At 42.1% G+C, this 57,671-nt stretch carries 52 protein-coding genes, 1 pseudogene and 1 riboswitch (1 of these 54 cut by a window edge); of the genes and pseudogenes, 31 read left to right on the top strand and 22 right to left on the bottom strand.

Annotated elements, in window-relative coordinates:
- The 7 genes from CZ434_RS12265 to CZ434_RS12235 form a co-directional block, all read left to right on the top strand.
- Nucleotides 1–1,165, top strand: the 3' portion of a protein-coding gene (locus CZ434_RS12265) for an O-antigen ligase family protein (RefSeq protein WP_077623409.1). 290 nt of this gene lie to the left of the window's left edge; 1,165 of the gene's 1,455 nt are visible here — the last part of the coding sequence; its start codon lies beyond the left edge, outside the window; the stop codon is at nt 1,163–1,165.
- Nucleotides 1,166–1,186: 21 nt separating this feature from the next.
- The gene (locus tag CZ434_RS12260) at nt 1,187–2,281 is read left to right on the top strand and encodes a glycosyltransferase (RefSeq protein ID WP_245830980.1); all 1,095 of its coding nucleotides are present in this window, start codon (nt 1,187–1,189) and stop codon (nt 2,279–2,281) included.
- A gap of 10 nt (nt 2,282–2,291) precedes the next feature.
- Nucleotides 2,292–2,762, top strand: a complete 471-nt coding sequence (pssD, locus tag CZ434_RS12255) for a PssD/Cps14F family polysaccharide biosynthesis glycosyltransferase (protein ID WP_077623408.1) — start codon at nt 2,292–2,294, stop codon at nt 2,760–2,762.
- Entirely contained in the window at nt 2,759–3,238 is a 480-nt protein-coding gene (gene pssE / locus CZ434_RS12250) for a PssE/Cps14G family polysaccharide biosynthesis glycosyltransferase (RefSeq protein WP_077623407.1), read from the top strand. The genes pssD and pssE overlap by 4 nt, the downstream gene beginning before the upstream one ends.
- Nucleotides 3,239–3,550: 312 nt before the next feature.
- Nucleotides 3,551–4,600 (top strand): glycosyltransferase family 4 protein, encoded by a 1,050-nt coding sequence (locus CZ434_RS12245; protein ID WP_077623406.1) that lies wholly within the window; start codon nt 3,551–3,553, stop codon nt 4,598–4,600.
- 518 nt (nt 4,601–5,118) lie between these two features.
- The gene (locus CZ434_RS12240) at nt 5,119–8,571 is read left to right on the top strand and encodes a GW dipeptide domain-containing protein (protein WP_077623405.1); all 3,453 of its coding nucleotides are present in this window, start codon (nt 5,119–5,121) and stop codon (nt 8,569–8,571) included.
- A gap of 145 nt (nt 8,572–8,716) precedes the next feature.
- Nucleotides 8,717–11,323, top strand: coding sequence for a GW dipeptide domain-containing protein (locus CZ434_RS12235; protein WP_077623404.1), 2,607 nt, complete (start codon nt 8,717–8,719; stop codon nt 11,321–11,323).
- A gap of 40 nt (nt 11,324–11,363) precedes the next feature.
- Here CZ434_RS12235 and CZ434_RS12230 read toward each other — a convergent pair whose 3' ends face one another.
- Complete coding sequence (locus tag CZ434_RS12230; RefSeq protein WP_077623403.1) at nt 11,364–12,542, bottom strand: CDP-glycerol glycerophosphotransferase family protein; 1,179 nt, start codon at nt 12,540–12,542, stop codon at nt 11,364–11,366.
- Nucleotides 12,535–12,933 (bottom strand): glycerol-3-phosphate cytidylyltransferase, encoded by a 399-nt coding sequence (tagD, locus tag CZ434_RS12225; protein ID WP_077623402.1) that lies wholly within the window; start codon nt 12,931–12,933, stop codon nt 12,535–12,537. The genes CZ434_RS12230 and tagD overlap by 8 nt, the downstream gene beginning before the upstream one ends.
- A gap of 591 nt (nt 12,934–13,524) precedes the next feature.
- On the opposite strand from tagD, the gene CZ434_RS12220 reads away from it, so the two are divergent.
- The 7 genes from CZ434_RS12220 (at nt 13,525) to tagH (ending at nt 21,826) form a co-directional block, all read left to right on the top strand.
- Nucleotides 13,525–14,238 carry an IspD/TarI family cytidylyltransferase gene (locus CZ434_RS12220; RefSeq protein ID WP_077623401.1) on the top strand — a complete coding sequence of 238 codons (714 nt, stop codon included), beginning with the start codon at nt 13,525–13,527 and terminating at the stop codon, nt 14,236–14,238.
- Complete coding sequence (locus CZ434_RS12215) at nt 14,235–15,260, top strand: ribitol-5-phosphate dehydrogenase (protein WP_077623400.1); 1,026 nt, start codon at nt 14,235–14,237, stop codon at nt 15,258–15,260. The genes CZ434_RS12220 and CZ434_RS12215 overlap by 4 nt, the downstream gene beginning before the upstream one ends.
- 25 nt (nt 15,261–15,285) lie before the next feature.
- Nucleotides 15,286–16,443, top strand: a complete 1,158-nt coding sequence (locus CZ434_RS12210) for a CDP-glycerol glycerophosphotransferase family protein (RefSeq protein WP_077623399.1) — start codon at nt 15,286–15,288, stop codon at nt 16,441–16,443.
- Between the two features lie 92 nt (nt 16,444–16,535).
- On the top strand, nt 16,536–18,413 hold the full coding sequence (locus CZ434_RS12205) for a CDP-glycerol glycerophosphotransferase family protein (RefSeq protein WP_077623398.1): 1,878 nt from the start codon (nt 16,536–16,538) through the stop codon (nt 18,411–18,413).
- Between the two features lie 5 nt (nt 18,414–18,418).
- Nucleotides 18,419–19,963: a glycosyltransferase gene (locus CZ434_RS12200; protein WP_077623397.1), complete on the top strand. Its 1,545-nt coding sequence runs from the start codon at nt 18,419–18,421 to the stop codon at nt 19,961–19,963.
- 227 nt (nt 19,964–20,190) lie between these two features.
- Nucleotides 20,191–21,012, top strand: coding sequence for an ABC transporter permease (locus CZ434_RS12195; protein ID WP_077623396.1), 822 nt, complete (start codon nt 20,191–20,193; stop codon nt 21,010–21,012).
- Nucleotides 21,013–21,028: 16 nt separating this feature from the next.
- The gene (gene tagH / locus CZ434_RS12190) at nt 21,029–21,826 is read left to right on the top strand and encodes a teichoic acids export ABC transporter ATP-binding subunit TagH (RefSeq protein WP_077623395.1); all 798 of its coding nucleotides are present in this window, start codon (nt 21,029–21,031) and stop codon (nt 21,824–21,826) included.
- Nucleotides 21,827–21,888: 62 nt separating this feature from the next.
- Here the strand turns inward: tagH and CZ434_RS12185 are convergent, their stop codons facing one another.
- Entirely contained in the window at nt 21,889–23,253 is a 1,365-nt protein-coding gene (locus tag CZ434_RS12185) for a polysaccharide pyruvyl transferase family protein (protein ID WP_077623394.1), read from the bottom strand.
- Nucleotides 23,254–23,522: 269 nt separating this feature from the next.
- Here CZ434_RS12185 and CZ434_RS12180 point away from each other — a divergent pair, with 269 nt between their 5' ends.
- Nucleotides 23,523–24,257 (top strand): WecB/TagA/CpsF family glycosyltransferase, encoded by a 735-nt coding sequence (locus tag CZ434_RS12180; RefSeq protein ID WP_245830979.1) that lies wholly within the window; start codon nt 23,523–23,525, stop codon nt 24,255–24,257.
- A gap of 132 nt (nt 24,258–24,389) precedes the next feature.
- Here the strand turns inward: CZ434_RS12180 and CZ434_RS12175 are convergent, their stop codons facing one another.
- The gene (locus tag CZ434_RS12175; protein ID WP_077623392.1) at nt 24,390–25,424 is read right to left on the bottom strand and encodes an LCP family protein; all 1,035 of its coding nucleotides are present in this window, start codon (nt 25,422–25,424) and stop codon (nt 24,390–24,392) included.
- Between the two features lie 395 nt (nt 25,425–25,819).
- Between CZ434_RS12175 and CZ434_RS12170 the strand changes: the two genes are divergently transcribed.
- From CZ434_RS12170 to CZ434_RS12160, 3 genes are all read left to right on the top strand, one after another.
- Nucleotides 25,820–26,044, top strand: coding sequence for a DUF1659 domain-containing protein (locus tag CZ434_RS12170; RefSeq protein WP_077623391.1), 225 nt, complete (start codon nt 25,820–25,822; stop codon nt 26,042–26,044).
- 29 nt (nt 26,045–26,073) lie between these two features.
- Nucleotides 26,074–26,286: a DUF2922 domain-containing protein gene (locus CZ434_RS12165; protein ID WP_077623390.1), complete on the top strand. Its 213-nt coding sequence runs from the start codon at nt 26,074–26,076 to the stop codon at nt 26,284–26,286.
- Between the two features lie 134 nt (nt 26,287–26,420).
- Nucleotides 26,421–26,555 carry a YvrJ family protein gene (locus tag CZ434_RS12160; protein ID WP_077623389.1) on the top strand — a complete coding sequence of 45 codons (135 nt, stop codon included), beginning with the start codon at nt 26,421–26,423 and terminating at the stop codon, nt 26,553–26,555.
- A 52-nt stretch (nt 26,556–26,607) separates the two neighbouring features.
- On the opposite strand, the gene CZ434_RS12155 is transcribed toward CZ434_RS12160, so the two are convergent.
- From CZ434_RS12155 to sat, 5 genes are read right to left on the bottom strand one after another with little or no spacing between them, the layout of a single operon-like run.
- Nucleotides 26,608–27,654, bottom strand: coding sequence for a GNAT family N-acetyltransferase (locus CZ434_RS12155; protein ID WP_077623388.1), 1,047 nt, complete (start codon nt 27,652–27,654; stop codon nt 26,608–26,610).
- A gap of 40 nt (nt 27,655–27,694) precedes the next feature.
- Nucleotides 27,695–28,501 (bottom strand): 3'(2'),5'-bisphosphate nucleotidase CysQ, encoded by an 807-nt coding sequence (cysQ, locus tag CZ434_RS12150; protein ID WP_077623387.1) that lies wholly within the window; start codon nt 28,499–28,501, stop codon nt 27,695–27,697.
- Between the two features lies 1 nt (nt 28,502).
- Complete coding sequence (gene cysC / locus CZ434_RS12145) at nt 28,503–29,102, bottom strand: adenylyl-sulfate kinase (RefSeq protein ID WP_077623386.1); 600 nt, start codon at nt 29,100–29,102, stop codon at nt 28,503–28,505.
- A gap of 12 nt (nt 29,103–29,114) precedes the next feature.
- A complete protein-coding gene (locus tag CZ434_RS12140; RefSeq protein ID WP_077623385.1) occupies nt 29,115–30,890 on the bottom strand; it encodes an SLC13 family permease in 1,776 nt (591 codons plus the stop codon).
- A gap of 16 nt (nt 30,891–30,906) precedes the next feature.
- Nucleotides 30,907–32,058 carry a sulfate adenylyltransferase gene (sat, locus tag CZ434_RS12135; RefSeq protein WP_077623384.1) on the bottom strand — a complete coding sequence of 384 codons (1,152 nt, stop codon included), beginning with the start codon at nt 32,056–32,058 and terminating at the stop codon, nt 30,907–30,909.
- Nucleotides 32,059–32,376: 318 nt separating this feature from the next.
- Here sat and CZ434_RS12130 point away from each other — a divergent pair, with 318 nt between their 5' ends.
- The 3 genes from CZ434_RS12130 to CZ434_RS12120 all read left to right on the top strand — a co-directional run bounded on the left by CZ434_RS12130 (nt 32,377) and on the right by CZ434_RS12120 (nt 33,549).
- Entirely contained in the window at nt 32,377–32,601 is a 225-nt protein-coding gene (locus CZ434_RS12130; protein WP_077623383.1) for a DUF1659 domain-containing protein, read from the top strand.
- Nucleotides 32,602–32,637: 36 nt separating this feature from the next.
- Entirely contained in the window at nt 32,638–32,850 is a 213-nt protein-coding gene (locus CZ434_RS12125; protein WP_077623382.1) for a DUF2922 domain-containing protein, read from the top strand.
- 240 nt (nt 32,851–33,090) lie between these two features.
- On the top strand, nt 33,091–33,549 hold the full coding sequence (locus tag CZ434_RS12120; protein ID WP_077623381.1) for a hypothetical protein: 459 nt from the start codon (nt 33,091–33,093) through the stop codon (nt 33,547–33,549).
- Between the two features lie 32 nt (nt 33,550–33,581).
- On the opposite strand, the gene CZ434_RS12115 is transcribed toward CZ434_RS12120, so the two are convergent.
- The 3 genes from CZ434_RS12115 to CZ434_RS12105 form a co-directional block, all read right to left on the bottom strand.
- Complete coding sequence (locus CZ434_RS12115; RefSeq protein WP_077623380.1) at nt 33,582–34,802, bottom strand: MFS transporter; 1,221 nt, start codon at nt 34,800–34,802, stop codon at nt 33,582–33,584.
- Nucleotides 34,803–34,930: 128 nt separating this feature from the next.
- Entirely contained in the window at nt 34,931–35,653 is a 723-nt protein-coding gene (locus CZ434_RS12110; protein ID WP_077623379.1) for a hypothetical protein, read from the bottom strand.
- Nucleotides 35,650–36,450 (bottom strand): hypothetical protein, encoded by an 801-nt coding sequence (locus CZ434_RS12105; RefSeq protein ID WP_143262128.1) that lies wholly within the window; start codon nt 36,448–36,450, stop codon nt 35,650–35,652. Before CZ434_RS12105 ends, CZ434_RS12110 begins: the two co-directional genes overlap by 4 nt.
- Nucleotides 36,451–36,858: 408 nt before the next feature.
- Nucleotides 36,859–36,968: riboswitch (SAM riboswitch) on the top strand.
- A 76-nt stretch (nt 36,969–37,044) separates the two neighbouring features.
- Between CZ434_RS12105 and CZ434_RS12100 the strand changes: the two genes are divergently transcribed.
- The 7 genes from CZ434_RS12100 to CZ434_RS12070 all read left to right on the top strand — a co-directional run bounded on the left by CZ434_RS12100 (nt 37,045) and on the right by CZ434_RS12070 (nt 45,430).
- Nucleotides 37,045–37,710, top strand: a complete 666-nt coding sequence (locus CZ434_RS12100) for a sulfite oxidase-like oxidoreductase (protein ID WP_077623377.1) — start codon at nt 37,045–37,047, stop codon at nt 37,708–37,710.
- Between the two features lie 19 nt (nt 37,711–37,729).
- A complete protein-coding gene (locus CZ434_RS12095) occupies nt 37,730–38,896 on the top strand; it encodes an acetyl-CoA C-acyltransferase (RefSeq protein WP_077623376.1) in 1,167 nt (388 codons plus the stop codon).
- 4 nt (nt 38,897–38,900) lie between these two features.
- On the top strand, nt 38,901–40,850 hold the full coding sequence (locus tag CZ434_RS12090; RefSeq protein ID WP_077623375.1) for an AMP-binding protein: 1,950 nt from the start codon (nt 38,901–38,903) through the stop codon (nt 40,848–40,850).
- A 118-nt stretch (nt 40,851–40,968) separates the two neighbouring features.
- Nucleotides 40,969–42,471, top strand: a complete 1,503-nt coding sequence (locus tag CZ434_RS12085) for a sodium:solute symporter family transporter (RefSeq protein WP_077623374.1) — start codon at nt 40,969–40,971, stop codon at nt 42,469–42,471.
- A 586-nt stretch (nt 42,472–43,057) separates the two neighbouring features.
- Complete coding sequence (locus CZ434_RS12080; RefSeq protein WP_095742920.1) at nt 43,058–44,218, top strand: acyl-CoA dehydrogenase family protein; 1,161 nt, start codon at nt 43,058–43,060, stop codon at nt 44,216–44,218.
- A gap of 161 nt (nt 44,219–44,379) precedes the next feature.
- Entirely contained in the window at nt 44,380–44,769 is a 390-nt protein-coding gene (locus CZ434_RS12075; RefSeq protein ID WP_077623373.1) for a CidA/LrgA family protein, read from the top strand.
- On the top strand, nt 44,747–45,430 hold the full coding sequence (locus CZ434_RS12070) for an LrgB family protein (protein ID WP_077623372.1): 684 nt from the start codon (nt 44,747–44,749) through the stop codon (nt 45,428–45,430). The genes CZ434_RS12075 and CZ434_RS12070 overlap by 23 nt, the downstream gene beginning before the upstream one ends.
- Nucleotides 45,431–45,467: 37 nt before the next feature.
- Here the strand turns inward: CZ434_RS12070 and corA are convergent, their stop codons facing one another.
- The 5 genes from corA to CZ434_RS12045 form a co-directional block, all read right to left on the bottom strand.
- A complete protein-coding gene (gene corA, locus CZ434_RS12065; RefSeq protein ID WP_077623371.1) occupies nt 45,468–46,418 on the bottom strand; it encodes a magnesium/cobalt transporter CorA in 951 nt (316 codons plus the stop codon).
- Nucleotides 46,419–46,625: 207 nt separating this feature from the next.
- A complete protein-coding gene (locus tag CZ434_RS12060) occupies nt 46,626–46,781 on the bottom strand; it encodes a DUF1540 domain-containing protein (protein WP_077623370.1) in 156 nt (51 codons plus the stop codon).
- Between the two features lie 108 nt (nt 46,782–46,889).
- Nucleotides 46,890–48,005, bottom strand: a complete 1,116-nt coding sequence (locus CZ434_RS12055) for an acyltransferase (protein WP_077623369.1) — start codon at nt 48,003–48,005, stop codon at nt 46,890–46,892.
- A gap of 269 nt (nt 48,006–48,274) precedes the next feature.
- A complete protein-coding gene (locus tag CZ434_RS12050; protein WP_077623368.1) occupies nt 48,275–49,117 on the bottom strand; it encodes a C40 family peptidase in 843 nt (280 codons plus the stop codon).
- A 322-nt stretch (nt 49,118–49,439) separates the two neighbouring features.
- Nucleotides 49,440–51,365, bottom strand: a complete 1,926-nt coding sequence (locus CZ434_RS12045) for a methyl-accepting chemotaxis protein (RefSeq protein ID WP_143262127.1) — start codon at nt 51,363–51,365, stop codon at nt 49,440–49,442.
- Nucleotides 51,366–51,636: 271 nt separating this feature from the next.
- On the opposite strand from CZ434_RS12045, the gene CZ434_RS12040 reads away from it, so the two are divergent.
- Nucleotides 51,637–52,500: an SAM hydrolase/SAM-dependent halogenase family protein gene (locus tag CZ434_RS12040; protein WP_077623366.1), complete on the top strand. Its 864-nt coding sequence runs from the start codon at nt 51,637–51,639 to the stop codon at nt 52,498–52,500.
- A 144-nt stretch (nt 52,501–52,644) separates the two neighbouring features.
- On the opposite strand, the gene CZ434_RS12035 is transcribed toward CZ434_RS12040, so the two are convergent.
- Nucleotides 52,645–53,532, bottom strand: coding sequence for an AraC family transcriptional regulator (locus CZ434_RS12035; protein WP_179107259.1), 888 nt, complete (start codon nt 53,530–53,532; stop codon nt 52,645–52,647).
- A gap of 160 nt (nt 53,533–53,692) precedes the next feature.
- On the opposite strand from CZ434_RS12035, the gene CZ434_RS12030 reads away from it, so the two are divergent.
- Nucleotides 53,693–54,484 (top strand): phytanoyl-CoA dioxygenase family protein, encoded by a 792-nt coding sequence (locus CZ434_RS12030; protein ID WP_179107258.1) that lies wholly within the window; start codon nt 53,693–53,695, stop codon nt 54,482–54,484.
- A gap of 58 nt (nt 54,485–54,542) precedes the next feature.
- Here CZ434_RS12030 and CZ434_RS12025 read toward each other — a convergent pair whose 3' ends face one another.
- Nucleotides 54,543–54,815, bottom strand: a complete 273-nt coding sequence (locus CZ434_RS12025) for an HU family DNA-binding protein (RefSeq protein ID WP_077623362.1) — start codon at nt 54,813–54,815, stop codon at nt 54,543–54,545.
- 607 nt (nt 54,816–55,422) lie between these two features.
- On the opposite strand from CZ434_RS12025, the gene CZ434_RS12015 reads away from it, so the two are divergent.
- Entirely contained in the window at nt 55,423–56,214 is a 792-nt protein-coding gene (locus CZ434_RS12015; protein ID WP_179107258.1) for a phytanoyl-CoA dioxygenase family protein, read from the top strand.
- A gap of 58 nt (nt 56,215–56,272) precedes the next feature.
- Here the strand turns inward: CZ434_RS12015 and CZ434_RS12010 are convergent, their stop codons facing one another.
- The 3 genes and pseudogenes from CZ434_RS12010 to CZ434_RS12000 form a co-directional block, all read right to left on the bottom strand.
- Nucleotides 56,273–56,545: an HU family DNA-binding protein gene (locus CZ434_RS12010; RefSeq protein WP_077623362.1), complete on the bottom strand. Its 273-nt coding sequence runs from the start codon at nt 56,543–56,545 to the stop codon at nt 56,273–56,275.
- 610 nt (nt 56,546–57,155) lie between these two features.
- Nucleotides 57,156–57,320, bottom strand: a complete 165-nt coding sequence (locus CZ434_RS22180; RefSeq protein ID WP_179107257.1) for a hypothetical protein — start codon at nt 57,318–57,320, stop codon at nt 57,156–57,158.
- 64 nt (nt 57,321–57,384) lie between these two features.
- A pseudogene (locus tag CZ434_RS12000) lies at nt 57,385–57,671 on the bottom strand (carbon starvation CstA 5TM domain-containing protein); the annotation flags it as partial.

Raw genomic sequence — 57,671 nt, 5'->3', positions numbered from 1 at the left:
TTTTGAATGGTTCGAACTAGCATTCTTCGCATTTTGTTTTATTGGTGCGGTATCCGCTCTTTTGTCAGGGGTGTCATTGACCGCATTGGTTCTGCAACTTCGTGCCTTTCTTCTCTTTTATCTTGTCTATTACATTGTAAAAAGGATGGATATCACCAGGGCAGATATCGCACGTTTTCTGTGGGCGACCCTGATTACAGCACTGCTGATTTGCGTTCACGGTCTTATTGAAAAACTTTCCCTCCGCGGCTTGCTTTTGCCGGAAACCTGGGAAAATATGCCGCTATCGTCCATAAACCGCATTCGGATTTACGGGATGATCGGTAATCCAAATCTGCTGGCATATTATCTGTCGTTTGTATTCATTTTGACTATCTATTTAAGAAAATCTATCCAAGGAAAAGCAGTCTGGTTCATCAATATTTCACTTGTTTTGATTATGGGTGTATGGTTTTTGACCTATTCAAGAGGGACATGGCTTGCGTTTGCCATCGGGTTCATTATTTATCTGATACTCACCAAAAACTGGCAGGCCTTTAAAATATCGGTCACCACCATTTTCACGGGAATTATTCTGATCGGAATCCCGGTGAACACACTGGCTGGAGCAATCGAGAACACAGATTTCGGCTCTGCACAGCGAGAGGTCCAAAAACAGTTCGACCAAAGAGATGGTGGCTTATCTGACAGGATGCGGGAGACGTTCAATGAGGAGGCGGTAGAGGGGAGTAAACGTGCCGGCAGACTGTATATTGTCGAGAAAGGCTTCACTATCTTCCAAGATAACCCGGTGATCGGCACAGGGTTTGCAACATTTGGCGATTCGGCCACATTAAATGCCGGCTCTCCGATTTATGAAGACTATGGAATAGATAGAGAGTTTTATTCAGACAATCAATATATCCAGATTATCGTACAGACAGGCAGCTTTGGTGTCATCGTGTTTGCGGTCTTTTTGTTACATATGCTGTTTATGCTCTGGAATCGAAGGCAGACGCAAATGACCGCTGTAATGATCGCTGTATTGTTGGGTTCATATGCTGCCGGTCTCGTTTATAACATCTGGGAAAATGACACCTTCACCTTATTCTACTTTGCTATATTGGCCTATGTTTTCAATGCGACAAAAAATAGGCAGGATCAAAATCCGTCGTTCGTTACCTAGTAGTAAAAGGGGGGATAACCATTGCCTGAATCTCGACGCGTGCTTATTTTAAGTACTATGTATCCAGGTAGAAAGAACAAGACATTCGGTATCTTTGTTGAAAACCAAGTTGAAGCATTGAGGGAGCGAGGATGGAAGACAGATGTAGCGGCAATACGGAATCCGCGTAATGACAAAGTGCATTTACTGAAAAAATATCTCATCTGGTTTCTCCAGATTGCTTATATTTTGATGAGGAAAGGGAGAAACTATTCTATTATACACGCCCATTACATCTTTCCGAGCGGCTGGTTCGGCCTCTTGTTCAAACGGTTGTTTAGAGCCAAGTTGATTGTCACTTCCCATGGCGGCGATTTAGACAAAATGGCTAAAAAAGGCTCCTTCTTCGTTAAGCGGACAAAACTAGTCCTTGACCAGGCAGATCACGTAATTGCTGTGGGAGAAAAACTTAAACAGGAAATTGTCTTGAAATTCTCCATTCCGGAAGAAAAGGTGACCGTACTAAACATGGGGGTAAACCGCCATATTTTTCACCCACAGCCGAAAACGGAAGCAAAGGAGATGTTGGGCATCTCTCCCGACAAGAAAGTGATCTTATATGTCGGAAATATTATCAAAGCAAAGGGATTGAAGGAACTTGTAGAGGCATACAGGCGATTGGCGCTTACCCGCAGCGACCTTGAACTGCATATGATCGGTGCTGTCAAAGAGCCTGAATTCTATCGAGACTTGAAAAAGAAAGTACAAACCGGAAACATAAAGAATATTATATTCCATCAAGCAAAGGGGCAGACGGAAATTGCCCGATGGATGGCCGCGGCGGAAGTTTTTGTCCTGCCTTCCCATATGGAAGGGTTTGGTTTGGTGGCTTTGGAAGCCATGTCATGCCATACACCAGTGGTGGGCAGCAGAACAGGCGGCCTGGAATACTTGCTTGAAGACGGTGCAGGTATTTTAGTAGAACCACAAAATGATACATCATTACAGCAAGGATTAGAACAAGTCCTCGACAATACACAATTACAAGAGCAATTGAAAGCACAGGGAGAGAGAAAGGCGCAAGACAATGATCAGTACCGTTTGTTAGATCAACTTATTTCAATCTATCAGAGATAGGAGAGTATCAATGGAACAAAAAAAACTTCTTCTCATTTCATCAATCGGTGGCCACTTGACCCAGTTGCTTCAATTAGAAAGTCTGTTTAAAAACTACCAATACCATATTGTGACCGAGAAGTCGGAAATCAGTAAACAGCTCATGGAGAAATACCCCGTTTCTCTGCTTATGTACGGGGCCAGGAATTACCCGGTCCGTTATGTGTATAAATTTTCTTATAATACGATAAAATCGCTGCTTATATTCCTTAAACACAGGCCTGATGTCATTATAACAACAGGGGCCCATACAGCGGTGCCGATGTGTTATCTGGCAAAATTATTCGGAAAGAAGATTGTGTTTATCGAGAGTTTTGCCAAATCAACCAGCCCGACATTGTCAGGCAGGATGATTTATCCGATTTCCGACCTGTTTATCGTTCAGTGGGAATCGATGAAAGAAATCTATCCTAATGCGGTGTATGGGGGGTCTATCTATTGATACTCGTTGTTCTGGGAACCCATGAGCTCCCGTTTTACAGATTGGTGCGTGAAGTGGACCGGTTGAAAAGAGATGGATTCATTAAAGAAGAGGTCATTGTCCAAAATGGGCATACCAAATTTACCAGCGATGTACTTACTTTTAAAAAATTTGTCACTTATGAAGAAATGGAACAGTTATACGACCAAGCCAGAATCGTCATTACCCATGCCGGGACCGGTTCGGTAATTACTGGTCTACGCAAAGGAAAAGCGGTTATTGCCGCCCCCCGGTTGCAAAAGTACGGTGAACACAATGATGACCACCAGTTGCAGCTTGTCGACGCTTTTGTTTCTCAAGGCCATATCCTGGCATGGAACGACGGAGACAGCCTGGAGCCGGTAATCATCCAAGCGGAAAAGTTCACACCGAAGCCCTTTCGATCAGGGCGTGAGCGGATGCAGCAGATTCTGACTGATTTTATTGACCATGCATGAGTTCTGATGTTTAGGATGCCCGGATGGTGGGAACCTGATTGTCGGAGCCATGCAATTTTTCTTTTCGGCTCAAATGATTTGTAGATGATGGATTAGTCATGATATCTACCGGATATTCGATAGTTCGCTTCGGGCTTGGATTACGTGAAGATTTGTAAATTTTCTACAATATCAGCTGTAATTTAACAAGTTTTATGCTATATTTACTAAAGCAAAAGAAACTGCAAGACTTCTGAAACTTTTAGCAATACAAAACGTCAAATAAATAGAGAAAATATTGCACCAAAGTTATGGAGAGCCAGGAGGAACAAGATGAACTATATTGCATTGCTGGTATGCCTGCTTATATCGCTTGCGATTACCCCGTTGGTAAAGCGTTTTGCCATATGGGTAGGAGCGGTAGATCAGCCGAATTACCGAAAAATTCATAGCAGAGTAATGCCGCGCCTTGGTGGCCTGGCTATATTCATCAGTTTTATGGTTGGCTTCGTTATTTTTGATCCTGTCAGCGAATATTATTGGCCGATCCTGATCGGTGCATTGTTAATTACAGCAACAGGTATCTTGGATGATTTATTTGAACTATCTGCTAAGATCAAGTTTAGCGTACAGTTGATTGCCGCGGGTATAGTCGTATTCAATGACGTGCAAATAAATTTTATCAACCTGCCATTCGGTGAGACGCTGGATTTCGGTTATTTCAGCATCCCGATAACTATTTTATGGATAGTCGGCATCACCAATGCCATCAACTTGATCGATGGCTTGGACGGACTTGCTGCAGGAGTTTCTTCCATAGCATTGATCACCATCTCCGGCTTGGCGATTTCCCTGGGGGATACGTTCGTTGCACTGATGGGCTTGATGTTATTAGGAAGCACGGTCGGTTTTCTTTTTTACAACTTCCATCCTGCCAAGATATTCATGGGCGATACCGGTGCTCTGTTTTTAGGATATATGATCGGTGTATTCTCTGTATTAGGATTTAAAAACGTCACTTTATTTTCTTTGATAGTTCCGATCATTATTCTCGGTGTACCGATACTTGATACGTTCTTTGCTATAGTAAGAAGATTCATCCAGCATAAACCGTTGTCTTCACCGGACAAATTGCATTTGCATCATTGTTTGTTGAAGTTAGGTTTCGGACACAGACAAACGGTCATTTTGATTTATGCGATGAGTGGACTGTTCAGCATTGCAGCTATAATATTTACGAAATCTACTGTATGGGGTTCAACCATCACGTTGATTTCCCTCGCTATCCTGGTGGAAATCGTGGTAGAAATGACCGGATTGATCAGTGAGAATTATAGACCTATCTTGCGGATAATAGAAGGATCGAGATCAAAGAAATACTAGATTACTAAAGCGGGCTTATTCAATAACAGAATAAGCCCGCTTTTGTGTTACAAAAAATCAGGTTATGTACTAAAAAAAGACAATACCTTACTATTTTTTGAAAAAATAGTAAAATACTATCTTAACATTCGACAAAAAATCAGGCATAATGGACAATGTATGACAAATAAATAATTTGTATCATGCTACAGGAGGGATGACTAAAAGATATATAAAGTGGAAGTGAGGACATTGATGTTCTTTTAACTATTTGGAACAGCTGAATTATGGCGATAACAAATGCAGATTGTATTGCATCATAGTGATGATGGTAACACACTAAATTATGAGAGCCGAAACTTCTTACTGAATGTGTTATTCATCAACAATTTTTGTCCTATTTAGTAACTACCCTATATGAAAACTATATAAACCTCCAATTTGGATTTATAGGTTGAGAAGTCTATCAGACTCTTCTGGAAGACTAGTGAAATGTTGCTGGTTAGTTACATAGGACAAGCAACAAATGGAGGTTATATATGAGAAAACTAGCTTTTGTATTAATAGGTTTGTTACTTTTTCAGGTTATTGCTCCCTATCAATTCGTTGCGGCAGCAAGTAATAGTACACAGGTAAATGAAGAAACGAATACTGAACAGGCACCGGAGAAAGAGACTGCTGTTACAGAGGAAACGACCAAAGAAACACAAGTGGAACAAAACTCTACTGATAAAGCGGAAAAAGATTCTCCAGTAGAAGAAGAAACTCCAACTCAAGACCCCTCTGAAACAACGAGTGAAAATGAGTCTTCTCAACAAGGTGATTCAGACGAAGTCGTAGAACAAAATGATTCAAAAACGGAAGAATCATCAACGCAAGATGGAGAAGAACAAGACAGCAATACTCCAAAAAGCGATGACACCACAGAAAATACTGAAAAAGAAGAAACGGATTTAACGGAAGAAAAAGAAGAAGAGAATGAACACAGTGTAGAGCAGACTGATGAGCAACAAGCAGAAGATGACAGTAAGCAAGTTGTTGATCAGGAAAGGAAGGCTCTTACTGAGGAAGAACAGAAAATTACTGAGAATTCTTCCGAGGAACCTTCTGAAGAATTAGAAGAGGAAGCAGATAAAGAAGAGAAAGAAGAAGCCGTTTTTAAAAGCTCTTCTGTCGAAACACCTCAAGAGAGCTCAACTAGCAGGCTTGGCCATCTTCATGGAGATGCGGTCATCTACTCTGATTTAACCAATCTCTCCGCTTCTGTTCCGGCTGAAGGCAAATATACAAACGCAGTTTACTATATTAAGAGACAAGCTGAATTAAATGGCAAAACATACTATCTAATCAGCACTAAACCAAGCAGTACCAATGGTGTTGTCGGCTGGGTTCTAGCGTCTGACATGAACACTTATAGTCACCGTACGCTTGATCATCAATCCAAAACATTCTATATAAAAGGTACAGGCAGTGCTTACAGTAAAACATGGGGCGGTTCTAAAGATTTAGTCTATGGAGATTTAACCGGCTATAAAGGCCAAACTTTTAAAGTGGATCTTACAGAGACTGTCGGAGGAAACGTATGGTATAGAGGAACATTAGATGGTAGAACAGTCTGGCTCCATTCCGCTTATGTAACCAATGTACAGGAGGCGGAAGAAAGTTCTACAAGTAGATTGGGCCATTTACGTGGAGATGCTGTAATTTACAGTGACTTATCTGATTTGTCCTCCTACGAATCTGCTGCTGGTGTTTATACAAGTGCTGTGTACTATATAAAGAAACAGGCAATAATGAATGACCAAACATATTATCTGATTAGTACAAAGCCAAGTAGTGTTAGAGGTGTCATTGGCTGGGTGAAAGCAAAGGACATGGTCACACATACACATAAATCAGTGGACCACGAATCCAAAACGTTTTATGTTAAGGGAACAGGCAGTGCATATAGTAAGGCATGGGGAGGCCCAAAAGATTTAGTTTATGGAGACCTTTCTGAATACAAAGACCAAGTATTTAAAGTCAATTTGACTGAAAGCGTCGGAGAAAACATTTGGTACCGCGGAACACTTGATGGAGAAACAGTCTGGCTCCATTCCGCTTATGTATCAAATATAAATGAAAGTTCAACAAGCAGGTTAGGTCATTTAGAAGATAGTGCCGTGATTTTCACCAACCTTGGTGATTTGTCATCATCGATGTCTGCTGGAGCCAAGTATGCTAATTCTGTTTATTATATCAAAAAACAGGCTGAATTAAATGGCCAGACATACTATCTCATTAGCACTAAACCAAGCAGTACTAATGGTGTTGTCGGCTGGGTAAAAGCAGAGGATATGGAATCTTACAGTCATAAAACAATTGATAGTAACTCTAAGACCTTTTATCTGAGAGGGACAGGCGCTGCATACGATAAAACATGGGGAGACACGAATGATATTCTATTTAGCGATCTTTCCTCTTACAAGAATCAAGAATTTAGTGTTAATTTGACTGAATCTGTTGGCGAAGATGTCTGGTACCGTGGCAATCTAAACGGTAAAACAGTTTGGGTGCATGCTTCTCACGTAACCAACGTGAGAGAAACTGCTACGAGCAGGCTCGGACACTTCCGTGGAGATGCAGTAATTTACCCAGACCTCGGGGACCTATCGTCATCAATACCAGCATCAGATACTTACACTAATGCAGTTTATTATATTAAAAGACAGGCACAGCTAGATGGTAAGACATACTACTTAGTGAGCACAAAGCCAAGTAGTGTGAATGGAGTTGTGGGGTGGACAGAAGCGGGCGACATGGTGACATACAGCCATACAACTGCTGATAGCAAGTCAAAAACGTTCTATATTAAAGGGACAGGCAGTGCATACAGTAAAGCGTGGGGCGGAGCAAAAGATCTGGTTTACAGAGATCTCTCTTCCTTTAGCAATCAGCTTTTCAGTGTTAACTTAACAGAAAAAGTCGGAAACAATACATGGTACAGAGGTACTTTGAACGGCAAAACACTGTGGCTGCATGAAGCGTACTTGCTGAATGAGCCTGCGCAATCTTATTCCACTTATAACTTATCGCTGGCAGAGGCATTAGCAATCCAAATGGAAGCCTCGACAAAGCCGCAAACCGATAACGAGTACGATAGTTATGTATCAAAGAACTATATTAAAGATGGCAAAGTTACAGCCGAAACTTTAAACGTCCGTGGTGGTCCTGGTACTAATTACTGGATTGTCGGTCAAATAAAAGAAGGAACCAGTGTTGACATTGTCAAAGAGTTGAATGGATGGTATCAAATCAAGTACACGGAAAAACACCAGTGGGTAAATGCAAGCCCTACAGATACACTATATTATCTGGATCCTAATAACTTCATCAATGACAGCAGACAGCAATATCAATTCTTGGATTTATCAAAATCCAATGTTGCATCTGCAGGGGTATTAAACAATTACCTTCAAGGTAAGGGCGTCCTGGATGGCAAGGGTTCCGTGTTCTTGGAAGCTGGTAGTGAAAATGGCATAAGTGAAGTGTACCTCGTCTCCCACTCGCTATTAGAGACAGGGCATGGAACATCAGATTTAGCAACTGGAGTACCGGTGGATAAGAATGGGAATGTCACATTTGTTGGTTCAGAGCCAGGTAAAACATCCGCAACTGTTACAACTGTTTATAATATGTATGGAATTGAAGCATTTGATGGGTGTGCATTAACTTGTGGAGCTAAGAAAGCCTTTAATGAAGGTTGGGATACACCTGAAAAAGCAATTAAAGGCGGGGCAAGTTTCATTAAGGATAAGTATATTGGCAACGGTAAAAATACAATCTATAAAATGAGGTGGAATCCGCTTCATATGGAAACTTACGGTTATGCAGGCGGCCAGTATGCAACAGATATCGGATGGGCTTCAAAACAAATCTATTCGATGTACAATTTATATCAACAGCTTGATTCATATGTATTGTATTTAGATATTCCGGTTTACCAAGATTAACGAGAAGCACACTTCCCGGGAACGGGCAGTGTGCTTTTTATTGAAAGTCTGATATTCTACATTTATTTTCAAAATTCTACTAAACTCTTTGGGTTGCTATACCGATATAAAAAGAGTCGGAATTTACAATAATTAGGGGGATTATATGAGGAAACTAGTCATCATAGCATTAGTGGTTTTGGTCTATTCGTCTGTTTTTCCTACATATTTATTTGCAGAGGATAATGGATCAGCGCCAGAAGTCGATGCTGAAGAGCAGGTAAATAACGTTGAATCCGAAAGTAATCCGGAAAAAGATAAGGAAACAACTGAATCAGCGAATAATACAGATTCTGCCGTAAAGGTAGAGTCAGTCGAAGAGTCAGAAGAAGAGGATGCGGAAAATACTGAGTCAGAAGAAAGGAAAGGCGAAACAAATAGTGAAGAAGAAAATAATGAAGTCCTAGAGACAGATCAACAAGATACGAAGGAAGAATCCGAAGAGTCGGGTACAGATACAGAAGACGAAGCAACATCTAAACAACAATCGGAAACAGCAGAGTCTGCAGACATCAAGAAAACCGAGACAGAAACATCTTCTGAAGAGAAGGAAACCGTAGAAAAAAGCAAGACTGCAGAAGAAGACCGAGAAGAAGACACTGCCGAATATAATCAATTCGGAATTAAAAAAGGAACAACTGTATACGGAATTGATATAAGTAAATTTACCGAAAAAGAACTCCAGTATGTCCCGGAAGGTTGGAGGGATGGTGTTGTAGAAAGTGAACACCAGCATGATACAGGAGAAGGAATTGTGGGGGCTAAACGAAGTTATCCCGACGTGAACAGCTATATCAGCAATTTACCTGTAGCGAATGTCGAGTATCAGTTTAAAAACTTCTTTACTCAATTTAATTACAGGAATGGTTTCGGTAAAGTAGAAGGGGTCGTTGCTCATGAAACGGCAAATGATTATTCAACGATAACCAGTGAAATCTCTTACATGTCCCAAAATCATCGAAACGCCTTTGTACATGCATTTGTGGACGATGAAAGGGTAATTCAGATTCACCCATTAGATTTGGGTGCATGGGGGGCAGGACCATACGCCAACCAGCGTTTTGTCCATGTAGAATTGGTAAGAGTGAGTAACTTTGATCAATTCGCCAAGTCGATTAATAACTATGCAGATTACATTGCCTCTATATTGTATAACTATGGGTTAGGGGTTAACAGCGCGGAAAGTGACGGGCAAGGTACATTGTGGTCCCATAAAGCGGTTAGTAACTACTTGGGCGGTACCACGCATGTGGACCCTCATGGATATTTTGCAAGATATGGTTACAGCTGGAATCAGTTTATAAGCTTGGTAAGATCAAGATATGATAACTTTGAGAGAGCAAAGGCAAATACAAGCAGGCTTGGACATCTGCATGGTGATGCTAGAATATTTAAATATGCTGGTGTAAGCTCTTCAGCGGTCTCCGCTGAAAATTATACAAGTGCGGTCTACTATATAAAAGCACAAACAGAAGCTAAGGGTGATACTTATTATCTTATCAGTCGACTGCCGAGCAGCCAAAAGGGAGTTATCGGCTGGGTAAAGGCAAAAGATATGAACACCTATGCACACACAGGAGTAGACAGCAGGAAAAAGACCTTCTATGTAAGAGGCAGCGGTTCTGCTTACAGCAAAGCCTGGGGAGGACCTAAAGATGTGATTTATTCAGATCTTTCCAACTATGTAGGCCAGGAAGTAAACATTGACCTGACCGAGAAGGTTGGAAGCAATTATTGGTACCGTGGAACCTTAAATGGGGAGACTGTTTGGATCCACACCAGCAATTTAACAACGAAACAAGAAAGCAGCACAAGTAAGCTGGGGCATCTTCACGGTAATGCCACTATTTTTCAACAGATCGGTGATAATAGAACGGCATTTTCGGCCTCGCCATACACAAATGCTGTTTATTATATTAAGAAACAAGCAAAAGTAAATGACCAAATTTATTATTTGATCAGTAATAAACCGAGCAGCAGCAGGGGTGTGATCGGCTGGGTCAAGTCTCAAGACATGGACGTGCACAGCCATCGTGGACTAGATTCCAATTCTAAAACGTTCAGCATAGAGGGATCAGGAAGTGCCTATGCAACGGCATGGGGAGGTAAAAAAGACTTAGTTTATGATAACCTTGCAAACTTTAAAAATGCGCAATTCAAAGTGAACTTGACTGAAACAGTCGGAAATAACACTTGGTACCGTGGTGTATTGAATGGCAAAACGGTTTGGGTTCACTCCAGTTATGTTACTGCCGGTGAAGAAAGCAGAGTAAGCAAGCTTGGTCATTTGCGTGGTTCAGCACAAATATATGAAACGGCAGGAGATACGTCTACTACTTTCTCAGCTGACAACTATACGAATGCAGTCTACTATATTAAGAAACAGACAAAAATGAATGGAAAAACTTATTTCTTAATCAGCAGGAAGCCAAGCAGTACAAGTGGAACAATTGGCTGGGTAGAGAAGAGTGATATGGTCACTTATAATCATGCAAGTGTCGACCATAAAGCAAAGACTTTCGAGATTGTAGGCAAAGGAAGTGCCTTCAGTAAAGCTTGGGGCGGCAGCAAAAATCTAGTCATTGATGATCTTGGAAAGTATAAAAGTAGAATCTTCAAAGTTAATTTAACTGAAACAGTCGGAAATAACACTTGGTATCGAGGCACGATTGATGGCAAGACAGCGTGGATTCACAGCGCTTATCTAAAATAGAATAAAAAATACCACTCCGGTGATAAGGGAGTGGTATTTTTTATTGATTGAGCACTCTCGCTCTCTCTTGACTTTCAAATACAAATGAAATGAGTAACTCACTGGAATTACCTCTGGAATACTGATTCCACTCATTGGCGAAATCTCTTATACGCCCCATGTCAAATTGGTTGTTTTTAATGATTTCAACAATTTCTTCTGTGCTGTCGACTACTGGTCCCGGCATGTTTCTTCGATAATCTTCCCAGAAACCTCTGGCTGTTTGATATTCTTCCAAATCATAACTGTAAAAAATCATCGGCTTATGCAACAAAGCATATTCAAATGGAATGGATGAGTAATCTGAAATTAAAATATCAGTTATAAGCAACAAATGATTAATATTTTCATAGTCTTTCACATCTACCACAAAGTCTGGATACTGATTTTTTAATTGAAAAGTGACTGCTGGGTGCAGACGAAGGAATACTACATATTCATCCTTGAATTCCTGGTACAATCTGTCTAAGTCGAGAGCAAGTTTCGGAGATGTCAATTGATCATCCCGGAATGTTGGTGCATACAAAATTACTTTCTTGTCACGGATGACTGGAAACTGTTTTTCCAACTGACGCTCAATTTCATGTGTTTCTTTTTTGTCAAAAAAGAAATCGGTTCTAGGAATCCCTGTACGCAGGATGTTATGGTTACTTAAGCCAAAACTCTCTCTGAAAATGTTGGACATTTTTTCCGAGCCCACCACTACATAGTGGAATCGCTTGTAGACTTCCTCGAAACGTTTAATTGCCCGGTGTGATCTATTCTTTATAGATGGGTCTCTTAAACCAAAGCGTTTGACAGCACCGGCAGCATGCCATAATTGAACGCAAATTACATCAGGTTTAAAATTCATGACAGATAAAAAACCATAATAATTATCAACCAAAATTACCTTTGAAGTTGCTAGATGAAAGATGGAAGTTATAAAGTTTACGAGATTTCTAGACTCAAAATTAATAACAGCAGCATTCAAGTGACTAAAGTCCTTTTTACAGCCTGCTGTTTTTAAGATAATAATTTCGGTATCCGTTTTTGCCGCCAACTCATCGGCTACATGGGAAATATTGTCCCCGAAAGAGGCGACCAAAGTTGTTTTTTCTTTAAGAGGCGCTAAATTAAATAGGTTGAATGTCATTCTGACTAGGAACAGATAGATTGAAATGATGAGCTCTCTACCCATGATCCACCCGAAATAAGTCATTTTTGATTTGTGTGGAGGAGACGCCGGATGTCCTAGGCAAGTAAATGACCTCACAGTATTCTTTCAAGTAATCGAATTTTCCTGCCCAGTCATCTCCCATCACGAAAGTATCGATGTTTAAACGTTTAATATCATCTGCTTTTTGTTCCCAGTTGTTTTCAGGAATGACATCATCAACATAACGGATAGCCTCTAAAATGAATTTGCGTGTTTTATAGTTGTGGTAAGCTCTCTTGTTTTTTTGGTTATTAAAGGAATCTGAAGAAACTGCAACAGTAAGATGATCTCCTAACTCTTTTGCACGTTTCAGTATATTGATATGGCCTTCATGAATTAAATCAAAAGTGCCGTAAGTTATTACTTTTTTCATGATAAGCCCTCCTTTAGGAGCAAATTAGAAAGAGCGTTTAATCTCTTATAATTACCCATAGTAATTTACATATTAAACGTTTATTCGGCTAAAGACAAGGACCAAAACATGGCATTAATTCCAACTTGAAATGCCGTTTAATAATCCTTGGAAAATAAATCAATAATGATACAAATAATCAGTTGGATACTGAGAAGATACAAACTGCCAAGAGTTTTTGCCCTTTAAAGAATACCGTAAGAGTGAAATAATGAAAATAGTAGAAAAACATGCATATCCCTTCCTATTATATAACAGTGTTTATCACTATGTCATTAAGGGTAAAAATCAGGTTGAATACCTCTGATAAAACAGAGAGAATCAATAAACCCTCATAAATACCAGAAATATTATCGAATGTTATCATACCTTTATCAATCATTAAAAAATGGATGTCCAACATTATTGCAAGCCTGTCTGCCAGTATGTTGCACGTATTTGTTAAAACGTGTATATTTAATTTGAAATTTGTATTTTTTGTGTAAAAATATTCGACAATATATATGAAGAAGCGACTAATTAATTAATAAACAGAGAAAAGGAGATTTTATCGTGATATATGCTGAGATTTTAGCTGGTGGTAAAGGGACGCGGATGGGGAATATCAATATGCCAAAACAATTTATTACCCTTGATGAAACGCCGATTATCATCCATACTATTGAAAAATTTATACTAAACGACCGTTTTGAAAAAATATTGATTGTATCCCCGAAAGAATGGATTAATTATACTGAAGACATTATAAAGAAACACATAGGCGAAAATGACCGTTTAGTTGTCGTTGAAGGTGGAAGTGATCGAAACGAGTCTATTATGAGTGGGATACGTTATATTAAGAATGAGTTCGGGATTGGTAAAGACGATGTAATCGTTACCCATGATTCAGTAAGGCCTTTTCTTACACACCGCATTATAGAAGAAAATATTGATGAAGCATTAAAGCACGGAGCTGTCGATACCGCTATAGAGGCAGTAGATACTATCCTGCAGTCAAACGACGGAGAAATAATTGACAATATACCGATTCGTGACACGATGTTCCAGGGACAAACACCACAGAGTTTCAATATACAAACTTTGGTTGACCATTATAACGAACTGACTGAAGAAGAGAAAAATGTATTAACAGACGCTTGTAAAATTTGTGCCCTTAAAGGTGAAAAAGTAAAAATTGTTAAAGGGGAACTGTTTAATATTAAAATTACAACCCCTTATGATTTAAAAGTTGCAAAAGCAATTTTACAGGAGCGGATATCCAAATGATAAATCAAGTTTACCGGTTAGTATCTCCACGACAATTGGAAGTCACCTATAGTAACTATTCCTTAAATTCAGAGTATATAGTGGTCAGACCTACACACTTGTCGATTTGTGCTGCCGACCAGCGTTATTATACCGGAACACGCGGTAAAGAAGCGCTGTCGAAGAAACTTCCGATGGCTTTGATACATGAAGGGATTGGAAAAGTAGTATATGACCCGAAGAAAGAATTTGAACCTGGTACCCCAGTTGTTATGGTACCTAACACACCTTCGGAAGAAGACGAGATTGTCGCAGAAAACTATTTAAGGTCAAGTAAATTCCGTTCAAGCGGATTTGATGGATTCATGCAGGACTATGTGTTCTTGAACAGAGATCGCTTAGTACCCCTGGGTGACAACATCAATCCTCATGTAGGTGCGTTTATGGAATTGATTACCATTGCCATGCATTCTATCGTCCGGTTCGATCAACGCGCCCATGTTAGAAGGGAAGTATTTGGTGTTTGGGGCGACGGGAATCTTGGCTTCATCACTTCCCTGATTCTTAAAACCCTTTACAAAGACAGTAAAGTAATTGTGTTTGGAAAAACCCCTTATAAACTGGATCACTTTTCGTTTGTGGATGAAGTTCATCAAATTGACATGATTCCAGAAAACCTTGAATTGGATCATGCCTTTGAATGTGTTGGAGGAAAAGGAAGCCAATATGCAATAAATCAAATTATTGACTATATCAAACCGGAAGGATCTATATCCATTTTGGGAGTCTCAGAAGAACCTGTGGAAATTAATACCAGGATGGTACTTGAGAAAGGTATTACCATGATCGGAAGCAGCAGAAGTGGCAGAGTAGACTTTGAAAATACGGTCGAGCTGCTGAGCGAAAATCCTAAAATGCAGGAGTATTTTGAAACGTTGATAGGTTCAGTAAATGAAATTAAGTCTATTGATGATATACTTCAGTGTTTTGAAAAGGATTTGACTACCTCTTGGGGAAAAACAGTGATGGAATGGAAGATATAATTGGAAAAGTAAGGATGGATATGGAATGAAGAAGTTAAATAAGATGCTTTTAATTGCAGTTAATATGGCATTGAAAACTATTTATTCTATATTCTCCTTTGTTTTCCCTTTAAAGGCGGATAAGGTTACCTTTGCATCCTATAGAGAGGAACGTTTAAAGGGAAACTTGCTATATTTGTATGAGGAATTGCAAAACAGCGAAAGAGATTACACCTTTACGATGCTTTTTAAAAAGTACCAGTCTTCTTACCTCGGCAAGGTAGATTATGTACTGCACTTAGTAAGGGCCTGTTATCATCTCGCTACTTCGGCATATTTCGTAATCGACGACTACTATTACCCGGTATATGTAATTAAACCGCATAAAAAGACAAAAATAATCCAGTTATGGCATGCAGCGGGTGCATTTAAAAAATTCGGGCATAGTACCAAGGGGAAATCTTTCGGACCAAGTGTAGAGTACCTGCAGCATGTTAACATTCATTCTAACTATTCAAATGCCATAGTCAGTTCAAAAGAGGTTGTACCCTACTTCGCTGAAGCTTTTGATATGCCCGGGGACAGAATTCTTCCGCTCGGTCTTCCTAGAACAGACTATTTCTACGATGGTAAAAAAACTTCTGCTACTATGGCAAAATTTCAGAAGCTTTATCCAGAACTGAACGGAAAAAAGCTAATCCTTTATGCCCCCACCTTCCGTGGGAAAAGTCACTATCAAGAGTCATTTAATCTGCCATTTGATCTGGAAGAAATGGAAAGGCATCTGGAAGGAACCTATGCTCTTGTCACTCACTTCCATCCATATATGAAATTTATAAGATTGGATAGAGAGAGGCATAAGAGCTTTGTCTATGATTTATCGAGCGACTTTGGTATCCAGGAACTGATGTACTTATGTGATGTGTTGATTACAGATTACTCTTCTGTCATTTTTGAATACAGCTTGTTAGACAAGCCGATGTGTTTTTTTCCGTTTGATTTAGAAGAATATATTGAAGAACGGGATTTTTATTATGAATATGAATCGTTCATACCTGGTCCTTTGTTCAGAGATACATCTTCCTTAGTAAAATGGCTTCGGGAAGAACGTTTTAATAAGGAGCAAATTCACAGCTTCCGCGATAAATTTTTTGACTATACGGATGGTAATGCAAGTAAAAGAATCGTAGAGCACTTATTTTAATAATATTGGGTTATATTAATGGAAAAGGGGAGAGTAGATCCCTCTTTTCTATTTTCATTTCAAGTTTTGAGGACAGATTGGAGCTAACATGTATGTTTACTCGTTTAAAAAAACGTCTGAAAAGATCAGTTAAGCGACAGAATGGGCAAGGAAATCCAGTGGTTATTGAAGGAAAAGAAGTTGTTATAAATTCAGATAACGTCGTAAAATATGCCTCTACAGCCGAAACGGACTTTGTGGAACAAGATGACCTTAATGATCTCAAGGTACATAGGGATATTACCTCTCTTAACTGGAATGGACCACAGTTAAAGTTGGAAGGGTATTTTTATCTAGAAGGTGTTCCCATGGACAATGATGACCTTGTTAGAAAAAACTTACTGCTATATTGTAATAATGAAAAAAAGTTTGTAATTCCTTTGAGAGATAAGAAAGTAGTCGAACTTCAGACTGAAGAGACTATCGAGGAACAATATCAATGGGCAGGTTTTGAGGGGGCAGTCAATTTTGCAACCTTGTCAAAGGGAGATAAACCACTTGAATCAGGTGACTATTTCCTCTATCTAGAAGTAGAGGCGTTTGTTTCAAGTAAGGAAAAGTATAAAAAAGTGTTTCCTCTCGGGAACATTGAGAATTATCTGAGTGATGGTTTCCATGCTGCGAAAATGGAATATTTTACTGCCAGAAGAGAAATGAAATATAACTTGTTGGCAACTTATGACTTTACCCACAAAACGTTAAAGCTGGTCTCTACCAAATTGAAAGATCTCGATCCAAGGGAAATGCAGTTGGATGCTCCCGAAACCAGTGGAGTCTTCTATAAGTTTTTTCAAAAGAAACTTTTCGGTGTTATTTATAGATTATGCTGGATATTCCCTGTAAATAAGAAGAAAGTGCTGTTTGCTTCAGATAGCAGGGAGGAGTTGGGTGGCAACTTCAAATTTGTCTACGATGAAATGGCTTCAAGGGATTTAGATTTAACATATGAATTTGCACTTAAAAAAGGTGTAGGAGAAAAGAAAAGCTATGGTGAGTTGATTCATCTTGCCTATCAGTTGGCTACATCAAAATTCATCTTATTGGATGATTTTTATCCAATGGTTTATCCATTAACAATAAGAAGAAATAGTGAACTTATTCAGCTATGGCATGCAGTTGGAGCATTTAAAACATTCGGTTTTAGCCGGATTGGACGTCCTGGGGGACCATCGCCAAAGTCATTAAATCACCGGAATTATACAAAGGTTACCGTTAGTTCAAAGAATATAGCGCCTCATTATGCAGAAGGATTTGGAATACCGGAAGAAAATGTAGTTGCTACCGGCATTCCTCGGACAGATATTTTCTTTGATGAGGATTATAAACAGACGGTACGAGAAGAAATTTATCAAGAACATCCATACTTAAAAGGCAAAAAAGTCATCATGTTTGCTCCCACTTTCAGGGGCAATGGACAGCAGTCTGCCCATTATCGGATGGAAGCATTGAACCTGGAGAAACTCTACAATGAACTTAGTGATGAATATGTATTTATATTAAAGATTCATCCATTTGTTAAGAATGATATTCAAATTCCTTATCAATACACGGACTTCTTTTACGATTTCTCTGATTACAGAGAGATAAATGACCTTTTATTCATCACTGATATACTAGTTACGGACTACTCCTCCGTTTGTTTTGAATTCGCCCTGCTAAATAAGCCAATGATATTCTTTGCTTACGATGTGGAAGAATATGTGCAAAAACGTGATTTTTATTATAATTACCACTCCTTTATTCCTGGGCCGCTTGCGAAGACAACGGAAGATTTAATCAGAACCATCCATCAGGAAGATTACAAAATGGATAAAATCGAACCTTTTATAAATTATTTCTTTGATCATATAGATGGCCAGTCAAGCAGGCGAGTCGTAGATCAATTGATTTTGGAAAAAGAAGAGGAAGAGACACTTACGGACAAGGGGTGATAAACATGAACAATAAGCTATTTATGCTTTTATATGATATCGATGTAAATAAAGGCGGTATCACTCAGGTAATGTTAAACCGCTCAAAGATGTTCAGTGCCAAGGGATGGGACGTGGATCTCATCACATTGGATTATAAAGAGAACTATCCAGACATTTCAGCGCGTCTCAGGGATGTAGGAAGACTTGGAAAAGATGTCAATATTATTAATGTTTATGATTATTATCGTAATAAGAATACCATGTCCGGGATGAGCGAAGAGTCGATTAAGTATTACAGATATGCCTCATCATCTGAAGAAGAAGGACTGGATGCCCATTTAGATTTAGAGTCAAATAACGCACGCTACTTTGAAAACGGGCTATATCGCAAATACAAAAAATGGACAAAAAATGGTGTTCTCCAGCATATTGACTATTTTAATGACAATCGGGCAAGAGTATTAAGAGAAAAGTTTGCAGAAGAAGGCAATATAATCAGCAGGATCTATTTTGACTTGAGTACAAACAAACCAAAGCAAGAACTATTCTATACTCTGGACGGATTTTGCTACTTGAACAGATGGTATAACGACAAGGAAAAAATAAGTAACATTCATTTATTTAATAGACATTCAAGCAAAGTGGAGAGATTCAAGAATAATCAGGAATTCCATACTTTCTGGTTGAATGAGCTATGTTCAGCCCATAAAGAAAAACCTTTTATGATTTGTGACGGGGTGGGATCTGCATCTAAGGTAATGGATATGGATGAAAACCTTGTAAACAGAATCTATGCAATCCATACGAACCATTTCGCCAAGCCGCATGAATTCGGAAGTCCTATAAAAGATAATCATCAACCGCTACTTGATAATATTGATAATGTAGAAGCTATTGTTGTGTTGACGGAACAACAAAAGGAAGATATTATAAAACAATTCGGAGACTATCAAAATATCTTTGTCATTCCTCACTTTGTTAGTGTTAAGGAAAAGCAAGTCTATAAGAAAGACAACTTAGTGACGGCAGTATCAAGATATCATCCAGAAAAAGGTCTGGACGAACTTATTAATGCTTTCAAACTTGTAGTAGACGAAGTGCCTGAAGCCTCGTTGAAAATTTACGGGGATGGTCCGGATAGAGAACGACTTCAACGAATCATTGATGATTTGGCGTTAAATGATCATGTATCCCTCATGGGATATAGCAATTCTGTTGATGAAGTTCTTGGACAAGCTACTGTTTCTACTCTCACATCCCGTTTTGAAGGATTTAGTATGGTAATCATCGAGTCATTAATAAATAGAACTCCTGTTGTCAGCTATGATGTCAATTATGGACCTCGCGATATTATCCAAAATGGAAAAACTGGATATGTTGTACCGAACAAAGACAGGAAAGAGTTTGCTTCAAAGGTTGTCAAATTGTTAAAGGCTCCGATAAAAGCAAATGTAATGGGACAAAACGGGCACAGTTACGCCATTAACAAATATAATGAGGAAAAACATTATGACCTTTGGCTGCAATTATTCGACAACTTAATAAGCAAAGAGCCTCAAGATGAATAGAAAACAGTTGATATAAGAATGATAAGGTATTATCTATATAGATAATACCTTTTTGAGTATTGAAAGAATCAGCTCAGTTAACATGCTGTGTCTTGGTCCTAAATTTATATGGATTAGCTTATCGTTCTTAATTTTGTGGTATAATATTAAGGATTGCGTCAAAGGGAAAGAACACAATCGGCGAACTTTTAACAGTTATTTTTCGGGAACGGGAAAGGTAAATTATTATGAAATCTGCACTACTAGTAATAAAAGAACAGATACAACACTTTTATTTGATAAGAAGGTTATCCTTATATGAAATGAAGAGCGCCAATAATAGTAATTATCTTGGTATGGCTTGGGAAATAATCAATCCACTGATCCAGGTAGCTATCTATTGGTTTGTTTTTGGTTTTGGAATTAGAGAGAAAGAGCCAATTGAATTGGCAAATGGCGAAATGGTTAGTTTCTTTCCATGGATGTTATCAGGTATTCTTGTGTGGTTTTTCTTTTACCAGTCAACCATACTAGCGTCTAAGTCCATCTACACACGTTTGCGCATGCTCTCTAAAATGAACTTTCCAATGAGTGTAATACCGAACTTTATGATATTTTCTCAGCTTTATGTTCATTTTATTATGGCTGCAATTACCATAGTTATATTAGTAATAGCTGGTTTTCCAATAAATATTTACTATCTTCAAATTATATACTTTCTATTTGCAACATTTGCTATTACCTATGCGTTGGCGTTGGTTACTTCTACACTTTCGACCATCGTGCGAGATGTACACATGTTCTTGAATGCGACATTGAGAATGTTTCTTTATTTATCACCGATTTTATGGACGATGGATACTCTGCCGGATAAACTGCAGATTATTATGCAAATCAATCCGCTGTATTACCTAATTGAAGGTTACCGGGCAGGGTTTCTCGGTACTGAATGGTATTTTATCAATAACTGGGAATATACATTGTATTTCTGGGTATTAACTATAGTATTGTTTTTAGTCGGTTCATCTCTCCATGTGAAATTCAGAAGGCATTTTATCGATTTTCTTTAATAGGAAAGGGATTTGAATGGAAAAATCAATTATTGTTAACGATGTTTCAAAAAAATATAAATTGTATTCATCTACTTCCGAAAGAATCAAGGATTTAGTACTGCCTAAAAGTTACGGAGAAGAATTTTGGGCATTGAAAGATATCGACTTTGAAGCGGAAAAGGGTGATGTTATTGGATTTGTTGGGATAAACGGTTCAGGAAAATCCACTCTTTCCAATATTATTGCTGGAATAGTTCCAGAGACGACCGGTACAGTGCAGCTAAATGGACAAGCCTCCTTGATTGCTGTAGCTTCCGGACTGAAGGCTGATCTTACCGGTAGAGATAACATTGAGTTGAAATGTCTGATGCTCGGTTTCTCCAAAAAAGAAATAAAGAAAATGGAATCAGATATAATTGAGTTTGCGGAATTGGAAAAATTCATCGATCAGCCGGTTAAATCATATTCAAGCGGGATGAAATCGAGGTTGGGTTTTGCCATTTCCGTGACGATCGATCCGGATATTTTAATTATTGACGAGGCTCTGTCCGTAGGGGATAAGGCTTTTGCGGAGAAAAGTCTTTCCAAGATGAAAGAATTCAAAGACAGAGGAAAAACAATGATTTTTGTCAGCCATTCCATTGCCCAAATGAAAGAGTTCTGTGAAAAAATTCTTTGGCTCGAATTTGGCAGGGTAAAGGATTTTGGTAGTGTTGAGGAAATTATGCCAAAGTATCAAGAGTTTCTGTCCTCGTATAAAAAAATGTCTAAGGAAGAGAAAAAGCAGTATCGCAGGGACGCTTCCAAACGAAGTCAATTGGTAAGAAATTAATACACAAAAAAGACTGTCACAGAGAGCTGAACACAGCATCTTTGGACAGTCTTTTTTAAATATTAATGTTTGCTTAATTTGTCAGCAAATTTTAAAGCTAAACGCACGCTCTTTCTATTTAAAGTCGCTTTTTGTTTATTGATGATTTTATTTTTTTCTGCCAATTGTTTTTTCTGTTTTTGTCCATACTTCGCTTCGACTTTTGGATAGTAACTTTCCCATCTACTAACCATTTCTTCGAGAGAACAACCGCTTATTGGTACGATGGGCTGTTTAAGATTGATATTGGCAAGTTCATTATCTAATGGCACGGAGGAAGGATTGATGTCTTCTCTATAAATATGGTCCAATTTATTTTTGTTTAAGAAATCGACGAAATGATCGAAGTTTGAACCTTGGTTTTTATGGACTTGTTGGAAATCTAATTTATCTACCAAATCCATTAGTTTGGTTTTTTCATCAATGTCATGTGCCATGACATGCGTTAATTGATGATATTCCGCTAATTCCCTCATGCGGGCGTCTTTAGGTAGCAATATGCTTGGTGTACCGGCAAGAACAGCAGCGATATTACCATGTAGTCTTGCACCGAAACTTAAATCGGCTTGTCGGATAAAATCTAGCCATGTTGGCACATTAAGAAAGTACCGGACTCGGTTTTCCATGTAAACAGGATCGGACATTTTAACTGGATAGTTGTTGGCCGCTTTCCCAATGGTAGGTGACCCTGTATAAGTCAATTCCATTTCTTTTCTCCATTGTGGAATGAAATAATGGTTCGGGAACTCTTTCATACTTCTAGTGATGAAGTCAAGTACATTCTTAGGTGAAAGCTTCGATGAATTGACGGTGACCATCGAATCTGGAGTGATATTTGTCTCCCTTATATTCAGCTCTCTACCAAAGGCATACATGGATGGACATCCGATTACAGTATGGTCAATACCTTCGCGAAAGCCGAGACGAGAAAGGTATTTAGCCGTAATTTCACCGCGCACACCAATCATGTTAGACTTTTCTAATACTGCACTGACAAAAGCCTTAACATCTTCATCGAATGGGAAACCTTCGTTTAATTTCGGTTCGAACGGAGCACGTAAACCTACCCCTATCACGACAACAGGGATATTAAGCTTTTTAATAAGCTTCGTATATTTACGTAACGTAGGGACGAAATCTTTCCGAAAAGCGTCAGCTAACGGAATAATATAGCAGTCATAGTTTTTGTTGATTTCATCTGCTCTTTTTGGATCATAGTTGTAGTAGTCTGGTGTTATGGTTGTGCCTTCCGTCATTAGTGTCCGGAATACACTATATTGATATATCAAATTGCCTACATTTCCGCCGATTGAATTATTAAGCAGCATATAACTTGCATCAAAATTATCAAGCGGAGAAATGCCTGCTCGTATTAGAATATTCTTCATTTTTGAAATAAAGACCCCTTCCTGTTGTTATAAGAAACTCTATCTAAATATTTTATCATATTCCTATAAGGTAAGACATTAGTAATTTCTAACTATCGGAGAGCATCAGTACTTTTGCGACGGAAGCTCTTAAAGGAAAAATCTGAGACAAAAATCAGAAAATACTAATTGTCCAAAATACATTTTAATGGGATAATAGTATGTGGACTTGTCGAAATATAGCTGATTTATTTTGAAAGTTATGTAGATTTATGAGAGGTTGTTTAAATGTGTCGAAATTTATAAATTCCGTATCCATAATGGATATACCTTTCATCAATATGAGTCAGAATGAACTGCTCCAACAACATATCTATCCACGGCTGCAGAGTCATGAAAAAACGTTCATCGTGACAGCCAACCCAGAAATAGTTATGCAGGCTAAAGAGCAGCCGGAATATAAATCCTTGTTAAAAGAAGCTGATTTTATTACACCGGATGGGGCAGGTATCGTTATTGCATCAAGGTTTCTAGGAAATCCAATCAAAAGCAGGCTGCCTGGTTTTGACTTGATGACTTCTTTAATCGGATATGCAGAGGAAAAACAGTTAAGCTGCTATTTTCTGGGAGCAACCAAGGATGTAAACGACAAGCTTGTTAAGAGATTGAAAGAGCTGCATCCATATTTGAAGATAGCTGGCCACCACCATGGTTTTTTTGATTTAACGGACCGGTCGATTGTGGAGGAAGTCAAGAAGGCACAGCCTGATTTTGTGTTTATAGCACTTGGCTCACCTGCCCAGGAAAAGTGGATCACAACATACAAAAATGAATTTGAAAAAGGCCTGTTTATGGGTGTCGGCGGCAGCTTCGATGTTATCGCAGGCGAAGTAAAGCGAGCGCCCGAATTATGGATCAATCTCAACTTAGAGTGGCTGTACCGGTTGATCAAGCAGCCATTTCGATGGAAACGGATCCTCAAAGTCTTTGAATTCATGTTTCGGATTATACTGAAAAAATTTTGATAGGCAAATGGTAACAGGCTACTTCACATATAGTGTATAGCCTGTTTATTTTTTGGGGAATAGTAGATTTTATTCCACACCAAACTTGCAGAATAAAAAAACTGCCAAGAGACATGTCTCTTGGCAGTTTTTTTATTGTTGTGTTTGCGTACCTGTTTCAGTACTTGACTCTGTATCTGGATGTTCTGATTCTTGCAAATCCAGCTGTTCTCTAAGCTCGATTCTTTTGTTTGCCAAATCTGTATCATCCAGCTGGTAATAGTAGATACCATTGATACGTGTATCATAACCTTTTAGATTCAAGGTCTCCACATTGAGGTCTCCACTAGTGCCATAAGAGATGAAACTCTTCATTTCATTGAATGTCATGTTGGTGCGCATGTTGTCCCCAACAGCAACCATCAGATCATCAAACTTGGTAATTGAGCCAAGCGAAGTTGCTTTACTGATGATCGCTTGGATGATTTCCTGCTGGCGTTTACCGCGCTCTATGTCACTGTCCTGTTTTCTTGTCCGGGCAAGAGCCAGAGCTTCCTCACCGTTCAATGTCTGTTCGCCAGGCATTAAGTGAATGGCACCAGCTTTATCGTTAGAATCTTGTTCAGACATTTCATAAGGAACATCTACATTGATACCGTTCAATGCGTCGACTACATCAATGAATGCTTCAAAATCCATTCGTACATAATAATCGACAGGAATATCGAGCATGCCCTCTACCGCTTCAATGGACGCTCTCGGACCGCCATACGCATGGGCATGGTTGATTTTCGTGTTGTATCCTACTTCCGGCACATACACATAAGAGTCCCTCGGGATGCTCAACAGCTTAACAGAGTTATCATCCTTATTAAGGGTTGCCAGCATCAAGGCATCGGAGCGGGAATTCCCATCATAATTACGTTTTTCACTGTCGTCCACACCAATGAATAATACCGAAACATTATCCACATTTGGATCGACTTCTTCTGCCCGCAGTTCGGATTTTTCTCTACCGACATCTTCGTATGAATCAGATACGACTTCACCCGCTTTGTTATATAAATAAGCACCGTAAGCAGTGGTGGCTCCAATCAAAATTAAAAATGGTACTAATATAAACAAAAGACGCTTACGCCTTCTAACCTTCTTTTTCCTAATTCTCGACTTTTTTCGTGTATCAGTCATATATCTATCCCCTTAATATTACAAAAATAGACTTAAATTATAAGAACACTAACTATTATTTTACTACGAATCACCCAAGTAGTAAATTTATTTTTTGCTAGAAAGGGTTTTAAATGAGAATTTTTTACTATTAGTTATCGTTTACCCGAATAGAATGTTCCCTTAACATGGAGGTTTGCAGCGATGTTGGTTCAATCGATTATATGAATCATGATGAAAATAATTACCAATATGAATCTTGTATAAAATGGTCCGACTTGCCAAACCCTTCTTGAAAATGATGGTGATTCTAGTAATAAATTGATAGGATGGCGGATATTTTCCTGATTTTTTTGTTTAAGAGACACCTTTTTTCCACTTCGGAACGATTATAGAAGGGAAAGGAGGTGTCGTACATGGCTGTATCACAAACAATCGATTCAAGGCTGCAGCTGGCATTTCAGACGGGAGTCGATGGGACAACCGGAAAGGCTATCCTGAAGAATAAAACATTCAATAACGTGAAGCTTGATGCCACTGCAGATCAACTGATGGCTGTCACAACAGCATTGATTCCCCTGCAGACGTTGACGCTTTACTCCGTAAAACGGAATGACAGTTCATTGCTCACAGTCGAGTAACGGATGTTTATTAGAAAGGAGGAAACCAAATGAAGACACTGGAAATGAAATTTCTGAATCAGGAAGAAAAGCTGGTCACCATATCCCTCGACAATCCAGTCGAACCGCCTGATGCGGAAGCAATCGAAGCGGCGATGGATACGATCATTTCTGAAAATGCCTTTTTTTCATCGGGCGGTGACTTAGTCAGTAAGAAGAGTGCCCGTATTGTCGAACGGAACGTTTTTGATATTGAATTCTAATTCAAAAGGGAGCGGTTGAGCCTGCTCCCTTTAGAAAACACTATCCTGGGAGTTATTGGCTGTGTGAACAGGTGAGTTCTGATGTTTTCATCTAGCATTTTTACAGCCGACAAAGGAAAAGGGGGAATTGGAAGATGGATACATGGCTGCCTTTATTAACTGATATCGGTTTTCCGGCAGCGGTTACCTTTTATCTGCTCCACCGGATCGAAGGGAAGCTGAACACGTTGATTGAAACCATTCATTCATTACCGGCAAGTTTAAAGTAGAACATATAAATCCCCTGCAGATTAATTACTCCTGCAGGGGATTTTTTCATGTTTAAAAAGAATCGATATCGCCTTGCACTACCCACCAATCCACTATATCCTCCTGGATAGCGGCTCCGTCTTCAAGGGGATGGACGACGAGTTCAGACGGTTTATCTTTTTCCATGAAACCGAACTTTTTCAACGCGACTTCTGCCTCATTCCCTTTCATACACCAGGTCTGGATGATATCGACATCGTCTCTCAGGAAGTCGACGGCTTCCTGGAGGAGGATATGCCAGGTAGGAACAGTGCTTGTCCCTAGCCAGTCGATAATCGAAGCACTAATGACAGATCCGTGTTTAAAAGTCTTCTCTTCTTTTTTGATAACAATGTAGCCTTGTAACTGTTCTTCAATCTTAACAGCAAGGATGGTGTACTGGTTGTCTGGATGGTTCACATATCTCCAGTTCATATATTCAGCGTTCCGCTTCAGGATGAAAGGTTTAAAGGCGGCTGTCTTTTTGGCGAGTTCGGTAAAGCCAGGGTCCAATTCTGTCACTTGTTCGATGGCCAGACCTTCATGAAGGATTCTTGGCTCTTTTTGGGCGCGCAGTTTGTTATAGAAACCGTCGGCAAACGTCATCGGCTTCGCAAGCTTGGTTTTGCCGGCGAGCAATGCAACCGGGTTAAGTACATAAATGTATCTTGAAATTCCGCCCAAATTGACCGCATTGGTATGTGCAAGCAGCAGCTGTTTGGCTTTCGGTGCAGGGAACCCGTAAAGATAAGCAATGCCTGCCTCTTTGGCATAGGATATCATCGCTTCATTGAGTGATTTATAGATCCCTTTTCCCCGTGCCGACGGATCGACCATGGTATCGGCACGCAATCCTGCCTTTTCGACCCTTCCATTGATATAGACTTCCGAAATCCATAACGAAATGTGACCGAGTATTTGCTGGTCTTCCTCAAATACAAGCACCCATGGATTGTCTGATAGTGGCTTCTGCTTAAACTTCCAATCCCAGTGTTCGAGCGTTCTTTCTTTGTTAAATACTTTCTGAAAAAGCTGATTGATCTGCTCTTCATCTCCCGGTTCATAAAAACGAATGCCCATCGTCGCCCTCCATTCGAATTAGGTTTTCTGCGTAAGGTACTTACCTCATTTTCACCAAAAACCAAGGATTGGTCAAATCCTCGCGATTATAATCAAGGCGTTCGTTGTTATCATGCCTGATTACTGTTCCGCCGGCCGCTTCGACGATGGCTTGTCCGGCCCCGGTATCCCACTCCATGGTTGGAGCGAAACGAGGGTAGAAGTCTGCTCTTCCTTCGGCGACAAGGCAGAATTTCAAGGAACTGCCTGCGGACAGGACATCCACTTCCAACCCTTTCGCTTCTTGATCATCGATGAACTTCCTGGTTTCTTCCGACATGTGGGAACGGCTGGCTACAACATGGATCCTGCCCGGGTCATTCGTCTCCGGCAGTTTACTGCTTGCCTGGAAGAGCTCTTCTTCGGTCGTAACAGGAGCTTTGGAAGCATTTTCGAGTTTGTAGGCGCCTTCTCCGATAATTCCGTAGTAAAAAGTGTCGAGTACAGGTGCATAAATGGCACCTTGTACCGGATAATTGTCTTCGATGAGAGCGATATTGACGGTGAATTCCCCATTTTTTTTCACAAATTCCTTGGTACCGTCCAATGGGTCGACAAGCCAGAACCTGTTCCAGCCTTTTCGTTCTCCATAAGTAATTTCCGCCCCTTCTTCGCTCAGGATTGGGTACTGCGCATCCAATGCTTCCAATCCTTCCACGATAACCCGATGAGCCCGTTTGTCGGCTTGGGTAAGGGGGGAGTGATCGGCTTTTATCTCGACTTCGAAATCCTGTTCATAAACATCCAAAATCTCATTTCCCGCTCTTAAACAGATGCCGAGCAGGCTTACGAGCTGATTTTCCCTCATATTAAATGTATCCTTTGTCAGTCAAATAGTCGATGATGACCTGGACGGAATCCTCGAGTGACTGCTGATCTGTTTCGATGGTGATTTCTGGTTTTTCAGGTGCTTCGTATGGGGCGTCTATGCCAGTAAACCCTTTGATTTCCCCAGCGCGAGCCTTTTTATACAACCCTTTCGGATCCCGCTTTTCACATTCATCGACACTGCACTTTACATATACTTCGATGAATTCTCCATCATCCATGAGATCCCGGACTTGGTCGCGGTCTTCCTGATACGGGGAAATGAAGGCAGTCAATGTCACTTGGCCGGCATCGACCATCAACTTGGCCACTTCTCCGATACGGCGGATGTTTTCCGCTCTGTCTTCAGGACTGAAGCCCAGGTTTTTGTTCAATCCATGACGGACATTGTCTCCATCCAGGCGATAGCTGTGAATGTTTCTGTTGTATAACTCTTTTTCCAACTCGACGGAAACGGTCGATTTCCCGGATCCGGACAAACCCGTGAACCAGATGACCATACTCTTGTGCCCTTTCTGTTCTTGTCGCTGTTGCTTTGTGATAACTGACTCATGCCAGACGATATTTTCTGATTTTGCCATTTGTTTCTCCTCCTAAAACCATATTGTATGAACGATCAACACTGTGGTGATCATAACGAGCAGACTTAGAGGTGTCCCCACCTTCACATAATCGGTGAACTTGTAACCGCCGGGTCCATAGACGATTAAATTGGTTTGGTACCCGATCGGCGTAATGAAACTTGCGGATGCCGCAATCGCGATGATCACTGCCATCCCCATCGGCTCGACTTGAAGCTGTCCTGCCAGCTCCATGCCGATTGGAAACATCAAGACCGCTGCTGCACTGTTTGTGAGCAGTTCGGTGAACAAGTTCGTGAATACATACAGTAAAAACAAAATAACGAGTAAACCGAGCGGCCTGCCGAAACTAAGCACACTGTCTGCCACCCATTGGGCCAGTCCCGATTTCTCGACGGCCTCTCCGATTCCGAAGGCGGACGCAATCAACAACAGGACATGGAATTGAATAGACTGCTTGGCATCCTGCGGTGTCAGGATCCTTGTTGCCAAAAGAATAATGACAAGCAAGGACATGGCTTTGAACATCGACAACAAGGAAGAAGTGACGAGCAGGATTGCCACCAGCAGTAATCCGAGCGTTATCCAGCCTTTTTTCTTGTCTTCTTTTAATTCCGGTGCTTCCAACGCGGAAAGGACGTAAAAGTCATTGTTCTGCCGGTATTTCTCGACAAAATCGGAACCTCCCAATACCAAAAGGGCATCTCCGGGCCGTAAGATGATATCCCCGATTTTGCTGCGGATGCGTTCATTGTTACGATGGACGGCGATAACCCCGGCATCATACAATGAACGGAATTTTGCCTGTTTGATCGATTTATTGACCAGGTAAGATTGATGGGATACGACCGCTTCGACAAGCTGGGTATTGCCGTTTTTTAAATCGTCCAGGCTGAATTTGCCGCCAGTTTGCAGCTTCAGTCCTTTGATTTTCTGCAAATCGGCAATTGTCGAGATCAGTCCGGTGAAGACGAGACGGTCCCCGGACTGGATAACGGTCGTTGCTTTCACAGGCGATATGCGTTCATCCTGCCGGATAATTTCGATTAAATATAAACCTTTCAATTGTCGCAGTCCTGCTTCTTTGACCGTGTGATTGATGAAGGCAAAATTTGGGTCAACCGACATTTCGGCGATATACTCCCGGTAATGCTCCTTGACCTGCTGTTCAAAACCTTTGTGGTCGGGCAGGAGCTTGTAACCGACCGTAAATAAATAAATCAAGCCGATGATCGTTATCGGAATACCTACAATGCCTAGTTGAAAAAAGGAAAAGCCGGACATCCCGCGGTCGAGCAGAAGACCGTGGACAACCAGGTTCGTCGATGTCCCCATCAGGGTGATCGTCCCGCCAAGAATAGTTGCATAGGAGAGCGGGATCAAAAACTTGGATGGTGAAACGTTGCGGTCCTGGCACCACTTCCTGATAACGGGTGTAAAAGCGACGACAATCGGCGTGTTATTCAAAAAGCCGGAAAAGGCGGAAATCGGGCCGAAAAATTGAAGCATCGATTTCCTCGGCTTTCCGTTTTCACTTGGCCATCTCTTTACCATGTCATTGATGATACCGCTCTTCTGCAATGGCGCTGCCACGATGAACAAGAGAGCCACAGTCAACATTCCCTCGTTGGAGAAACCTTTCAAGGCTTCTTCCGGTGTGAGAACCCCGGTGATCAAGAAAATAGTCAATACTGAAAAAACAACCATGTCAGGACGGGCTACTTCAAAGAGTAGTCCGCCTAACATGGCTAATACCATGATGGATACAAATATCATTTCAAAGGACATGGTTTTTTTCCTTTACTCAGCTTTGTTTCATGCCCTTGATGAGCACCTCTGCAACTTCCGGACGGGAGAACTGCTTCGGTGGCTTTTCGCCGTTGCGGAGCAATTCGCGAACTTTTGTACCGCTTAAGTGTACATGGTGTTCTTTATCATGCGGGCATGTTTTCGCTGTGCCCATATTTTCACACTTGGTGCAATAGAAAGCATGCTCGAATTTGAAAATGCCGATACCTAGTTCGTCTTCGAATTGAGTGATGAAGTCTTGTGCTTCATATGTGCCGTAGTAATCACCCACACCTGCATGGTCACGGCCGACAATGAAGTGGGTGCATCCGTAGTTCTTACGGACAATCGCATGCAGGATCGCTTCCTTCGGTCCCGCGTATCTCATGGCTGCCGGATAGATGACAAGACGGGTGCGATCTGCCGGATAGTAATTCTTTAATATTACCTGATAACTTTCCATACGGATATCTGCAGGGATGTCGTCAGATTTTGTTTCTCCGACAAGCGGATTCAGCAGCAAGCCGTCGACTGCTTCGAGAGCGCACTTTTGAATATATTCATGTGCCCTGTGGACCGGATTGCGTGTCTGGAAACCTACTATCGTTTTCCAACCGAGGTCGTCGAACATTTGACGTGTTTCACTAGGGTCCATATAGAAATCGGTGAACTCGCCATGATCCGGACGGTTCAGGAGGGTGATGTCCCCGCCAAGATAAACATTTCCGCGGTCATACAGTTTTTTGACGCCAGGGTGTGCTTCATCTGTCGTTCCGTAAATGTTCTGGGCTTCCAGTTGTTTGTCATAAGTAAACTTCTCGCTCAGGGTAAGTGTGCCGTATATGACATCGTCTTCCCCGATCAGGGCGATTTTGTCTCCTTCTTCCAGTTCATTTGCCTGCTGCTCTGTCACAGAAAGGGTGATTGGTACACTCCAAACCGTTCCGGAAGCAAGGCGTGTGTTATGTACAACATTCTCATAATCTTCTTTTCCCATGAATCCTGTCAATGGGCTGAAACCGCCGATTCCGATCAATTCCAAATCGGAAACCGCCCATGGAGAGATGGTGATCGATTTAAGTGATTCAGCTTTTTTCAAAGCTTCCGTTCTTCCTTCAGCAACTAATTCACGGTTGACTAATTTTCCGCCGTGTGGATTGTTTGACATGAAAAAACCTCCTGTAAGTTATTAACAGTGTGCTTTTCATTATAACACACTTTTCCTAGTGAATTACTATGTTTTTAAATGCTTTAAAGAAAATTCTGTATATTCATATATAAGCACGGATGTATTATAATATTTTACTATTATTTTTGATAGGGATTTGAATTATTTTTTTGAAAGCAAATAAATGCCAGTGTGATTTTGCAACTAGCCATTATCTGCCGAGAGGAGGAATTCCTCCTCTCGGGCGGATTTTTTTATATTATATGACACCTCCCGGCCACCTCGAAACGATTATACAAGTGAAGGGAGGTGACGCACATGGCAGTATCACAAACAATCGATTCAAGGCTGCAGCTGGCATTCGAGAACGGTGTGGATGGCTCGACAGGCCGTGTCATATTGAAAAACAAAACGTTCAATAATGTGAAACTCGACGCCACACCAGATCAATTAATGGCTGTCACGACTGCATTGATTCCTTTGCAGACGCTCACGCTTTACTCGGTGAAACGTAATGACAGTTCCTTGCTGACAGTTGAGTAAACAAGGCAAGCCATTCATTAAAAAGGAGGAAAAGATGTGAAAACATTGGAAATGAAATTTCTGAACGAGGCAGAAAAAATCGTGACAGTATCCCTCGACAACCCTGTCGAGCCGCCAGATTCCGGAGCGATTGAAGCGGCAATGGATACCATCATTGCAGAAAATGCATTCTACTCATCCGGCGGTAATTTAATCAGCAAGAAAAGCGCCCGGATCGTCGAACGCAACGTCTTCGATATTGAAATGTAAATAAGGAGGGAGCGGCTGGTGCCGCTCCTTTTTGATGCCATAGTGAATACCTTCCAGTCCTGGACCTTACCAAGCCGATCATGGGAGGGCGGATAACTCCCTGAACGATAAATCGGGCACTTCAGGACCTGTTTTTCGTTATTTTTTTCCAACAGTTTTAGGGCTTTTATATCTTGCAAGCAACGGATAATTCCGCCATCATACCAATAACGGCAACCGGATAACCAGAGGAGGAAGATCATGAAGAAAAGATTGGTTCTCATCACAGCTCTCCTACTGATTGTGGGTGGATTGTTATGGGGATTTAAAGCACCATCCGAACAAGAAACACAACAATTTCAATTGAACGGCCAGAGTAAAAATTGGGAGGTTACGGGATACAACATCTCACTAAAGGAGGACCAGGTCAAAATCGGTCCTGGCAAAATCAAGGAGAAAAATGGAATTGAGACGACCGAAATCTCGTTAAAATATATGGTTCCTGGAGAAGACATGGACAGGGTGGAGTATCAGAAAAAGTTAAATTATCAAACGAGTGATCCCTTTGAAACGATAGGATCTATAGAATACGAGAAAACAGCATCATCTAGAGAGTGGAATGAAGAAGTAGTTTCTAACAGCTACTTTATAATAGAGTGGAACAATGGCCAAGGCAGTGTGTTTGAAGAAGAAATTCCTCTTGACCACGAAAAGTTGTAAGCATAAAGAGTAAGGAGGTGACCATTTATTGGTCACCTCCTTATTGCATTGGTATCAGAATCTCTACGACCTAACAGCACAATTATCAAGCCAACCAACGACAACAGTCCGGCGAAATAAAATACTTCGCTCAACCCCAACCTGTGGGCCACTTCGCCGGCGGCAATCGGTCCAAGGAATATACCAAGAGCATAAAAAGATTGATAGAATCCCATCGCTGACAGTTTAAGTTCCGGTGTACTGATCACCACGACTTCCCCGAGCAGTATCGGCAGGACCAATCCCAACAGGAGGCCTGTTACGATATGGGCTGTGATCAGGTTCAAGATGGAATCGGATTGCGGAATGATAAACAGAAACAAACCCGTGACCAAAAAGCTGGATCCCAATATAAGCTGATTGTATTTGGCGGGCAGGTTATAGAATGCAAGAAACAAGGATGCCAGTGCATGCGGTACGAAAAAAGCAGTCACAAGCCAAATGATTTCCTGTTCACTGAAACCGATCCTGACGGCATAAATCGGCGAGAACCCAAAGATGGTGATAAACAAAATGGCATGACCGATCAGGGACAATGTAGTAACAGTTTTTAATCTCTTTAATGTGATTGTTTTATGGAATATTTCCTTGAAACTGATTTTGGGCGGCTGCCGGACGGGCTTGTATTCTTTGACGAATAAAATAAGTATTGCACCGACAAAAGCCGTTACCGTGCCGATCCAAAACGGGAATTCCCATCCGTAATAGTCGACGAGAAAACCACACAAAATCATACTGACCAATTGGGCGAAGACAGTCAAAAATTGCATCACACCCATCGCCTGTGAAGCGCGGTCGTCACTGAAATACTGGGAGTATAATATGGTTGCCATTACCCACATCGAAGCTGTCACGCCTGCAAGCAGCCTCGCGATAAGGATGAAGGTGAAAGAGTCGAAGAAGACGAGACAAAGTCCACTGACAACCGCCAAAAGAAAGCCGACGAACAGCAGGATTTTCCGCAACTGCTCCAATCCGCTGGAAAACACCCCAAGGGGAAGACGCAGGATGATCTGGGTAATTCCATAGCTTCCAAGAATGATACCGATCGCAGAATATGATAGTCCGGTAGTTTCCAAGTAAACACCGAATGTCGGTATGTAGATATAAGTAGAAAACCAAAAACAAAAAATCGCCAGCCAGAAGACGAGATGGTTTATCCGAGTTATTTCTTTCGGTACATCGATTCCTTTTGCATCAGCCAATGTTTTCATAAAGAGCCCCTCCGTACATGTGAACGTTACCTTTAATCGTATGGTGAGGGTGGGAAAAAGTCAATCAGCTGAGTGGCGGAAATAATAAAAAGGTAATCCTGGACCGGATTACCTGTGGGGAGAAACAACTAATTGTCTTTTTTCGTGTTGGAGCGCCGTTCGCGAATACATAGCCAGCCAAACCAAATATTCAGGAGTAAGATTGCCCCAAAGCCCACCATTTCTCTTCGTTGTTTTTGTTGTTCAGGCATCGCAAGTTGGGCGATTTCCGGCCAGTGGGCAACCAAATGGCCGTCTGGTGTGCCGCCAAGCTTTTGTCCGTTTACACCTATCGCCATTGTAATTCCTTTTAGAGTTCCCTTTTCCACTACCATTACATGAGCGGGTATTTTATCCTCGATAAGGCTGCCGTTCTTGTAAACTTTTGCCCAGCCCCACACTGCAATTGCTGGTTGTACCTTTGGAAGTGCTGTAACCCCTGTATCTGTACTGCCATGCATCGGTTGATTGTAGACCACACCAAACCATGTCGGATCCACCCCGTTGGGATGGTGGATCAGCGGTTCGTCGATGACAACCTGGAATGTTCCTTCTTTTGTGGTTATGGAGGAATCAACCAGCATCTCATCAATATTCATCAAAGCAGACCAGCGATCTCCGATATTATTGGTGCGTACGGAAATGGTCCCATTCATTGCCGTCGTGTTGCCGAAATCGAATGGAGCCTGCCCAGATACGATTTTCCCTTCCCCAGAAGCAGTTGCAAAAGCCTGAAGTCCTTCTTTTGTTGCAGCCTCGACAGTTTGCACAGGTACCAGAAGGAACAGTAGAATGCAAAGTATTCTGATCATGACACTTTATCCTCCATCGGCATCAGACGTTTTGTTATTCCCAACCCTATCATGGATGCAATAAGCGCCCCTGGAAAGATAATAAACCACAGCTCGTGGTAGCCGGGATACGTCGGAAACTTGTCCGGCAATCCAACAGGACCAAGGTACATATTATAGGTGAGCCAAACCAGGCTTAGCAGTAGCGCCCCGCTAATATATCCTTTTACATCCAATCCAACATAGCTGAACCAGACAAATAAGAAAATAAATGCAACAATAAGTCGCTGGATAAAAAACGTCAATCCCGGATTTTCGCCGAGAAGGAATAGTTGGGTAATAAGCCCGTCCAAAAGGAGAATAACTAGCGCAGTTACAAGGGCGAACAAGGCGACCCTGCTTGGTCGTAATTCTGCCATTATTCTTTTCATATGGACTTTACGCCGCCATATCCATAAAGCGAGTAAATAACCTGACATATAAACCAAAAAATGAACAGGGTAGCCTGTAATCCAGACATCATAATCGGAAAGCCAATATGGCTGCTGAGGCAGGCCGATCGGTGCGAGGAAATCATAATAAAATTCCAAAATCAACGCTTGTATGGCTATTAATACTGCCCCTTGCCAGATACCGATGCCCATAAAAGAGGAACCGAGACTGACAATCATGGCTATCAACGATGCATCGGTAATCCAATAAGTCCAGTATGGATCATTCAGCCAAAATAACCCGTGGCCGATCGAGGCATCGAAAAACATCGCCAGCATTCCGGCCAGGATACCGAATTTGATGGCACTATTCGCTGAAAGCTGCATATCCATCACCACTCCTTTGCTGAGAACTTGTCTACAATGGAATAAGTATTCAAACAAGACAGGTGTTATGTATAAATAAGCGATTCTATCAATGGTGGTGGGAAAAGTATTCCCGAGCTGAAGAGGATTTCCCAAAACCGGCTGTAATCTCCCCGAATGGTAGAGATTCGTTCCATAAAGTTGGGTAATTGCCCCAAATCATCAAGTAATCTCCCCGAAATGCTTCAAAATCGCCGGAAAACCCGCAATAATTTCCCCGACCCGTGCCAGACCCGCCCGATCGGGTTCCATAAGTTCCAGCAAATAGCCGAGTACTTTTCTCGGTTTTTAAAATAACAGTTGCATTTTATCAACTGGTTTGTTAAAGTATTAAACAATCAAATAATTAGAAAATTAAATAATATAAAACTCTTATCACGAGTAGGCTGAGGGATTTGGCCCTATGACGCCCGGCAACCACCCCACCCGAGGGAACGGTGCTACTTCCAACAGGTATATGTATACCTGAAAGATGAGAGGTCGGAACGTAGAATACTCCAGCCTCTTTCTTAATGAAAGAGGCTTTTTTTAATTCCGGAATATAGGAGCGTAGCCATGAATAAAGCAGAACGGCTGAAAAAATCAAAAGTCCCGCCGAGGGATTCGACATATGGTGACAGGCTCCCGCCTGGCCAGGTGCTGACCGAAAGATTTCCGATTTTAACCGTAGGAGAAACACCGGCTTATGAGAGTCTGGCCGATTGGGATTTACGGTTCTTCGGAGAAGTGAACAGGCAAAAAGTCTTCACTTTCGAAGACGTCCTGGCATTGCCCCAGCACAAAGTGGTTTGCGACATTCATTGTGTGACGAGATGGTCGAAGTTTGATAACGAGTTTGAAGGTGTTTATCTCAAAGAATTTTTGAAAGAACTCGAGATAAATCCTGCAGCAAAGCATGTCGTTATCCACGGCGATATCGATTATCAGACGAACCTTCCATTGGAAGAGTTGCTAAAAGCCGATGTGCTGCTCGCACACTCCTATAACGGAAAGCCGTTGACGGAAAAACATGGCTATCCGTTGCGGCTGGTTGTCCCGCATCTTTACTTTTGGAAGAGCGTGAAATGGATCAGAGGCTTTGAATTTATAACAGAAGACAGACCCGGTTACTGGGAACAAAACGGTTTCCATAATTACGGTGACCCGTTTAAAGAACAACGGTTTTCCGGAGCAGACTTGGACCTCCCGGAAGATAAATGGAAATACAAAGAATACGACTGACAGAAAGGCAGGAACCCGCATGAATCCGGTAATTTTAGAAGGTATCAGAACTCCGTTCGGGAAATGGAAAGGAAGCTTATCCAATTTGGATGCAAAACAATTAGGAGCAGAAGCGGTCAAAGAATTGATCAACCGCGTACCGGAAGCAAAGCAGGCTGATGGAGTGCTCCTCGCCCAGGTGATTCAGGCAGGACAGGGACAGAATCCGGCTAGAAGAGTGGCCATAGATGCTGGAGTTGACTTGTCGACACCGGCAATCACCTTGAACAATGTCTGCCTTGCCGGACTTGCATCCATATCTGACGCGGTAAGGCGGATCCACTTTGGAGAAGGGGACTTGTACATAACAGGCGGGTTCGATTCTATGACAAATGCTCCGCACACAGCCCCTGTCCGGAAAGAACTTTCTCTCGGACCGATCGAATTCACCGATACGCTGATTCATGACGGACTATGGTGTTCTATCGCGGATGAATCGATGGGCGTGCTGACAGATGCAAAAAACAAAGACTTCGAGATTGATAGACAAGAGCAGGATGAATACGCACTATTATCCCAGCAGCGTGCTTCAGTTGCTCAAAAAGAGGAACGCCTGAAGCCGGAAATCGTTCCGATCAGCAACGGCAAGCAACTAATCGTTGAGGACGAAGGGATCCGGCACGGTTCTACCATCGAGAAACTGAACAGCCTTCGCCCGGCTTTTACCAAAGACGGGACCATTACAGCGGGAAATGCTTCGCAAATGACAGACGGAGCAAGCGTCGGCATCGTTTCCACCGAGGAAAGAGCACATCAGCTTGGCAAAACGCCGTTGGCAAGAATCCTTGGCTGGGCGGATGTCGCAGGACCGGATACAAGCCTTCATACAAAACCGGCGGCAGCTATCCGGAAAGTGTTGGAAAAAACGGGCTTGTCGCTCTCGGATATCGATCTTTTTGAAATAAATGAAGCATTTGCCAGTGTAGCAATCGCCAGCTGCAACGAACTCGGCATCGGCTATGACCGGGTCAATGTCAATGGCGGAGCAATTGCCATCGGCCATCCGCTCGGGGGCACAGGCTTCCGGCTCGTCCTGACATTAGCCCATGAATTGAGACGTCGCGGCGGCGGAAAAGGAATCGCCTCCCTGTGCGGAGGCGGCGGCCAAGGAATGGCTGTATTAATTGAGGTACCGGAAAGGTGGTAAAAAGATGACACAAAACAATCGATTGGACGATTATCGAATAGAATGGCGTCCGAACACAAAACAGATCGAGGATGCGAACATCACCGCTTTCCTATCGAAACACGGACTCCTCAATTATGACAGCTTGCATGCCAAATCACTGAAAAATCCCGACTGGTTCTATCCAGCCGTGTTGGAAGAATTAAACGTCAGATGGTATGAAAAATATACGAACTTAGCCAATCAGGACGATGGCATCGCTTGGACCAAATGGTTCGAGGGGGCGAAAACCAATGTTCTCCATTATACAATCGAACAGCATATCGAAAATGGAAAAGGCAGCCATCCGGCGTTGATCTGGGAAGCCGAGAACGGGGAAACAGTCGAACTGACCTATTCCGAACTGAACGACAAAGTTACTGCTTTTGCAGCGGGGTTGAAAGAGCTTGGCATTGACAAAGGTGACCGCGTGGGCATCTACTTGCCGCCGATTGCCGAGGTGCAAATTGCGTTCTTCGCCTGCGCCAAAATCGGGGCTGTCGTTATTCCGATGTTTTCCGGATATGCCGCTGATGCCATTTCGACAAGGTTGAATGACAGCGGGGCGAAAGCATTGATCACCGCCGATGGTTTCAGCCGGAGAGGGAAGCAAATCGAAGTCAAACATACGGCGGATGAAGCGGCACACCAATCACCGACCGTCAAACATGTAATCGTCGTCGAACACACGAAACAGCAGATCAACTGGAATGATTCGCAAGATGTCTGGTTCCATGATTTGTTGAAATATGATGCACAGGTACCGACAGAGGTGCTGGATGTCGATGACCCGCTCATGATTATTTACACATCCGGAACAACCGGCAAACCGAAAGGGACCGTTCACACCCATGCCGGCTTTCCGATCAAGAGTGCGATCGACATGTACTTCTGTTTTGATGTAAAACAAAATGACCGAATTTTCTGGCTGACAGACTTCGGTTGGATGATGGGGCCATGGTTGTTCTTAGGAGCAGCGGTACACGGGTCGACTATCGTCTTTTATGAAGGCAGCCCGGACTATCCGACATGCAACAGGTTGTGGAATTTGATTGAAAAACACCGGATTTCCATCTTCGGTGTGGCCCCGACAGTGATTAGGTCCTTGATGACAAGTAAAGATATCGAAATCAGGGAGGAAGCAGTATCGTCACTCCGCATCCTTGGTTCGACAGGGGAAGCGTGGAGCGAGAAGCCTTGGCAGTGGTTCCTGAACGAGGTCGGCAAGGGTCGCTGTCCGATCATCAACTATTCCGGCGGAACCGAGGTGTCTGGCGGCATTATCGGCTGCTACCCGACAATGCCGTTGAAGCCATGTGGATTTCATGGCCCGATTCCAGGCATGGAAGCGAAAATCGTGGGACCAGACGGCAAGGAAGCAACAAACGGCGTGATCGGTGACATGACCTTATGGAAAGCCTTTGTCGGTATGACCAAGTCATTCTGGCAGGATGACGAACGCTATGTAAAAACATACTGGTCCCAATGGGAAAACATCTGGACACACGGCGATCTGGTCGGAAGGGACAAAGATGGATACTGGTATATCCTTGGCAGGTCGGACGACACGCTGAAAATCGCCGGAAAACGAATCGGTCCATCGGAAATAGAAGCAGCCCTTCTGTCACATGATTCCGTAGCCGAAGCTGCAGCCATCGGGGTACCTCATAAAATTAAAGGCCAAGTTGCCGTTGTATTTGTAACATTAAAAGAAGAAGCAACCATCAAAGAACTTTCACTCCAGGCCCAGGCAAAGCTTGGGAAAGCATTGAAGCCCCAGGAAATCATCCCGATTTCCGGACTTCCAAAAACACAAAGCGGGAAAGTGGCACGGAGATTGCTCCGGACCAAATACTTGGGAGAACCGCTAGGGGATGTCTCGACATTAAGCAATCCAGCCATCCTGGATGAAGTTCCATCGATTCAATATAACTGACGAAGGAGATTTGACACATGTTTTTAACTTATTTTATTGCTATCGCTGCCTTTTGGACAGGCGGATTGCTCATTTGGAATAAAGTCTATGCAAAAGAAGCGAAGGAGGGGAATAGCTGATGGAATCCATTTCTGGAGGCTTACTATGGACAATCATCGGTCTATTGGCCGCTTATTTTGTATTTGTCTCATACATCGGTAAAAAAGGAAGCAAGTTCAGTAAGTCGATGAAAGGCTTTGCGACTGCCCGCGGCAATGTCAGCCCATGGCTCGTCGGCGCAAGTTTTGCGGCAACATACGCAAGTGCCAACCTGTTCATCGGCGTTCCCGGCCTTGCGTATGAATACGGAACAGCGGTGCTTTGGTACACGCTCGGGTGTTTCGGCGTTTCATGGGTAGGTTTGTTGTTGTTTGCCAAAACGTTTTGGAGATACGGTAAAAAGTTCGGCGGAGTATCGACTCTTCCCGAATGGCTTGGCAAAAGATACAACAGTAAGTTGCTGCAAGTCATCGTCACCTTTTTGATTTTGTTCAATGTTTATTACATTGTCGGCCAAAACGTCGGATTGGCGACCATTTTTGAAACGGTAATCGGAATTCCATACTTCTGGGGTATCTTTATCGGTGTGGCGATCACGATTTTGTATATCGGCCTCGGCGGTGCATTCGCCCAAATCGTCAGTGACGGCATCCAAGGGATTTTGATGGCCATCACATCTGTACTTATTCTTATTTCATTGCTTTGGACAGTCGGTGGCGGATTCAACGTATTCGGAAAGCTGACAAGCGAACTTAATGCCATCGATCCAAGCCTGACAGCACCATTATCGAACGGCGGCCCATATAACAGTGTACTGGCAATCATGGCCGTGCAATTCCTGTTGTTCAGCTTCGTATTAATGCCGCATTTATTGAATAAAGTTTTGTCTCTAGAAACAGAAGAACAGTTAAGGCCGTTCACTCTTTCTGCAGGACTCGTACTATTTTTGATTTCGACGTTGATGGTCATCGGCGGTTTGGCAGCACGTGTGATCGCGCCATCACTAAGCAGCGCCGATGCAGCAATCCCTGTTTATATCCTGGATGCATTCCCGTCAGTCATAGCAGCTATCATGATCGTCGGGATTATCTCTGCGATTCTTTCCAGTACAGACAGCTTGTACTTGGGTGTAACATCCAGTATCGGAAATGACTTATACAAAGTAGTAGCACCATTGTTATCGAAAAATAAACTGTCAGAGTACGAATTGGACAGGAGAGCGGTAAAAGTAGCCAAAGGTTCTCTTGTGTTTGTTGGTTTGTTGACGTTCTACATTTCTCTGGACCGTCCGGAATCGTTATCGATTTTGATCCAATTCAGCTTCTCGGCTATCATCAGCGGTATCCTGGCGCCGATTGTGCTCGGCTACTTCTGGAAAAAGGCCAACGGCTACGGCGCAATCGCAGCAGTCATTACAGGCACTGCCTTGTATGTCCTATTCACCAGCCAGAACATCATCGCCAATATCTACCTGGCCATGTTCTTCGCATCACTCGCAGGCTTTGTCGTCATGGCAGTGGTTGGATTGACTACCTCCCGTGCTGAAAAGAATGAAGAAGTTTTGGTTAAAAATGTGCAGTGATAGTAGTGAGTCTAATTGTGGAGTATTACACAAAAACATAAACTGCACATAACTGTCCCATCCTGAATTAGTCGAGAGAGCTACACGACCTCTGCGGCAGAACACTTCGCTTTCCGCGGGCACGGCCTCAGCCAGGGAACTACATGAATAAGCTTCCTTGCTCCCTTTGGGACTGCGATTACTCACCCCATCGAAGATCTTTGCTGTTCCCACAGGAGTCTACGTGTTCTGCCTCCGCTGTTAGGGGCTTTCTGATTTTTGGTTGGAAATCCCCCGAGTTACACATACTTTAGGATCACTTATCACTTGAACAGATATCTATCCAAAGCGGAGGGAAAATGCGACACTCCTGGGGGAAGAGCAGCTTCCGAAGACCCCGCAGTGAGTGCATTTTGCTCGCGAGGAGGCTGAGGTGCTGCCCCCGGAAAGGGAGTATTTTTCCGCAGCGCTGGACTACCACTCAATTCGAAAAGGATGGAAGGAAGTCACACTGAAAGTTGTTTCGCACCTCAAATTTTAAAGAAAAAAAGGTTCGCGGGAGAAAGCTAACAGATCCTAAAAGTACGAGAAAGAAAGGTGAACAGGTTTGAGTAACAGCTTTACGAAAAATGAGTGCCAACAAGCATTAGTAGAGAAAATCGGCAGGCTTGCCGATGGATTTTCTGAAAGAACAGCCCGGAACGATGAAGAAGGGCTGTTTCCATTTGAAAATTTTGAAGAACTGAAAGAAGCAGATTACCTTGCATTGACCGTTCCGAAAGAACAGGGAGGACAAGGCGCCAATCTATATGACTTCCTATTGGCACAGGAACGCTTGGCACAAGGTGACGGCGCAACAGCCTTGTCGATCGGCTGGCACTTGGGAAGCATCCTGGAAATCGCGGAAAACAAAAGCTGGGATCCCACAGCATTTGAACGACTCTGCAAAAAAGTCGTCCAAGAAAAAGCACTGATCAACCGGGCCGCAACAGAACCAGCAACAGGCAGTCCAACCAGAGGTGGTATGCCGCAGACAACAGCAGTAGAAGACGGAAGCAACTGGATTTTGAACGGCCGCAAGTCCTTTACCTCAATGGCCGTTGCCCTGGACTATTCTTTGGTGACCGCCAGAATAGGTGATACAGACAAAAAGGGCGTCTTCCTTGCCGACCACAATTTGGATGGTGTCGGAGTCGAAGCGACATGGAATACCATCTCCATGCGCGGAACAAGGAGCGATGACTTGGTGCTGAATGAAGTGGTTCTGGACGAAGATGCCTTTGTAGAGGAAGAGGGAGACCAGGCCGACTATCGTTTCCCGAAAGCATGGCTTCTGCATATACCAGCCTGTTACCTGGGCATTGCCATTGCAGCCCGGAACTATGCCGTGAAGTTTGCGAGCGAGTATAAGCCGAACAGCTTGCCGGGTCCGATCAAAGAGGTGCCGGAAGTCCAACGCAAAATCGGTGAAATGGAACTGGAATTATTCAAAGCAAGACAGGTACTGTACGGTGTAGCTGCAAAATGGGTGGAAGAGCCAGAAAAACGCGCAGAACTCGGACCAGAACTGGCCGCCGTAAAGCATATCGCCACAAACAGTGCCAACAACATCGTGGATATTGCGATGAGAATTGTCGGGGCCAGAAGCTTAGGCAAAAACAATCCATTACAGCAGTACTACCGTGACGTCCGGGCCGGGCTTCACAACCCGCCGATGGATGACTCCGTGATCTCCATGCTGGCCAAACGCGCGATAGCAGAATATTGATAGAGAGAGCAGCCTGAAGGTAAGGCTGCTCTTTTGTGTGGGGTTTTTGGATGTGGCACTGTATTCTTTCGTGCTCAAGTATCCCGTTCTTTTCCCTTTAGCTTTTTCATATCGAGTTATAAAATTAATATAAATAACACAGAAAGGAAGGACGTGAAAACATGAAGAATACCATTCTATTTTTAGCCCAGCTGTTTGTTATCTGGCTTATATACATTATTTCCGATTATGCTGTCACACTCCTTCACTTACCGATTCCGGCGAGCGTGTTGGGCATTATTTTCTTATATATTTGTTTATCCAGCAAAATTATCAAACTATCATACATAGAAAAAGCGGTGGTTTTTCTGAACAATCACCTTGCCTTTTTCTTCTTGCCTTATGCGGTTGGTTTGATGAGTTACGCGGGGCTTATCAAGGCTAGTGGCTTCCAGTTGATTGGGATGATTATTTTAAGCACGCTGATTGGTCTGTTGGTAAGCTCTGGTTTGTCGCAGGCTATGACGAAGAAAGAGGAGGAGCCTCGCTATGAGCGGTCTAACTCTCTTTAACATCCTGATGACTGTCCTTGTCTATATGGGCGCCAAAAAGCTGGCTGCACGAATCCATTCCCCGTTTACGACCCCGATTTTAACAGCGACAGTTGCGGTAATTGCCATTCTGCTTTTGATGGATGTCAATTACAGTCAATATGAACATGCGAAGGCATGGATGACTTATATGCTTGGTCCGGCAACGGTTGCTTTGGCAGTACCCATGTACAAAAACAGGGTGCTGATCAAGGAGAATTTGCGGAACATAGGGGCAGGATTGGTGGCAGGCAGTATTTCGACGATTGTGTCTGCTGTCTTGATAGCCAAACTGTTCCACCTGTCAGATGAAATCCAAGCTGCTGCAGCAGTAAAGGCAATTACGACCCCAGTTGCTGTCGATACGGTAAGGATCATTGGCGGGGATCCATCGCTTGCCGCTGTGTTCGTCATCACAGCAGGCATTTTCGGGGCTGCTTTCGGACCTTCCATCCTTACCATATGCAGAATTTCAGACCCAGTTTCGCGTGGCTTGGCAATCGGCACTGTTTCCCATGGAATCGGAACGAGCGAAATAGTCAACGAAGGCTCGATCCAGGGAGGGGTCTCAAGTATCGCAATGAGTCTGGCAGCAATTTTTACATCCATCATCCTGCCGTGGATTTACCCGTTTATTTCATAAAAAAACGAGCGTGCAATTGCATGCTCGTTTTTTCGGTTCACCCGAACCAGCCTTTTCGCTTGAACCAGAAAATCATCGCAGCTGTCATCAGTGCCATGATGATCAGGACGACAAAGTAGCCATTTTCCGTTTCCAATTCCGGCATGTTGACGAAGTTCATTCCATAAATTCCGGCGATAAAAGTTAATGGTGCGAAGATGGAAGTGATCACCGTCAACACTTGAATAACTTTATTTTGCTGGTAGGAGTTCAAAGAAATAAAGTTGTCCCGGATGTCATTTGTGACTTCCCGGTTGGATGCGACCATTTCAGAGAGTTTAATCAAATGGTCATAAATATCAGCAAAGTACTCGCGCCGCTCTCTGATGCCCTCAAGATGGTGGGAGCTCAACATCCTGTAAAACAAATCACGGATCGGATTGATGGTATGCCGCATCCGGAGTAAGTCATGCCGTAAATCGAACAGGTTGTCCAGCAAAACATCCATCGGTTTTTCGTCCGGATTTTCCTCGACTTCATTTATGGCATCTTCCAAACTGTATAAAATCGGGAAGAAATTATCGACGACCTTATCAAGGATTTCATAAAAGACGCGATACTCATCCCAGCCTTCCAAATTCTCTACTTTTAAAAGTCTTTCCCATACTTGGGAAATTTCCTTCGATTTAATTTTGTGGAAGGTCACCACAAAGTTATCGCCGAGAAAAAAGTCGATTTCACGTTGCTCGAATGTTTCTGCATTCAGGGAGTGGGTGACATAAAAAGAAAAATTATCATAATAATCCAGCTTGGGTCTCTGCAGGCTGTGAATGCAGTCTTCGATGGCAAGCGGGTGGAAGTTAAGTGTCACATCGAGCTCTTTGACTTCCTCCTCTGTCGGCTCGCTAAAATCGAGCCACCACCATTGATGCTTGGAAAAGTCGACTTCTTTGATAGGGATATCGGTGAGTTTTTGATTGTCTTCTGTAATAGCCATTACTTGAATCATAGCGGGTACTCCTTTAAAGCTAAATTGTCCACCTACAGTTATTTACCCGAAAATGCAGTCAGCAATCAGGGGAAATAAATATAAAGAATTTATACCCTAAAAGAGCGATGATATAACAGGAAGATTTTCATGAAGAAAGGTTAATGGGGATGAATCAGGACCCGCCTTGAGAGAGGGGAGAGGCGGGTCCCTTTCAAGAAGATGCCCCTAGTGTTGCGGCTCAAATGTTTGGCAGTCTGTTTCTTTTTGGTCTGATGCATCTTTACCAGCGTGACTTACTACATAAATCGCATCTGCAGAACACTTATTTCCTTCTGCCCAATGTACACAGTTCTTAACCTCGCATAGCACGTCCTGAGCCATCAACTGACACCTCCTGTACATATAGAGTTCCAAAAATGGTGAATAACATGCATGTAAAAAGGAAGTACTAAAGTAAAAGAAAACCCACTCCCTAGTAGGGAATGGGCTTTAAGCTGTGAGACTTCTTTCCACTTTTTCTTCTTTGTTTGCTGCTTTTGGCTTTTTCTTGGCAGCTGCTACCGTGACGATATATTGGCCAAACGGCAATTTATGAATAATCTTTACTACTATAATAGAAGTAACAAGTGTGATAGCAAATGTTAGTGGAATCCATCTTGTTCGATCGAGCAACACTGGTGCCAGATCCCTGATTATATATATAATCAGTGGATGGACAAGATAGACGCCCATGGAAAGATTTCCTAACTGTACAATATAGCTCCTTAATTTTCCCCATCGTTCCATCAAGAAATAAAGCCCTGTGCCAGATACGAATAAAATAGGCAGATTGAACATATTTGTTATCCTGGTTGATGAGTAAAAACCAAACGTGCTGTATTCATATATTGTAAAGATTGTTACAATCACGCCGAGCATCACACTGAATGTCGCATTCTTTTTGATCCACAATACTAGTGGTGACCAGAAGTGAACCATCAATCCTCCGAATACGAAATAAAATAACCAGTAAAAGATAGAGGCTCTGTCTTTAAAGAAACTGTTTATCAAGCCGCTGCCTATTTCGAAAGGCTGCTCCATAAAAAAGTAGTTAAGGAAAAATGCAATTAAAGTGAGAGTAATTAAACTCTTTTTCGACTTAGCTAATTGCAAAATAGGAAATAAGATATAAAACTGTACAACTACAATGATGAAATATAGATGATAATAGCTGTCACCGACTAAGAAAGAATATAAAAAATCTTTAGTACTTACTCCATTTTCTGTCCAGGGAAAGGAATAAGAACGGACAAATAAATAAACAAAACTCCAAATGATGAAAGGAACGACAATTTTTGTAAAACGTGAACTAATAAACCTTTTTAAGGTGAACCCCCTGTTAATGGCTTGGTTATAAAGCAGGAAACCACTCAATATAGCAAAAGCAGGAGTCCCAAATCTAGCGAGTTGATTTAAAGAGAGGGTTGCCCAGTTAAAGCTTGACCCATTAAGTGTATAATGACTTGCTGTTATGTGAACCATCACAACACACAAACAAGCGATGGCACGGATGAAATTCATTTCATAGAAATATTTTTTACCACTGGAAACAGGTGTCTTTTCCATTTGTTTCCCCCTTCAAATTGGATTGTCAACTTTTCGACAACATACAACTTAGAAAGTCTACAATAGTCGACAAATTTTGTCCAGAAGTTTTTAGGGAAATGGAAAATTTTTTATAAAAAAGATGTTTACCTATCCACAAAGCGGGTATACATAGAGTAATTCCGACTCTTATTCCCTTTAAATGAGGAACACAGGGCAGCCCACACAGGGTTCGAGACATAAAAAAACAGACCGGAACCCCCTATTCCGATCTGTTCTTCAAAATTCAATTATAAACGTCCATATCCAGCGAAGTGGCTGCTCCAGTAGTTGCTGCTTAGGCTTGCAACTTCTACGCCTCTTGAGCCGGCATGTACGAATTGGTTATTTCCTGCATAAATACCCATGTGAGAAATACCAGCTTTATAGGTATTTTTGAAGAAAACCAAGTCTCCTGGTTGTGGGCTGCTCAACTTTGTAGATTGATTGTAATATCCAGCGGCATTTGTACGGGATACGTTGCTGCCAGAATGATTCAATACATAATAGATGAATCCAGAGCAGTCAAAACCGCTTGGTGTTGTACCACCCCATGCATATGGAGTACCTACATGTTTTTTCGCTTCGTTGACAACGGCACTTCCGCTGGAAACAGTTGAAGATTTAACTTCTTTGCTTGGTGCAGAGCTTGAACTTGAGCTTGAGCTAGAGCTGGAAGATGATCCGTTAATGTTAAGAACTTGTCCGACAAGAATTAGATCACTTGATAAACCGTTCCAACTTTTTAATTGGGATACAGATACGCCGTGTGCACGTCCGATGTGCCATAGGGTATCGCCTGATTTTACTTTATAAGTAGTAGAATTAGATGATGTAGATGTAGTAGATGATGATGTGCTGGATTGTGAGCTGTTATTATCAGTTTGTATAGTTTGTCCTGGATAGATTAAGTGGCCTGAAATATTGTTGATAGATTGTAAGCTAGATACTGATGTACTGTATTTTTGCGAAATTCCCCAAAGGGTGTCCCCTGATTTAACTGTATAAGAGGCAGCTTCCACGTTTGTTGTAAAAGCAGATGCGATAGCGACAGATGCAGCGACAGATAGTATTGCCTTTTTAGTCTTTCTCATTTTCTTCTTTCTCCACTCCCTGTATGTAATAGAAAAAACTTCCTAAATTGTTAACTGCGTCTACTATAGCATGGATTCTACAAAATAATAGTCTTGTAATCTATTTGTAAAGAAACTTCAAAGAAGATGTCATGAAAAGTCGAACTATATCCCTATTTAGGCAATTTGCAATAGAGAATTGTGAAAGAAATTGAATGTATGTAACAATACTACTACTTATAAATAGGAATCTTGTACGCCTTATTAAAGTATTCTATTGATAGATAAAAAAACTCGCCACAAAAAATGACGAGTTATTGAGTAAATGTGCCCCTCGGCGCTTTTATAACTTAAATCTTCTTACCTGGCCTGTCAGATTTTCTGCTAATTCAGTTAGTCCATTTGCATTTCGTGCAATTTCCTCCATGGAACTGCTTGATTGCTGAGCTGAAGCTGCCGTTTGTTCTACACCCGCTGCCGATTCTTCGGTGACGGCAGTAACTTCTTCAATTGTTATCTTCATTTTATCGCTGTTTTTGGTGATATCCTCCAGGCTGTTAGATATTTTTTTTATTTTTTCTGCCATTTCATTTAAGGCGTCATTCATGGTTGTAAAGTTGGAACCCGTAGCTTCCATTTGCTTAGTTCCTTCTTTGACCTCGTTATATCCATGGGTAAGCGTCTCTACCATACTACCCGTTTCTGCCTGAACGTTAGTCACAATTTGGGTGATATCCTGAACAGAATCTGAAACTTTTTCCGCCAGTTTACGGACCTCATCTGCGACAACAGAAAAACCACTACCGTGTTCTTTTGCTCTGGCAGCCTCAATTGCTGCATTGAGCGATAGTAAGTTAGTCTGTTCTGCTATATCTTTGATAACCAATATAAGTTTGGATATTTCTTGAGATTGCTTTTCCAAACTTTGAACTTTTCTAATAGATTCTTTCACTGTTTGATCGATCATGTGCATTTGTGAAACGGATCTTTGCATTAATTCACTGCCCGCATTAATCATTTTTAACACTTCGGTTGAGCGGTTATCAATTTCATTCCCGTTATCATTGATTTGCTGCATTCTGACTGTGAAATCCTCCATCACTGTGTATAAATTAGTGGAATTGGCAGCCTGGACTTCGGTACCCGATGATAATTCCTGCATTGTAGAAGCAATTTGTTCACTTCCTTGTCTTACTTCATTTGCAGATTGCGTTAATTCATTACTATGGGTGGAAACATCTACAGCCGCACTCAATACATTCTGGATAGTTTCCTTTAATTTATCTTTCATGGAATTTATCGAATCCGCTAACTGTTTTATTTCATCTCTCCCTTTGTAATCAATTGGTGTACCTTGTAAGTTGCCATTTGCGATTTGATTCATTTCATCTGCTACTCGCGTGAGTGGAGAGGAAATGGTTCTACTGAAAAAGATAGATATCGATACAACAAGAACTAATGTTAAACCCATAATAGTTAAAGTGATCCATTTATTTTCATCTATTAAACTATTAATGCTGGATATATCCTGTTTAAGTTGAATTAAGCCAATTGTCTCTGATTGTGTAGGCTCAAGCATCGGTATATATGTATGTAAAAAACCGTTTTGTTCGTCTGTTACTGTTTTGCCTGTCAGAACTGCATCAAGCTCTTTTCCTGAAATACTTTCCCTGTTATCAGTTTCTGTGGTAATTAAGGCTTCACCTTTGTCGTTATACAAGTTAATTGAAACACCTTGAAAACTATTTTTGATGCTCTGTAGAAAGGTATCATCAATTCCTGTTTGTAGCGTTCCAATTATCTCTCCATTCGATTTAATAGGTAGGAAGGCCCGGATATTTAAACCAGATGTGCCAAACGAAAAACCAGCAATCTTTTCTCCATTTAATGCTGACTGGATTGCCGGTTTCTCGCTTTTATCGTCACCGTATTTGGAAGGATTATGAGCTCTGAACAATACCTTTCCATTTACATCTCCAAATTCAAAAATCTCAAAATGATGTTCTGTCTGAAGTCTTTTAAAAAGTTTTTCTGTAACTTCAGCCATTTCTTGCGGGTCCCCTGATTTAAAAGCCTCTATGAGTGTTTCATCTGAAGCATATGTATTGGAAATTCTTAAAAGTTCTTGTGAAGCATTATTAAACTGACTTGTAACGGAATCTTCAATTGTCTTCTGTTGAGCATAAGTTAACTCCGAATAACCTTTATTATTAATAAGTAGATTAGCTGAAGATACAGCAATGATAGGTATAATGGCAACTAAAAACATGATGGATAATATTTTTCTGTTTAGTGTCTTCGTTAACAACTTAATAACACTCCTTTGTTCTAAATGCTTAAGTATATAGATCAAAATGACGAGTTTTTTGCTCACCTCCAACTTTCAGTTCTCTCATCATACTATAAAAATGTAAATAAAAAATTGAATTAACAGAAACTTTACATTATAGAATGAGCCAGCTAAGAATTTTTCCCGTCCTAATCGGAAGCATGTTATAATTCTTTTAACCATGGAATGGTGAGAAGAAAGGGAGGATACAATGATCAATCCTTTGGTTCTGCAATCAGATTTCGGTATCAGCGATGGAGCCGTAAGTGCTATGTACGGGGTGGCCAACACGGTGGACCCATCGCTCCGCATTTATGACATCACCCATGATATTCCGCCTTTCAATATATGGGAGGGGTCTTACCGTCTTCTGCAGACCATCTCTTACTGGCCGGAACAGACCGTTTTTGTTTCGGTAGTTGATCCAGGGGTAGGTTCAGAACGGAGAAGCATCGCGGTAAGGACAAATGATGACAAGTTTATCATCACTCCTGATAACGGGACATTGACCCATGTTACCCATTTCAAGGGCATCAAAGAGGTGCGGATTATTGATGAAACGGTAAACAGGCTTCCGAACTCAGGGGAGTCCTATACTTTTCACGGCCGTGATATATATGCCTATACAGGGGCGAGACTTGCTTCGGGCGTTATTTCCTTTGAGGAAATAGGGCCAGAGGTACCGGTCACTTCCCTAGAGACCCTGCCATTATCAGAACCTACTAGTGGAGAAGAAAAGGTCTCAGGTATCATCGAGATTCTGGATGTCCGGTTTGGCAACCTTTGGACGAACATCCCGCGTACCCTCATTAAAGAAGCTGGAATCGAATATGGCGATAAACTGGAAGTGACGATTGAAAAAGGGCAGACACGCAAGTTGTTCAAAAACCTGATGATATTCGGGCGCTCCTTCGCAGACAGCCTTGTCGGCGAACCACTTGTATATGTCAATTCACTTGATAACTTAGGAATTGCCATCAACCAAGGCTCTTTTGCCAACGCCCATAATATCGGCAGCGGGCATGAATGGAACGTGACGATCCAGAAGCTGGCAGATGGCCGTGAAAAAGGTTAAGCGAATATCATTTAATCATTCACTTATCCATGGGTCAGCTTTTATAAAAAATAAGTGCGAAAAGACTGTCTGAATGGTATCAATGCTACCATTCAGACAGTCTTTTTTTGAAGTTCTATCAGTTGGAGCGACGTGATCGATAGTCTAATTCGAACGGTATTTCTTCGGGGTTGTTCCGGTATGCTTTTTGAAGACACGGTTGAAATGGCTGAGATCATTGAAGCCGCAATCGAGGGCTACTGCTGATATTTTTTTATCTTGATTGCCGCGAAGTGTGCTGCAGGCTTGTTCAATCTGCAGGGAATGCTTGTAATCGATCAAAGTCCGGCCGGTATGCTGCTTGAATTTGGCTGTCAGGGAAGAGACACTCATGCCGAAAATCTGGCTTAGCTGAACAAGAGAAACCGGCTGGTTGCGGTGCTCTTTTAAAAACAGGGAAATCGAATCAATCACTTGTTCATCACTCCACCGTGCAGTTTGCTGCCACTGCGCTTCCGCGTAATAGCGGCTCAAAAGGATGAGCGTTTCAATCATCCTTGTCTTGATAATGATCTGGAACCCGTCTTCTTGTGTTTGATATTCCTCATAAATTGTATCTAGCTGGTGTTTGATTTGCTGTTGCTGGGCAGAGACAAGCGGCAGATAAGGAGCATTGGCAGAACTTTTCCGTAAAAAGGGGATCAGGTAAAAAAAGTTGTTGAGGTATGGCCGTGAATTCAGCAGGGATAATTCCTCATGGATGAATTCTTTACTAAACAAGACATTGTAGACCACCGTGTTCTGTCTATGCGAAGCAGAGTACTGATGAGAGACATCAGGCTCAAGGAAAAAGACATTGCCTGGTTCCAATTGGTAAATTTGCTCCTCAATCTGATGGACAGCGTCACCTTGAAGAACATACACCAACTCGAAAAAGTCATGTGTATGGGTGGCGACATTAACGGTTTTCTCAATGACAAACCGGTCCATATGAAAAGGGAACAACGATTTTTGGAAAAACTGTTCGCCATGAAATACACGCCGATTTTTCATTCTTTCCTCCATCTGAAATTTTTACTAACATTATACTATTTTGTAAGCGTTTTCTAAACAGTTGGCAAATCGACTTATAGTCTTGGCAGATGTTCCAAGTTTTTTGAAACCTGATCCTTTAAACTTTTCCATAAATACACTAGTAAAGGAGAGGATGGTATTGTTTCGTGATTCCAGGATCAATCTAACAGATGAGCAAGTATCAAGTTACAAGGAAAACGGCTTTGTGCAAATCGATAATGTACTAAATAGGGAGGAATTAGAAGAGCTGCGAACATGCATGGAGGAAGTGATGAACAATCATGGGGGAAAATCAATCCAGACAAGTGAGGACAAAGCTGCTTATTACAAAGTGCTTAACCAGAGGGTCAACACGTGGCGGGACCATGGTGGCATGGCGCGCTTCGTGCTTTCTGAACGGCTGGCCGGCATGGCTGATCAATTGATCGGCAACAAGGGAGTGCGGTTGTTCCACGACCATGCGCTGTTGAAAATGCCTCATGATTCGAAAGAAACCCCGTGGCATCAAGACTTTCCATATTGGCCGATGAAGAAGCCGGGTGCTCTTTCCATTTGGCTGACACTGGACGATGTCGATGAAAAAAACGGCTGTATGCAGTTTATGCCAAAGACGCATCAATTGAACAAACTGAAAGCAGTCAGCCTGGTTGGCGGCCATGATATTTTTGAAGAAGCCGAGAATAACGGTGCTAGATTTGATAAGTCTCAAGCGGTAACGGTGCCGATGAAAGCAGGCAGCTGTACATTCCATGATGGATTGACCTTCCATGCAGCCTTTGCCAACCAGACCGATAAACCCCGTAGAGTGCTTGCGATCATTTACATGCCGGATGGAACGACATTCAATGGAAAGCCCCATATCACGGTCGATGATCTATCCTTGCAACAAGGGAAGCCACTGGCTGGCGGCAGGTTTCCGAAGCTATATTGAGTTACCGGAAGGAAAGAAAAGAGCCAACACTATTTCAGTGCTGGCTCTCCATGATTACTTATTTTACTGCGTCTTTCAACGCTTTTCCTGGTTTGAATGCAGGAACTTTACTTGCAGGGATTTCCATTTCTTCGCCTGTTTGCGGGTTGCGTCCTTTACGAGCTGAACGTTCGCGTACTTCGAAGTTACCGAAACCGATCAATTGTACACCCTCACCATTGGAAAGAGATTCTGTAATAGTTTCAAGAACAGAGTCTACCACTTTTGTAGAATCTTTTTTAGACAATTCAGCGCGTTCTGTAACTGCATTGATTAAATCTGTTTTATTCATTTTAAAAACTCCTTTTATGTAAAGTACATACTGTTATATTTTTATCATACAAGACCAGGTTAATCAAGTCAGAGCTTAATTTCAAGCGTTTTATAAGTGAATTAAGTTGAAAAAGATGATAGATTTCTGGGTTGAAGGTAGTTTTGAGAAGAGCGAGTCATGTGTTGGGGAGCCTTGGCTGTGCCATTAGGGGGGAGGGGGATTTCCCCGAAGACCCCATAAACGTTCCAAACCCCTGTTAATCTCCCCATTTTTGCAGGTATTCTCCCCGATTACGAAGCTAATCTCCCCGACAGTTGAGGNTTGAAGAACATACACCAACTCGAAAAAGTCATGTGTATGGGTGGCGACATTAACGGTTTTCTCAATGACAAACCGGTCCATATGAAAAGGGAACAACGATTTTTGGAAAAACTGTTCGCCATGAAATACACGCCGATTTTTCATTCTTTCCTCCATCTGAAATTTTTACTAACATTATACTATTTTGTAAGCGTTTTCTAAACAGTTGGCAAATCGACTTATAGTCTTGGCAGATGTTCCAAGTTTTTTGAAACCTGATCCTTTAAACTTTTCCATAAATACACTAGTAAAGGAGAGGATGGTATTGTTTCGTGATTCCAGGATCAATCTAACAGATGAGCAAGTATCAAGTTACAAGGAAAACGGCTTTGTGCAAATCGATAATGTACTAAATAGGGAGGAATTAGAAGAGCTGCGAACATGCATGGAGGAAGTGATGAACAATCATGGGGGAAAATCAATCCAGACAAGTGAGGACAAAGCTGCTTATTACAAAGTGCTTAACCAGAGGGTCAACACGTGGCGGGACCATGGTGGCATGGCGCGCTTCGTGCTTTCTGAACGGCTGGCCGGCATGGCTGATCAATTGATCGGCAACAAGGGAGTGCGGTTGTTCCACGACCATGCGCTGTTGAAAATGCCTCATGATTCGAAAGAAACCCCGTGGCATCAAGACTTTCCATATTGGCCGATGAAGAAGCCGGGTGCTCTTTCCATTTGGCTGACACTGGACGATGTCGATGAAAAAAACGGCTGTATGCAGTTTATGCCAAAGACGCATCAATTGAACAAACTGAAAGCAGTCAGCCTGGTTGGCGGCCATGATATTTTTGAAGAAGCCGAGAATAACGGTGCTAGATTTGATAAGTCTCAAGCGGTAACGGTGCCGATGAAAGCAGGCAGCTGTACATTCCATGATGGATTGACCTTCCATGCAGCCTTTGCCAACCAGACCGATAAACCCCGTAGAGTGCTTGCGATCATTTACATGCCGGATGGAACGACATTCAATGGAAAGCCCCATATCACGGTCGATGATCTATCCTTGCAACAAGGGAAGCCACTGGCTGGCGGCAGGTTTCCGAAGCTATATTGAGTTACCGGAAGGAAAGAAAAGAGCCAACACTATTTCAGTGCTGGCTCTCCATGATTACTTATTTTACTGCGTCTTTCAACGCTTTTCCTGGTTTGAATGCAGGAACTTTACTTGCAGGGATTTCCATTTCTTCGCCTGTTTGCGGGTTGCGTCCTTTACGAGCTGAACGTTCGCGTACTTCGAAGTTACCGAAACCGATCAATTGTACACCCTCACCATTGGAAAGAGATTCTGTAATAGTTTCAAGAACAGAGTCTACCACTTTTGTAGAATCTTTTTTAGACAATTCAGCGCGTTCTGTAACTGCATTGATTAAATCTGTTTTATTCATTTTAAAAACTCCTTTTATGTAAAGTACATACTGTTATATTTTTATCATACAAGACCAGGTTAATCAAGTCAGAGCTTAATTTCAAGCGTTTTATAAGTGAATTAAGTTGAAAAAGATGATAGATTTCTGGGTTGAAGGTAGTTTTGAGAAGAGCGAGTCATGTGTTGGGGAGCCTTGGCTGTGCCATTAGGGGGGAGGGGGATTTCCCCGAAGACCCCATAAACGTTCCAAACCCCTGTTAATCTCCCCATTTTTGCAGGTATTCTCCCCGATTACGAAGCTAATCTCCCCGACAGTTGAGGTAATCGCCCGGAAAGTGCAAAAAATCTCCCCAACCAGCCCACGCACCGTCCGAGTGCTGCTTGCAGTAATAAATTGGTGTGCCTTTGCTGTAAAAATACTAGTTAATTTCCCCAAGAGCCAACTAAACGTTCCAAACCCCTGTTAATTTCCCCGTTTTTGCCGGTATTCTCCCCGATTACGAAGCTAATCTCCCCGACAGTTGAGATAATCGCCCGGAAAGTGCAAAAAATCTCCCCAACCAGCCCACGCACCGTCCGAGTGCTGCTTGCAGTAATAAATTGGTGTGCCTTTGCTGTAAAAATACTAGTTAATTTCCCCAAGAGCCAACTAAACGTTCCAAACCCCTGTTAATTTCCCCGATTTCAGTCATATTCTCCCCAACTAAGTCATTAATCTCCCCGTCTCCTGCTATAATCTCCCCAAAAGCCGAGATAATCTCCCCGAACCGGCCCAGGCCCACCCCCTCACGCACCAACACCTCCACGCACCGCTGCACCAACAAAAAAAGCTGCCGATACCCTCGGCAGCCCAAACTACTATGCAGTTTTCTCATCATCCACTTCCACATCGGAAACCAGCGGCACTGCCAAGTTACTCTTCGCCTTCATGGCGAACAGGATAATCACTACAATCGTCGCTGCTACACCGCCGGTAACCGATGCCTGCCTCGACAGGCCGAAACCGATTTCGGCATTAAGAATATAAGTGATCGTCACCGCGGTCATGAAGATGGCCGGGATGGTGGCGATCCAGTGTGGTTTACGGTTTACGATGAGATACATCGAACCGATCCATAATGCCAGCATGGCGGTGGACTGGTTTG

The organism is Sediminibacillus massiliensis, assembly GCF_900156915.1.
Lineage (GTDB): Bacteria > Bacillota > Bacilli > Bacillales > Amphibacillaceae > Sediminibacillus_A > Sediminibacillus_A massiliensis.
The sequence above is the reverse complement of the archived record's forward strand: the minus strand, read 5'-3'. Positions and strand labels throughout refer to the sequence as shown.

Excerpts from the sequence above, each read along its gene's own strand:
- CZ434_RS12095 (WP_077623376.1), top strand. The coding sequence starts at position 37,730 with ATGAATCCGGTAATTTTAGAAGGTATCAGAACTCCGTTCGGGAAATGG.
- CZ434_RS12200 (WP_077623397.1), top strand. The coding sequence starts at position 18,419 with ATGAACAATAAGCTATTTATGCTTTTATATGATATCGATGTAAATAAA.
- CZ434_RS12165 (WP_077623390.1), top strand. The coding sequence starts at position 26,074 with ATGAAGACACTGGAAATGAAATTTCTGAATCAGGAAGAAAAGCTGGTC.
- CZ434_RS12170 (WP_077623391.1), top strand. The coding sequence starts at position 25,820 with ATGGCTGTATCACAAACAATCGATTCAAGGCTGCAGCTGGCATTTCAG.
- cysC (WP_077623386.1), bottom strand. The coding sequence starts at position 29,102 with ATGGCAAAATCAGAAAATATCGTCTGGCATGAGTCAGTTATCACAAAG.
- CZ434_RS12105 (WP_143262128.1), bottom strand. The coding sequence starts at position 36,450 with ATGCAGCTTTCAGCGAATAGTGCCATCAAATTCGGTATCCTGGCCGGA.
- CZ434_RS12235 (WP_077623404.1), top strand. The coding sequence starts at position 8,717 with ATGAGGAAACTAGTCATCATAGCATTAGTGGTTTTGGTCTATTCGTCT.
- CZ434_RS12240 (WP_077623405.1), top strand. The coding sequence starts at position 5,119 with ATGAGAAAACTAGCTTTTGTATTAATAGGTTTGTTACTTTTTCAGGTT.
- CZ434_RS12035 (WP_179107259.1), bottom strand. The coding sequence starts at position 53,532 with ATGAAAAATCGGCGTGTATTTCATGGCGAACAGTTTTTCCAAAAATCG.
- CZ434_RS12075 (WP_077623373.1), top strand. The coding sequence starts at position 44,380 with ATGAAGAATACCATTCTATTTTTAGCCCAGCTGTTTGTTATCTGGCTT.
- CZ434_RS12205 (WP_077623398.1), top strand. The coding sequence starts at position 16,536 with ATGTTTACTCGTTTAAAAAAACGTCTGAAAAGATCAGTTAAGCGACAG.
- CZ434_RS12090 (WP_077623375.1), top strand. The coding sequence starts at position 38,901 with ATGACACAAAACAATCGATTGGACGATTATCGAATAGAATGGCGTCCG.
- tagD (WP_077623402.1), bottom strand. The coding sequence starts at position 12,933 with ATGAAAAAAGTAATAACTTACGGCACTTTTGATTTAATTCATGAAGGC.
- cysQ (WP_077623387.1), bottom strand. The coding sequence starts at position 28,501 with ATGAGGGAAAATCAGCTCGTAAGCCTGCTCGGCATCTGTTTAAGAGCG.
- CZ434_RS12070 (WP_077623372.1), top strand. The coding sequence starts at position 44,747 with ATGAGCGGTCTAACTCTCTTTAACATCCTGATGACTGTCCTTGTCTAT.
- CZ434_RS12215 (WP_077623400.1), top strand. The coding sequence starts at position 14,235 with ATGATAAATCAAGTTTACCGGTTAGTATCTCCACGACAATTGGAAGTC.
- tagH (WP_077623395.1), top strand. The coding sequence starts at position 21,029 with ATGGAAAAATCAATTATTGTTAACGATGTTTCAAAAAAATATAAATTG.
- CZ434_RS12060 (WP_077623370.1), bottom strand. The coding sequence starts at position 46,781 with ATGGCTCAGGACGTGCTATGCGAGGTTAAGAACTGTGTACATTGGGCA.
- CZ434_RS12210 (WP_077623399.1), top strand. The coding sequence starts at position 15,286 with ATGAAGAAGTTAAATAAGATGCTTTTAATTGCAGTTAATATGGCATTG.
- CZ434_RS12100 (WP_077623377.1), top strand. The coding sequence starts at position 37,045 with ATGAATAAAGCAGAACGGCTGAAAAAATCAAAAGTCCCGCCGAGGGAT.
- CZ434_RS12055 (WP_077623369.1), bottom strand. The coding sequence starts at position 48,005 with ATGGAAAAGACACCTGTTTCCAGTGGTAAAAAATATTTCTATGAAATG.
- CZ434_RS12230 (WP_077623403.1), bottom strand. The coding sequence starts at position 12,542 with ATGGGTAGAGAGCTCATCATTTCAATCTATCTGTTCCTAGTCAGAATG.
- CZ434_RS12195 (WP_077623396.1), top strand. The coding sequence starts at position 20,191 with ATGAAATCTGCACTACTAGTAATAAAAGAACAGATACAACACTTTTAT.
- CZ434_RS12010 (WP_077623362.1), bottom strand. The coding sequence starts at position 56,545 with ATGAATAAAACAGATTTAATCAATGCAGTTACAGAACGCGCTGAATTG.
- CZ434_RS12245 (WP_077623406.1), top strand. The coding sequence starts at position 3,551 with ATGAACTATATTGCATTGCTGGTATGCCTGCTTATATCGCTTGCGATT.
- CZ434_RS12175 (WP_077623392.1), bottom strand. The coding sequence starts at position 25,424 with ATGACTGATACACGAAAAAAGTCGAGAATTAGGAAAAAGAAGGTTAGA.
- corA (WP_077623371.1), bottom strand. The coding sequence starts at position 46,418 with ATGATTCAAGTAATGGCTATTACAGAAGACAATCAAAAACTCACCGAT.
- sat (WP_077623384.1), bottom strand. The coding sequence starts at position 32,058 with ATGTCAAACAATCCACACGGCGGAAAATTAGTCAACCGTGAATTAGTT.
- CZ434_RS12040 (WP_077623366.1), top strand. The coding sequence starts at position 51,637 with ATGATCAATCCTTTGGTTCTGCAATCAGATTTCGGTATCAGCGATGGA.
- CZ434_RS12155 (WP_077623388.1), bottom strand. The coding sequence starts at position 27,654 with ATGGGCATTCGTTTTTATGAACCGGGAGATGAAGAGCAGATCAATCAG.
- CZ434_RS12160 (WP_077623389.1), top strand. The coding sequence starts at position 26,421 with ATGGATACATGGCTGCCTTTATTAACTGATATCGGTTTTCCGGCAGCG.
- CZ434_RS12185 (WP_077623394.1), bottom strand. The coding sequence starts at position 23,253 with ATGAAGAATATTCTAATACGAGCAGGCATTTCTCCGCTTGATAATTTT.
- CZ434_RS12130 (WP_077623383.1), top strand. The coding sequence starts at position 32,377 with ATGGCAGTATCACAAACAATCGATTCAAGGCTGCAGCTGGCATTCGAG.
- pssD (WP_077623408.1), top strand. The coding sequence starts at position 2,292 with ATGGAACAAAAAAAACTTCTTCTCATTTCATCAATCGGTGGCCACTTG.
- CZ434_RS12045 (WP_143262127.1), bottom strand. The coding sequence starts at position 51,365 with ATGTTTTTAGTTGCCATTATACCTATCATTGCTGTATCTTCAGCTAAT.
- CZ434_RS12110 (WP_077623379.1), bottom strand. The coding sequence starts at position 35,653 with ATGATCAGAATACTTTGCATTCTACTGTTCCTTCTGGTACCTGTGCAA.
- CZ434_RS12140 (WP_077623385.1), bottom strand. The coding sequence starts at position 30,890 with ATGTCCTTTGAAATGATATTTGTATCCATCATGGTATTAGCCATGTTA.
- CZ434_RS12050 (WP_077623368.1), bottom strand. The coding sequence starts at position 49,117 with ATGAGAAAGACTAAAAAGGCAATACTATCTGTCGCTGCATCTGTCGCT.
- CZ434_RS12120 (WP_077623381.1), top strand. The coding sequence starts at position 33,091 with ATGAAGAAAAGATTGGTTCTCATCACAGCTCTCCTACTGATTGTGGGT.
- CZ434_RS12115 (WP_077623380.1), bottom strand. The coding sequence starts at position 34,802 with ATGAAAACATTGGCTGATGCAAAAGGAATCGATGTACCGAAAGAAATA.
- CZ434_RS12085 (WP_077623374.1), top strand. The coding sequence starts at position 40,969 with ATGGAATCCATTTCTGGAGGCTTACTATGGACAATCATCGGTCTATTG.
- CZ434_RS12025 (WP_077623362.1), bottom strand. The coding sequence starts at position 54,815 with ATGAATAAAACAGATTTAATCAATGCAGTTACAGAACGCGCTGAATTG.